Below are 56,240 nucleotides of genomic sequence, written 5' to 3' on the forward strand. Positions count from 1 at the left end.
GCCCAGCGGGCTAGCCGGAGCTGAACTCACGCCGCCTGTTTCACGTGAAACGCTGCGTGTTCCACGTGAAACAGCGCGTGACCCGCGCCAAGTGAGGGCCGCCGCACCGATCAGGTGTGGCGGCCCTCGCCCCGTTCTCAGGCGCGTACGGCAGGATGTGCGGCATGCCCAGTGCAGAGACGACGCGCACCCATGTGCAACAGCCGGACCCGGTACGGCCGACCAAGGAGGACGAGGTCGCCGCAGCGGGGAGCGAGCTGATCGGCGGACCCATCGGACGATGGGCGCTGCTCGGGAGCTCCTGGTGGACCCCTGTACGCGTCATCGCGCTGGTGATGATCGGCATGTTCGCGCTGGGCATGGTGCAGAAGTTGCCCTGCTACGACGGCGCGTGGTTCTTCGGTGCCAGCTCGCAGTACACGCACGCCTGCTACTCGGACATCCCGCACCTCTATCAGGGGCGGGGCTTCGCCGACGGCCTGGTGCCGTACTTCGACAAGCTGCCCGGCGACATGGACTACCTCGAGTACCCGGTGCTGACCGGTGTGTTCATGGAGGTCGCGTCCTGGCTGACCCTGGGCGGCGGTTCCATCCAGCACCTGGAGAAGGTCTACTGGATGGTCAACGCCGGGATGCTGATGATCTGCGCGGTGGTGATCGCCATCTGCGTGACTCGCACCCACCGGCGACGCCCCTGGGACGGCCTCCTGGTCGCCCTTGCGCCCGCGTTCGCGCTGACCTCCACCATCAACTGGGATCTGCTCGCCGTGGCCCTCACAGCGGCCGCGATGCTGATGTGGTCGCGGGGCCGGTCGGTCGCTTTCGGTGTCCTGCTGGGCCTGGCCACGGCCGCGAAGTTCTATCCGTTCCTGGTGCTCGGCCCGCTGCTGTTGCTCTGCTGGCGCGCCGGACGCTGGCGCGACTTCGGGAAGGCCCTGGCCGGCTCGGTGGGCGCGTGGCTCGTCGTGAACCTGCCGGTGATGCTGCTCGCCCCCGACGGCTGGTCGAAGTTCTATCGCTTCAGCCAGGAGCGCGGCGTCGACTTCGGGTCCATCTGGCTCATCATCCAGCAGCGGTGGGACGCGCAGATCAGCCCCGACGACGCCAACACCTACGCGATGGTGCTGATGGTCCTGGCCTGTCTGGGTATCACTGCGCTCGCCCTGACGGCGCCACGCCGGCCCCGCCTCGCGCAGCTCGCCTTCCTGGTCATTGCCGCCTTCATCCTCACCAACAAGGTCTACTCGCCGCAGTACGTCCTGTGGCTGATCCCCTTCGCGGCCCTCGCCCGGCCGCGCTGGCGGGATTTGCTGATCTGGCAGGCGTGCGAGGTCGCGTACTTCCTGGGGATCTGGATGTACCTCGCGTACACCACGAGCGGTGACAAGCACCGGGGGCTGCCCACGGACGGCTACCACCTCGTCATCCTCATCCACCTGCTGGGCACGCTCTATCTGTGCGCGGTGATCGTGCGCGACATCCTGATGCCGGAACGGGACGTGGTCAGACGCTCCGGGGACGACGACCCGTCGGGCGGTGCCCTGGACGGAGCGCCGGACGTGTTCGTGCTCGGCCACGCCGCGCATCCCCCACGGCACGCGATGCACAACGAGGAGTGGCCACAAGTGAGTTGGGGCTGGGGCAAGGACGAAGAGCGTTCGCTCTGAGCGAACGCATGAAAAGGGCCGGACACCGTGATGGTGTCCGGCCCTTCCGTTTGTCCGTGCGACCCGGCCTGTTCCAGGCCTCGGTCAGCGGTCGAGGATCCGGTCGAACTGCGTGGTGGTGTGCCGCAGATGGGCCACCAGCTCCTCGCCCACCCGGGGCTCGGGGGCGTCGGACGGCACGAAGAGGATCGAGACCTGCATGTGCGGAGGCTCTGCGAACCAGCGCTGCTTACCGCCCCAGACGAACGGCGACAGGTTCCGGTTGACGGTCGCGAGGCCCGCGCGGGCGACGCCCTTGGCGCGCGGCATGACGCCGTGCAGCGCCTTGGGAGCCTCCAGGCCCACGCCGTGCGACGTACCGCCGGCGACGACCACGAGCCAGCCGTCCGAGGCGACCTTCTGCTGGCGGTAACCGAAGCGGTCACCCTTGGCGACGCGGGTCACGTCCAGGATCGCGCCGCGGTACTCGGTAGCGTCGTGGTCGCCCAGCCAGAGCCTCGTGCCGATGCGGGCCCGGAACCGGGTCTGCGGGAACTGCTGCTGAAGGCGGGCGAGTTCCTGGGCCTTGAGGTGGCTGACGAACATCGTGTGCAGCGGCAGCCTGGCCGCGCGCAGACGGTCCATCCAGCCGATGACCTCCTCGACGGCGTCGGAGCCGTCGGTGCGGTCCAGGGGCAGGTGGATCGCGAAGCCCTCGAGCCGGACATCCTCTATGGCGGAGTGGAGCTGGGGCAGTTCCTGCTCGCTCACGCCGTGCCGCTTCATCGAGGACATCACCTCGACGACGACACGGGCGCCGACGAGGCCGTGCACGCCGTCGACGGAGGAGACGGAGCGGATCACACGGTCGGGCAGCGGCACGGGCTCCTCGCCCCGCCGGAACGGGGTCAGGACCAGCAGGTCACCGCTGAACCAGTCCTTGATCCGGGCGGCTTCGTAGGTCGTGCCGACGGCGAGGACGTCCGAGCCGAAGCGGGTGGCCTCGTCCGCGAGCCGTTCATGGCCGAAGCCGTAGCCGTTGCCCTTGCAGACGGGGACAATCCCCGGAAACTGCTCGAGCACGTGCTTGTGGTGTGCCCGCCAGCGCGCGGTGTCGACGTAGAGCGTGAGCGCCATGGCCGGTCCCGGAACCTTTCTCGTGGCTGCGGTGTATCAGAGGTATGAAGAAGCTTTGGAGCTACGTGAATTGTGCAGGGTCCGCCCGGGCCGTGTGGGCCGGGCGGACCAGGAGAGGCTCAGCGCCGCGACATGTAGATGTCGAGGGCCTTGTGCAGCAGCTTGTTGAGCGGGAAGTCCCACTCGCCGAGGTACTCGGCAGCCTGCCCACCGGTGCCCACCTTGAACTGGATCAGACCGAAGAGGTGGTCCGATTCGTCGAGCGAATCGCTGATGCCGCGCAGGTCGTAGACCGTCGCTCCGAGCGCGTAGGCGTCGCGGAGCATCCGCCACTGCATCGCGTTCGAGGGCCTGACCTCACGGCCGATGTTGTCGGAGGCTCCGTAGGAGTACCAGACGTGCCCCCCGACCACCAGCATCGTCGCCGCCGACAGGTTCACCCCGTTGTGGCGGGCGAAGTACAGCCGCATCCGGTTGGGGTCCTCACTGTTGAGGGCCGTCCACATGCGCTGGAAGTACGACAGCGGGCGCGGCCGGAAGTGGTCGCGCACAGCCGTGATCTCGTAGAGACGCTGCCACTCGGCGAGGTCCTGGTAGCCGCCCTGGACGACCTCGACGCCGGCCTTCTCGGCCTTCTTGATGTTGCGGCGCCACAGCTGGTTGAAGGCCTTGTGCACGTCCTCGAGGGAGCGGTTGGCCAGCGGCACCTGGAAGACGTAGCGGGGCTGTACGTCGCCGAAGCCGGCGCCGCCGTCCTCGCCCTGCTGCCAGCCCATGCGGCGCAGCTTGTCGGCGACCTCGAAGGCACGCGGCTCGATGAAGTCGGCCTCGATGTCGCGCAGGCGCTTGACGTCCGGGTCCTGGATGCCCTTCTTGATCGATGTGGCCTCCCAGCGCCGGATGATCACCGGCGGGCCCATCTTCACGGAGAAGGCGCCCTGCTGCTTGAGGTGCGCCAGCATCGGACGCATCCAGTCGTCGAGGTTCGGAGCGAACCAGTTGATGACCGGGCCCTCGGGGAGATACGCGAGATAGCGCTTGATCTTGGGCAGCTGCCGGTAGAGGACCAGGCCCGCGCCGACCATCTCGCCGTTCCGCTCGTCGAACCAGCCCAGGCTCTCGGAGCGCCACTCCGCCTTCACATCAGCCCATGCCGGGACCTGCATGTGGCTAGCCGAGGGCAGGCTCTGGATGTATGCCAGATGCTGCTCTCGGCTGATGGTCCTCAGGGTCAGGCTCATTCGGGGCGCTCCTCGGGCTGGTGTGTCCCCATGGGTACAAGGGCTCCGGCTCTCGCGCCGAAGCCTACTGCGCCCTGGGAGCGCCCCGACTGGGCCTATGGGACCTTCGCGGGCCGTCAGCCGATGACACCGCCGAACAGACCTCCGTGGGCCATGCCGATGAAGAGGCCGATCGCCGAGGCGCCGAGGCCCAGGATGAGACCGAAGCGCTCGCGCGTCGTCACCGAGATGAACTGGCCGTATGCGGCGGTCAGGACGCCGATCAGCCCAGCCCAGGAGCTGAGCAGGTGGAGGCTGCTGAAGAGCGAAGAGATGATGGCGATCGCCCCGAGAACCATCGCCACCGCGACCAGCGAGTCCTGGAGAGGATGGGGCTTCCCGTCCGTGGCGAGGAGAGATGTCGCGGTGTTGGGTCGCATTGCCTGTGCCATGTGGCACCTCCTGCGGAAGGCGGCGCATCGTAGCGCCATACACACCCGATGTGTACAGATTGTGCCCTCCCACGGTCGGATTTCAACCGGAAGCCGTGGTGCGGGTAGTCTGTACCGTCTGCACCGGTGTCTGCTCACGCCCTGACCAGGGATCCCCGCCAGCGGGGCCCGATTGTCAGTGGTCGCCGATACCGTTGCGTACGCATCACGACCCTCCTGCCACGGAACGACCGTGGCCGCTGAGTCCAAAGGAGGTGGGTTCCACATGCGTCACTACGAAGTGATGGTCATCCTCGACCCCGATCTCGAGGAGCGCGCTGTCTCCCCGCTGATCGAGAACTTCCTCTCCGTTGTCCGCGAGGCCAACGGAAAGGTTGAGAAGGTCGACACCTGGGGCCGTCGTCGTCTCTCGTACGAGATCAAGAAGAAGCCCGAGGGCATCTACTCGGTCATCGACCTGCAGGCCGAGCCTGCGGTCGTCAAGGAGCTCGACCGCCAGATGAACCTGAACGAGTCGGTCCTCCGGACCAAGGTCCTCCGTCCCGAGACCCACTGAGCTTCCTAGCTCAGCGGCACTCGGGTTTCGAGTAGCAGCAAGCAGCCAGCAGCAAACCCGCCGAGAGGTTCCCCCATGGCAGGCGAGACCGTCATCACGGTCGTAGGCAATCTTGTCGACGACCCCGAGCTGCGCTTCACCCCTTCCGGTGCGGCGGTCGCGAAGTTCCGTGTCGCGTCCACTCCCCGCATCTTCGACAAGCAGACCAATGAGTGGAAGGACGGCGAAGGCCTGTTCCTCACCTGCTCGGTCTGGCGTCAGGCGGCGGAGAACGTCGCGGAGTCGCTCCAGCGAGGCATGCGCGTCATCGTGCAGGGCCGGCTGAAGCAGCGGTCCTACGAGGACCGTGAGGGCGTCAAGCGCACGGTCTACGAGCTGGACGTCGAGGAAGTCGGCGCCAGCCTGAAGACCGCCACGGCCAAGGTCACCAAGACCACCGGTCGCGGTGGTCAGGGTGGATACGGCGGCGGTGGCGGCGGCCAGCAGGGCGGCGGCAACTGGGGCGGTGGCTCCGGTGGAGGTCAGCAGCAGGGTGGCGGCGGTGCTCCCGCCGACGACCCCTGGGCGACCGGTGCGCCGGCCGGCGGCGGCCAGCAGGGCGGCGGAGGTGGCTGGGGCGGAAGCTCCGGCAGTTCCTCCTCCGGCGGCGGCTACTCGGACGAGCCCCCCTTCTAGGCCTCAGGGCCAAGGGGTGGGCCGTACCCACACTTCTTGATCACACAGGAGAAACACCATGGCGAAGCCGCCTGTGCGCAAGCCTAAGAAGAAGGTCTGCGCTTTCTGCAAGGACAAGGTCACGTACGTGGACTACAAGGACACGAACATGCTGCGGAAGTTCATTTCCGACCGCGGCAAGATCCGTGCCCGCCGCGTGACCGGCAACTGCACGCAGCACCAGCGTGACGTCGCCACGGCCGTGAAGAACAGCCGTGAGATGGCGCTGCTGCCCTACACGTCCACCGCGCGATAAGGAAAGGGTGACCGAACAATGAAGATCATCCTTACCCACGAGGTCTCTGGCCTCGGCACCGCCGGCGACGTCGTCGACGTCAAGGACGGGTACGCCCGCAACTACCTGGTCCCGCGTGGTTTCGCGATCCGCTGGACCAAGGGTGGCGAGCAGGACGTGGCGCAGATCCGCCGCGCCCGCAAGATCCACGAGATCGCGACCATCGAGCAGGCCAACGAGATCAAGGCCCGCCTCGAGGGTGTCAAGGTCCGCCTGGCCGTCCGCTCCGGCGACGCCGGTCGTCTCTTCGGTTCCGTCACCCCGGCCGACGTCGCTTCGGCGATCGAGGCTGCCGGTGGTCCGAAGATCGACAAGCGCCGCGTCGAGCTGGGCTCGCCGATCAAGACGCTGGGCGCCCACGAGACGTCCGTGCGTCTGCACCCCGAGGTTGCCGCCAAGGTCAGCGTCGAGGTCGTCTCCGCCTAAGCACTGCGCTTGGCAGAGCTGAAGCAAACGTTGGGCCGCACCCCTCGGGGTGCGGCCCAATGCGTTTCACGATCGCCGTTTCACGTGAAACGGGTCAGCGCGTGGCGCCCGTGACGATCCAACGGCCCGAGCGCGAACGCAGCCACAGGGTCACCATTCGCACGGTCATCATCAAAGTCATCGCGCCCCACAGCGCGGTGAGCCCTCCGCCGAAGACCGGCACCAGCAGGGCGACCGGCGTGAAGACCGCCAGGGTCGCGAGCATCGCCCAGGCGAGATACGGACCGTCTCCCGCTCCCATCAGGACCCCGTCGAGAACGAAGACGATGCCGCAGATGGGCTGGGACAGCGCGACCATCAGGAGAGCGGGCAGTGCCACGTTCTGCACCACCTGATCATTCGTGAACAGTGGAATGAAGAGCGGTCGGGAGACGATCACCAGGAGTCCGAGGACGACTCCCGCGGCGATGCCCCACTGCACCATGCGGCGGCAGGCATCCCGTGCGCCCTGGGCGTCGTCCGCTCCGAGGTAGCGCCCGATGATGGCCTGGCCCGCGATGGCGATGGCGTCGAGCGCGAAGGCCAGCAGGCTCCACAGGGAGATGATGATCTGGTGCGCGGCGATGTCCGCGTCGCCGAGCCGGGCCGCAACAGCGGTGGCGATCATGAGGATGGCGCGCAGCGAGAGGGTGCGGACGAGCAGCGGCGCGCCTGCCTGGGCGCAGGCTCGAATCCCGGCGGCGTCGGGACGCAGGGAAGCGCCGTGACGACGGGCCCCGCGTACGACGACGAAAAGATAGACGGCGGCCATGGCGACCTGGGCGATGACGGTGCCCCAGGCGGATCCTGCGATGCCCAGGCCAGCGCCGTAGACGAGCCCCGCGTTGAGCGCGCCGTTGGCGACGAAGCCTCCGACCGCGACATAGAGCGGGGTTTTGGTGTCCTGGAGGCCACGCAGGACTCCTGTCGCGGCGAGGACGACGAGCATCGCGGGGATGCCGAGCGAGGAGATCCGCAGATAGGTGATCGCGTAGGGCGCCGCGGTGTGCGAGGCACCGAACACCTCGACGAGCGCGGGAGCGGTGGGAAGGACAATGGCGATGACCGCGGCACCGAGCAGGAGCGCGAGCCAGATCCCGTCCATGCCCTGACGGATCGCGGACTGCAGATCTCCGGCGCCGACGCGGCGGGCCACCGCAGCCGTGGTCGCGTAGGCCAGAAAGACGAAGACGCTGACGGCGGTCATCAGGAGGGACGAGGCGACAGCGAGACCGGCCAGCTGGGCGGTGCCCAGATGGCCGACGATGGCGCTGTCGGCCATCACGAAAAGAGGCTCGGCGACGAGCGCGCCGAAGGCGGGGACGGCCAGCGCGACGATCTCGCGGTCATGCCGACGCCGGGCGGCCTTGGTCGCCGCGGGAGCCTGTGTCATGAGCACCAATGTAATCTTCCACAGGTAAGAGATGCAACCGCCTTTGAGTCCTTACTTATGTGCCTCTCGGGCGTGGCGTCACGCACCGTTTACAGGGATCTTGAGCCGAGCGGGAAAGTATTTTTCCTGCACAGCCAGTGGACGGGAAAGTCGCAGGTCAGGCACGTTTCTGCGTGCTTCCTGAGGGCTTGTTCACAGGGCTGTCCACCGTGTCGTGCACAGGTTTTGCGGAGTTCTCCACAGCGAGAGGCCCTTCATCCACACCGCCTGTGGATAACCAGATTGGCTGAAGGTGCCGAGGGGCCTACCGTGGTGCGGCGCCCGCCACGATTTCAGGCCTCGGAAACGTCATGAACCGACGCGTCAGAACCGGAGTCGGGACCCCATATTTGTCAGTGTCGTGCCGTAAGAAAGAGGGCACGGCGAGGTCCGCCCGGCGGACTGGAGGAGGTGGCCCGGTGAGTATCTCCGAGCCTTTGGACGACCCCTGGGCCGACAGCGGTCCCAGTGACCGTCTGCCTGCCTCCCGCCAGCGTGGCAGCGGCGGGCGGGGGCGCGAGGAGCAGCACGACCGCGGTGGCGACGGCGGCTGGGACGACGGAGCTCCGTCCTTCGAGCGGGTACCCCCCCAGGACCTCGATGCCGAGCAGTCCGTCCTCGGCGGCATGCTCCTGTCGAAGGACGCGATCGCCGACGTCGTCGAGGTGATCAAGGGCCACGACTTCTACCGCCCCGCTCACGAAACGATCTTCACCGCGGTTCTCGACCTGTATGCGAAGGGCGAGCCGGCCGACCCGATCACGGTCGCGGCCGAGCTCACCAAGCGTGGCGAGATCACCAAGGTCGGTGGCGCATCGTATCTGCACACCCTCGTCCAGACGGTTCCGACGGCGGCGAACGCCGAGTACTACGCCGAGATCGTCCACGAGCGTGCGGTCCTGCGCCGGCTCGTCGAGGCGGGCACGCGCATCACGCAGATGGGATACGCGGCCGACGGCGACGTCGACGAGATCGTGAACAGTGCGCAGGCCGAGATCTACGCGGTCACCGAGCAGCGCACCAGCGAGGATTACCTCCCGCTCGGGGACATCATGGAGGGCGCGCTCGACGAGATCGAGGCGATCGGCTCCCGCAGCGGCGAGATGACCGGTGTGCCCACCGGGTTCACCGACTTCGACTCCCTGACGAACGGCCTGCACCCCGGCCAGATGATCGTCATCGCTGCCCGTCCCGCCATGGGTAAGTCCACGCTGGCGCTCGACTTCGCCCGGGCCGCCTCGATCAAGCACAACCTGCCCAGCGTCATCTTCTCCCTGGAAATGGGCCGGAACGAGATCGCGATGCGTCTGCTGTCCGCGGAGGCGCGGGTCGCGCTGCACCACATGCGCTCCGGCACCATGACGGACGAGGACTGGACCCGGCTCGCGCGCCGGATGCCCGAGGTCTCGGCGGCACCGCTCTACATCGACGACTCGCCGAACCTGTCGATGATGGAGATCCGCGCGAAGTGCCGTCGCCTCAAGCAGCGCAATGACATCAAGCTCGTGATCATCGACTATCTGCAGCTGATGCAGGCCGGTGGTTCGAAGCGCTCCGAGAGCCGTCAGCAGGAGGTCTCGGACATGTCGCGAAACCTGAAGCTGCTCGCCAAGGAGCTGGAAGTGCCGGTCATCGCGCTCTCCCAGCTGAACCGTGGCCCCGAGCAGCGCACGGACAAGAAGCCGATGGTGTCCGACCTGCGTGAATCCGGCTCGATCGAGCAGGACGCGGACATGGTGATCCTTTTGCACCGCGAGGACGCCTACGAGAAGGAGTCCCCCCGCGCCGGCGAGGCGGACATCATCGTGGGCAAGCACCGTAACGGTCCGACGGCAACGATCACGGTCGCCTTCCAGGGTCACTACTCGCGCTTCGTGGACATGGCGCAGACCTGATCCCGTACAACCTGCTCCCGCACGACCGCAACCGCACGGCATGGGCGTGCGACCTGGAGCTGTCGGCCTAAAAGGGGTCGACGCCTGGCTGCCGGCGGGGTGGACTTGGGGCATGACGACATCCCCTGAAGAGCTGCTGCCCACGACGCGCCGAGCCCTCTTGCATCACATTGCCACCGCTCAGGCGGAAGGCCGGTCCCCTTCGCTGGTGGCCGCGGTCGTTCGCGACGGTGAGCTGGTGTGGAGCGGTGGGCGTACCTGTGTGGACGGGCATGCTCCGGACGAGCACGTGCAGTACCGGATCGGCTCGATCACCAAGACGTTCACGGCCGTGCTGGTGCTGAGGCTGCGGGACGAGGGTGTGCTCGACCTCGGGGACCCGTTGGAGAAGCATCTGCCGGGCACCGGCGCCGGCCAGGTCACCATCGCCGAACTTCTGGCGCACACCAGTGGGTTGGCGGCCGAGACTCCTGGTCCTTGGTGGGAGCGTTCGTCGTCCTCGCTGCGTCCCGAGCTCGCCGATGTGTTGGGTGAGAAGCCGTTCAGACATCCGGTCGGCAAGCAGCATCACTACTCCAACCCCGGCTACACGTTGCTGGGTTCGCTGGTCGAGGCGTTGCGCGGTGCTCCGTGGGAGGACGTCCTGCGTCGCGAGGTCCTGGAGCCGCTCGGTCTGGACCGGACGAGCGGGCAGCCGCAGGCCCCGCATGCCGGTGGCTGGGCCGTGCATCCCTGGGCCGATGTGATGATGCCGGAGCCCGCGGAGGATCTGGGTCTGATGGCTCCTGCGGGACAACTCTGGTCGACGGCAGCGGATTTGGGGCGGTTCGCCGTGTTCCTGATGGAGGGCGACGACCGCGTTCTGAATGCGCAGTCCGTACGCGAGATGCGCACGCCCGCCGCGCCCACGCTGTCGGGGGACTGGGACTCCTCGTACGGCCTCGGTCTTCAGCTGGCACGGAGGAATGGCCGGGTGCTGGCCGGGCACGGTGGTTCGCTGCCCGGGTTCGTGGCGGGGCTGTGGCTGAGCGAGGAGGACGGTCTGGCCGCGGTCACGCTCGCCAACTGCACGTCGGGCGTGCCCGCATCGACGGTCAGCACGGACCTTCTCCGTATCGTTGCCGAGGCCGAGCCGCGCATCCCCGAGCCGTGGCGGCCCCTGCCGGACGTCGATGCGACGGTGCTGGAGCTCGCCGGGCCCTGGTACTGGGGTACGCAGAGCACGGTGCTGCGCCTGACGGCCGACGGAGGAGTCTCGCTCGGACCGCTGACGGGTGGGGCGCGGGACTCGCGATTCCGACCGAACGGCGACGGCACCTGGACCGGGCTGGACGGCTACTACGCGGGGGAACTCTTGCGCGTCGAGCGCCGGCCCGACGGGTCGGTGAGCCATCTCGATCTCGGATCGTTCGTCTTCACGCGTGAGCCGTACGAGAAGGGGGCGCCGGTTCCTGGCGGCGTGGACCCGGAGGGCTGGCGAGGGCTTCCTCGGTCCTAGCCGGTCTTGCTACCAGTCTGGATCGTTCCTGTCCGGCCTAGTTCCTGGTGGGGATGGTGAAGGGGCCGGATGCTCGTCTGTTTCACGTGAAACAGACGAGCACCCGGCCCCTCGGCGTTGTCAGAGCTGGAGCTTGAAGCCCACATGTGAGGCCTCGAAACCCAGTCGCTCGTAGAAGCGATGGGCGTCGGTCCGGGTGGCGTCGGAGGTCAGCTGCACCAACTGGCAGTTCTGGCGGCGGGATTCATCCACGGCCCACTCGATGAGCAACGTGCCGAGCCCGCTGCCACGCTCGTCCGCGTGGATGCGGACGCCCTCGATGATCGAGCGCGTGGAGCCCTTCCGGGAGAGCCCGGGGATGACGGTGAGCTGAAGGGCGCCGACAGTGCGCCCCTCGCGCACGGCGACGACCAGGTGCTGGTTGGGGTCCCCGGCGATGCGCGCGTGCGCCTCCAGATATGGCGTGAGGTCGTCCGGTGACTCGCGGCCGGCGCCCAGGTGGTCGTCCGTCAGCATTGCCACGATGGCCGGGACGTCGGAGGCCACGGCAGGCCGTATCTCAAGATCTCCCATGGCCGCAGCCTATGCGGCCATGGTGTCGTCAGTCCTGGACCGCCCGGCGCCGGGCGGTCCCCGGCCTTTCGAGGTGACGTCTCAGGCGGGGACGCGTACGGCTTCCACCGCGCGGACCAGCGGGGCGAGTTCGGGGTTCCTGGCCGCCTCGTCGAGTGCCTCGCGCAGGGCGGTGTCATTGGTGGGCCGCGCTTCGGCGAGCAGAGCCAGCCCCGTCTCGCTCACGTCCGTGTAGATGCCGCGACGGTCGGTGGGGCAGAGGTAGCGGGCGAGCAGACCGCGGTCCTCCAGACGCGTCACCAGGCGCGTGGTGGCGCTCTGGCTGAGGACAACGGCGTCCGCGACCTGCTTCATCTGCAGGTGACCGCCTTCACCGTCGTGCTGGCGGCTGAGGACATCGAGCAGCGAGTACTCCCGCACGCTCAGGTCGTGCTTGGCCTGCAGAGCGCGCTCGATGTGGGTCTCGATCCTCCCGTGGAGCAGGGAGAGGGCGCACCAGCCCTGGGCCAGGGCGGTGAGTGCGGGGTCTGTGGCGGTCATGGCTCTGGATTCCTCCGTCCCGAAGCGGCTGAGCCCAGGATAGTCCACGCGCGAAATTGTCGGCGCTTGCAAGTAGTGCGCGTCTGCAAGTATTGTGAACGCACGCAAAGCGCACCTGCAACAGTCTGGGAAGGTGAACCCTATGCCTCTCGCGCTTCTGGCTCTCGCGATCGGGGCCTTCGGGATCGGAACCACGGAATTCGTGATCATGGGGCTGCTCCCCGAGGTCGCGGGTGACTTCGGCGTCTCCATCCCCACGGCCGGATTTCTGGTCACCGGCTACGCCCTCGGCGTCATGTTCGGTGCCCCCCTCATGACGATTCTGGGCACCCGCATCTCGCGCAAGCGGATGCTGCTGCTCTTGATGGGCTTGTTCATCCTGGGCAACGTGCTCTCCGCGGTGGCGCCCGTCTTCCTCGTCATGGTGATCGGCCGCGTGGTCGCCTCACTCGCGCACGGCGCCTTCTTCGGAATCGGCGCGGTCGTCGCGGCCGAGCTGGTCGCCCCCGAGAAGAAGGCCGGAGCCATCGCCATGATGTTCACCGGCCTGACCGTCGCCAACGTCGTCGGCGTACCCCTGGGCACGCTCATCGGCCAGAGCGTCGGCTGGCGCGTCACCTTCGTGGCCGTTGCGGCGCTCGGAGTCGTCGGACTGCTCGGGATCGCCAAGCTCGTCCCCGACATGCCCAAGGCCGAAGGCGTCCACCTGCGGCACGAACTCGCCGCCTTCAAGAACGTCCAGGTCCTGCTGGCGATGGCCATGACCGTGCTCGGGTTCGGAGGAGTCTTCGCCGCCATCACTTACATCGCACCGATGATGACGAACGTCGCCGGTTACGCCGACACGTCGGTGACCTGGCTCCTCGTTCTGTTCGGCCTCGGCATGGTCGCGGGCAACCTGATCGGCGGCAAGTTCGCCGACCGCAAGCTGATGCCGATGCTGTACGTCGCACTGAGCGGGTTGGCCGTCGTGCTGGCCCTGTTCACGCTGACCGCCCACAACAAGGTCCTGGCGGCGATCTCGATCGCGCTGATCGGCGCTCTCGGTTTCGCCACGGTGCCGCCGCTGCAGAAGCGGGTCCTCGACCAGGCCCACGGCGCCCCCACGCTGGCCTCCGCGGTCAACATCGGCGCCTTCAACCTCGGCAACGCTCTCTCGGCCTGGCTCGGCGGCATCGTCATCGCGGCCGGCCTCGGCTACACGGCCCCCAACTGGGTCGGCGCTGTCCTCGCCGCCGCCGCACTCGTCCTGGCCGTCGTGTCCGCCGGCCTTGAGCGCCAGTCCAAGGCCTCGAACCCGGTCGTCGCAAGCGCGACTCCCGAAGGGGCCCGGCAGGCGGAACCCGCTCACAGCTGAGCGGCCCGCAGACCCTCACTTCACCCTCACTCCGGGGCCAGCGTCGTCCCCACACCCGTTTCACCGCACATCCCCGCAAGGAGAAACCCCCTCATGAGCACCACCACGGCTGTCGCGCCTCTGACCATCCAGGACGCGGAGATCCTCGTGACCGCCGCCCGCCGTGCGGCCGAGTCCGCCGGAGTGAACGTCAGCGTCACCGTCCTCGACGCCGGCGGACACCTGCTCGCCTTCCGGCGCGACGACCGGGCCGTGCTGATCTCCGGTGAGACCAGCACCCGCAAGGCGTACACCGCCCTCCAGCTGAACGCCCCGACCGCAGACCTCGTCGACCTGGTCAAGCCCGACGGCCCGTTCCACAGCCTGCCCACCGCCTTGGACCGGCCGTTGCTCTTCATCGCGGGCGGCATCCCCGTCCACCGCGACGGTCACCTCATCGGCGCGGTCGGTGTCGGCGGCGGCGCACCGGAGCAGGACCACGGGTTCGCCACGGCAGCCTTGGCAGAGCTCGTCTGACGCTCAACGAGGCCTGAGCGCGACGCGCCTCCCCACACAGAAGTCCGCCCCTGGACGCCGTGATCCCACGGTGTTCAGGGGCGGACTTCATCGCATGCGCTGCCCGGTCAGGTCAGCCCGCGGCGACCGTCAGGGGCGCGAAACGGCGCGTCCAGTCGCCGGGGAGTTCGGGGGCTCCGAAAGTCATCACGGCGTTGAAGGCCTGGGACTCCACCCCTCGTGCCTTGATCCACGCCAGCAGGTCCTCATGGCGCACGTCGATGTCGGTACGCAGGGGGCGATCCGTACTGGCGGCGAGCGAGGTGACGAGAGCCTTCGCCGTCTCGGTGTCGCGGGCGATCAGTGGGCCGATGACATGGGTGTCCATGTTGGGCCAGGCGGCCGCGAAGCCGATGAGTTCGCCTCCGTCCTCGGCCACGCGCAACTGGTCTGCGAAAGCCGGGAGGCGGGTCAGGACGTGGGTGCGGTCGAGGCCGAAGACCTCTGCGTCCAGGCGAAGGATGGCCGAGAGATCCTCAGCGGTCGCGGCGCGCGTGGCCACGGACGGCGTCGGTCCACCGGGGGTGAAGTGTCCCCGCACCATCTCCGCACGCCCGGTGACCTTGAAGCCCAACTCTTCGTAGAGCGGGCGGCCGTACGGGGTCGCGTGCAGGGTGAGCGGTGTGGTGTCCGCCTGCTCGGCGACGTACTGCATGAGGCGGCGGCCGATGCCGCGGCGGGCGTGGCGTTCGGCGACGAGCACCATGCCGATGGCGCTCAGCGCGGGCCGGTTCGGCGGGCCGTAGTCGGTCACCACGCAGGCGCTCACCAGGCCCCCGTCGGGGTCGTCGATGCCGTAGCCGGTGCCGGCCGCGAGCAGCAGGCCCCACTTGTGTTCCTCGCGGGGCCAGCCGCGGTCCTCGGAGAGATCGGCGCAGGCCGTGAGGTCGCGCGGGGTGAGCCGGCGGATGGGTAGATCGGAGAGGGGAGGTGTCGACACGCAGGTCAGGCTGACTGACGCAGCCGGTCCGCGTCCACCGCTTTGCGGGCAGCATGCTGCTTTCGGCCACGTCGCGTCAGTCCCCATGGCTTGCGTACCGAGATCACCGTCATGAAGAGATAGGCGGTCAGGGAGACAAGGGGGCCGGCCACCAGATCGCTCGGCTGGGGCAGCGGAGTACCTGCCATGACCGTCGCGACCGCGGCGTTGACGCCGGGTCGCAGCGCGAAGACCGAGGCGGCGGTTGTGGCGAGCGTGAGCCAGAACTTGGCATAGACCCAGCGGTGCCGGGCGAGGCCCCAGGGGGTGCCCAGTGACAGCAGCAGGCCGCTCAGCAGAGTGAGCAGAGCGAGCTGGATCACCAGCCAGTCCGTGAAGACCTTCATGGCGCGGCAGGCGGCCTCGACCATCGGGTCGGAACCCGTGGTGGTCGCCGTGACGGCGAGCGCGAGCAGGCCGAGTGTGAGCCCCAGCCAGCAGGCGGAGGACGTCACATGGACGACGAGGGCGGCTCGGCGAGCGGGACGGCGTAGTTTCACGTGAAACACCGTGCCGGGAGTGCCCCTCGAGGGCGTCCGACAGAGGGAGTAACCCCGGGTACTAGCCTCGGCGTACATGGCGAGACCGCATCTCTTCGAGCTGAACGGAACGCTGCTGCACGGGACGTCGGTGCCTGTGGAAATCTCCCGTCAACTGGGGCTCGAGGCCGAGATGGTGGCCCTGGATCGTGAGATCGGCGCGCAGCACATCGGACCGCCGGAGTACGCGCGGCGGGTGCATGCCCTGCTCAGCGCCGGGGCGAAGGTGAAGATCGCGGACCGGCTCTGTGAAAAGTTCGGGGTGTCACGGGCCACTTGCATTGCCTGCGGCGACTCGTTCTCCGATGTGGAGCTGTTCGGCGCCGTGCCGGTATCGGTCGCGGTCAATGTGGATCAGCACGTCGCGGGTCTGGCGACTCACTCGTATGCCGGCCGCGATCTGCGGTAGGCATACGAATTGGTGCGGCACGCCCGCTAATTGAGGGATTGCAGGGGCATATCCCCTGTCGAATTCCTTGCTGGGCAAGGGGGACTTGTGCGTTTGGCGGGTGCCGGTATGGTCGACTCCGGTCCGAGGCTACCGCGCTCGGCGCAACCCGGGCCATGCACGCAGGCCAAGTAGACAGCCTAACGGGACGGAGAGATCGAAGACCTGCTATTTCCGCTATGCGGCTTGCGGGGTCGCGCCGGATGGCACGCTGCGGTGAGGAACTGCGGGCAATGTCACATTCCTCCCTTACTTGTCCGTAGCGGACCGGAATGCGGGTTCACTTGGGCCGCCGCATTCTGCCGCGGCAGAACGGGGAAAGAGCGACTTCCGATCGCGGGAGTACGCAGACCGACCGAAAGATGTTCGAGGCGAGGCACAGCATGGACGCTCCGACCACAACGTCGGCCGACTCCGGTTCCGGCGGCGGGGGCGGTTGGTTCACTCCGCGCAAGGCGCCGCCCACCGGCCCGGGCACGAACCAGGACACGCCGTCAGAGGGGCGCAAGGTCACGCCTATACGACCTGTGGGCCGGCCCGAACGAATATCGGACGACCACGCGGAGACGGTGCCCGCGCAGAGCCCCGCCCCGGCGGCGGAGGCCGCACCCGCACCTCAGCACGCGTCGGCCCCTGGCCCGCGCCCTCGCCAGGCCGCCCCCGGCGGGAACGCGCACCCTACCCAGCCCGGCCCGGACGCGACCGCGCGTCCCCACGCCGCCCAGCACGGACAAGGGTCGAGCCCCGCGCGCCCGCCACACTCAGCGCCCCCGGCGCCGGCACCGGCACCGGAGCCCACGGCAGAGGCCACCCCCCGCCCCGCTCCCGCGCCCGAAGCCTCCCCCGACGCGCGGCTCATCCGCCGCACACTGGAGGAGGTCGGCCCCGACGCCGACAAGGTCACCTCGTACTTCTACGCGCTGCTCTTCGTGCGCCACCCCGAACTCCGGCCCCTGTTCCCCGCCTCGATGGACACCCAGCGCGACCGGCTCCTCAAGGCGCTGCTGACGGCGGCCGAGCACGCCGACAACAAGAGCGTCCTCGTCCCGTACCTGCAGAACCTGGGCCGTGGTCACCGCAAGTACGGCACGCAGCCCGAGCACTACCCCGCCGTCGGCGAGTGTCTGATCGGCGCGCTGACCCGGTACGCGACGACGACGTGGGACCAGGAGACGGAGGCGGCCTGGGTGCGCACGTACACGACGATCTCCCAGGTCATGATCGACGCGTCGGCAGCGGACGAGCTGCGCGCGCCCGCGTGGTGGTACGGCGAGGTGGTCTCGCACGACCTGAGGACCCCGGACATCGCCGTGGTCACGGTCCGGCCCGACCAGCCGTACCCGTTTCTCGCCGGGCAGTACACGAGCCTGGAGACGCCCTGGTGGCCGCGGATCTGGCGGCACTACTCCTTCGCCTCGGCGCCCCGCTCCGACGGGCTGCTCTCGTTCCATGTGAAGGCCGTCCCTGCGGGGTGGGTCTCCAACGCGCTCGTGCACCGCGCCCGTCCCGGCGATGTGATCCGGCTCGGCCCGCCCTCCGGTTCGATGACGGTGGACCACAGCTCCGACAGCGGGCTGCTCTGTCTCGGCGGAGGCACCGGGATCGCGCCCATCAAGGCCCTCGTCGAGGACGTCGCCGAGCATGGCCAGCGGCGCCCGGTCGAGGTGTTCTACGGGGCTCGCACCGACCACGACCTGTACGACATCGACACGATGCTGCGGCTCCAGCAGACCCACCCGTGGCTGGCGGTCCGCCCGATCGTCGATCAGCAGGCCCATCTGCAACTGCCCGACGCGGTACGCGAGTACGGCCCCTGGAACGAGTACGACGCCTATCTGTCGGGCCCGCCCGGCATGATCCGCAACGGGGTCGACGCCCTGCGGGACATCGGGATCCCGGTGGACCGGATCCGCCACGACTCGGTGGAGGAGCTCGTCGCGACCGGCAACTGACGCCGGCAGCCGAGTGTCGGGCCCGAAGAAAGCCGCCTACAGCAGGCGCCCCAGACCAGGCCCGCGGCTCTGGCCTGAAGTCCCAGCCCTGAAGTCCCAGCCCCGCCCCGTCAGCCCAGGTCAGGCGCGTGCATCGCCCGTACACCCTCGATGTTGCCGTCCAGATAGTGCCGCAGGGACAGCGGGACGAGGTGGACCGAGGCAATGCCGACGCGGGTGAAAGGCACCCGCACGATCTCGTACTCGCCGCACGGCTCCTCGATCTCGGGGCCGTGCCGCTGACTGAGGTCCATCGACTCGAGGCGGCAGACGAAGAAGTGCTGGACCTTCACGCCAGTGGCGCCGCCGTCCTCGCCGATGTGCTCGACGGTGTCCACGAAGCAGGGCACCACATCGAGGATCTTGGCGCCGAGCTCCTCGTGCACCTCGCGGTGCAGGGCGTCGACGACGGTCTCGTCCTCGGGTTCGACCCCGCCGCCGGGGGTCAGCCAGTACGGATCCAGGCCGGGCTTGGTCCGCTTGATCAGGATCAGGTCGTCGCCGTCGAGCAGGACGGCGCGTGCGGTGCGCTTGACCACGGGTCGGACGGTCATGGGAGAAATGTGGCCCCGCCGGTTCCACGTGAAACATTCCGTACCGACCTGGCCTCAGGCCAACGCCAACTGATCAGCGCTAGTTGATCACCAGAAATCGGTCAGCATGAACGGATCAGCACCAATCGACGGCGGTGCGCAGCAGCCACTCGTGCGCCCGCGCGATGTGCGGCATGGCCAGCGTTCCCGTGCGCACAACGAGGAAGTACGTCCGCAGCGGGGGCACCGGGGGATCGAGCAGGGCCACGACCTCGCCGCGCTCCAGGGCCGGCGCGCAGAGGTAGCGCGGCAGTACCGAGAGCCCGGCACCGGCGATGGTGCAGGCGAGCACCGCGCGTAGATCCGGCACGATGACCGTGCCCGACGTGGCCGGGCGTGAGTCGAAGACCGCGGCCCAGTAGCGGGCGACGAACGGCAGCGACTCGTGCGCCTCGACCAGCGGCAGATCCTCCAGCGCGGCCGCGCCGTTGCGGCGCAGGGTGCCGGGCCCTATGCGGGCGGCCCACCGCGGCGAGGCAAGGAGGACGTGCTCCTCGTCGCAGAGCGCAGTCGCGGTGAGCAGGGCGCCGCGCGGGCGGGCCGTCGTGATGGCCAGATCATGATGTCCGGCGCCAAGCCCCTCCAGGACTTCCTCGGCGTTGCCGAAGGAGGCGCGCAGGGCGAAGCTCTGGCCGTCGTCACGGGTGAGCGCGGTGAGGGCGGGCAGCGCACGCTCGGCGGTGAACTCCGGAGGCCCCGCGAGGTGCAGCGTGCGCACCGGCGACTCCTCGTCGATGCCGGTCTCGGTGATCTCCACGAGGGCGTCGAGGTGCGGAGCGGCTTTGTGCGCGAGTTCGTCGCCGATGGAGGTGGGGGTCACGCCACGCGCCTGGCGCAGGAACAGGGGGCGGCCCAACTGCCGCTCCAGGGTGCGGATCTGAGATGTCACCGCGGGCTGCGAAAGGCCGAGCAGCGCGGCGGCCCGCGTGAAGGAACCCGCCCGGTGCACGGTCACGAACGTGCGCAGCAGGGCGAGATCCATGGCGGTGTCCTCCCCTCTCGGCCTCCGGGTCGGCCCCAACTATAAATATGTCGATAGGTCTCTGTCGCTACCGTGATTGGACACTGACACAGAGTCAACTAGCCTTATGCGCGCGGTTCTTAGCGCGTAGGAACCGGGGACGGTCCGAGCCACGAGGGGGGAGGCTCGGACCGTCCATTGTGCGTAGCCGGTGATGAGACCGAGGCCGCGGCCGGCATGGAGTGGCCCGTGAGGGGCCCTAGATGGCCGCCTCGTCGAGCGCGCGCAGCACATCGGCCACCAGGTCGTCCGGATCCTCGGCACCGGCGGAGAAGCGGATGAAGCCCTCCGGGACATCGTCCCCGCCCCAGCGGCGACGGCGCTCGGCGGTGGACCGCACGCCGCCGAAGCTCGTCGCGTCGTCCACCAGCGTCAGGGACTCCATGAAGCGCTCGGCACGCGCGCGTGTGGGCAGCGTGAAGGAGACCACGCACCCGAAGCGCCGCATCTGTTGAGCGGCGATCTTGTGCGAGGGGTCGTCGGGCAGACCCGGGTAACGCAGGCCCTCGATGTCGGCGCGGTCGCGCAGGGCGAGAGCGAGCGCGAGAGCGTTGGCGTTCTGCCGCTCCGCCCTCAACTGGAGCGTGGCGAGGGAGCGATGGGCGAGCCAGGCCTCCATCGGGCCGGGAATCGCGCCGACGATCTTGCGCCAGCCCCGCACCGACGCGGTCAGCTCGGCGTCGCGGCAGGTCACGTAGCCGAGCAGGATGTCGCCATGGCCGGTGAGCTGCTTGGTGCCACTGGCCACGGAGAAGTCGGCGCCGAGCTCCAGGGGGCGCTGGCCGAGCGGCGTGGCGAGCGTGTTGTCGACCGCCACCAGGGCGCCACGCGCGTGTGCCGCCTCGGCGAGCCGCCGCACGTCGCATACGTCGAGGCCGGGGTTCGACGGCGTCTCGATCCACAGGAGCTTCGCGCCGTCCAGGACGTCGAGCTGGGCGTCGCCGGCGGTGGGGGCGGTGCGGACCTCGATGCCGAACGCCGTGAGCTGCTCTCGGACGAGCGGGAACACCTGGTAGCCGTCGCTCGGCAGCACGACCACGTCGCCGGCCTTGAGCTGCGAGAACAGCACCGCCGAGACGGCGGCCATCCCGGACGCGAAGACGAGGGTGTCGACATCTTCCTGGCCGGGCGCCTCGAGCTCGCCGATGGCCCGCTCCAGGTGGGTCCACGTCGGGTTGTCGTCCCGGCCGTACGTATAGGGCCCCGAGACATCGCCCGGCAGGTGGAAGTGTGCGGCGAAGACAGGCCCTGGGAGCGTCGGATCGTTCTTCGAGGCCTCGGGCAGCCCCGCCCGCACTGCCCTTGTGCCGTCCCCGATCTGCGTCGATTGCGTCATGCCGCCCGCCCTTCCAGTGCCGCGCGTACCGCGTCGAGCAGACCGTCGCTCGCCGCCTCCACCATTCTCAGGCACTCCTCGAAGCCCTCGATGCCGCCGTAGTACGGGTCCGGTACATCCAGGTCTGTCCCTGCCGAGAGGTCGTACGAGCGCAGCAGGCGGACCTTCTCGGCGTCCTGCGGGGTCGGGGCCAGGCGGCGCAGGGTGCGCAGATGCCCGGCATCCAGGGCGATCACCAGGTCGAGCCGGGAGAACCAGGAGGCGCTGAACTGCCGGGCCGAATGGCCGCTTTCATAGCCGCCGGCCGCCAGCACGGAGACGGTGCGGTGGTCGGCACCGTCCCCCTCGTGCCAGCCGTCGGTGCCCGCGCTGTCCACCTCCACGAGGCCGGCGAGACCGGCCTCGTGGACGCGCGCGCGGAAGACCGACTCGGCCATGGGCGAGCGGCAGATGTTGCCGGTGCAGACGAAGCACACACGGAAGGACATGGGGCGGGGTCAGTCCTTGTCGTCGGGCAGGACGACGTTCAGCGCCCAGGAGACGACCGAAATGATCAGGCCACCGAGGACGGCGGTCCAGAACCCCTCGACATGGAAGCTCTGGTTGAACTGGTCGGCCAGCCATGAGGTCAGCAGCAGCATCAGGGCGTTGACCACGAGCGTGATCAGGCCGAGCGTCAGGATGAAGAGCGGGAAGGTGAGGAGCTTCACTATGGGCTTGACCAGGAGATTCACCAGGCCGAACAGCAGCGCCACGATGATCAGCGTGCCGACCTTCTTGCCGGTGCTGTCCCCTGTCAGCGTGATCTTGTCGAGCAGCCACACCGCGACAGCAAGGGCCCCCGCGTTGGCGATCGTCTTGACTACGAAATTCTTCATGTGTCTGATCGTGGCAGACGAGACCGGATCATGAGAGTGGCCCTGCGAGGCCGCTCACGGGCAAGAGGCGGACAAGTGGGATGAAGGCATTCCGGCTGGACGAACTGGAAGCGGAACGTGCCGCGAACGACGGCGCGTATCTGCAGTTCCTGCGGGAGCGGAACATGTCGGTCGGGCTCTACGCCCTCGACGCGGGGGACCAGGACCCGCAGCAGCCCCACCAGCAGGACGAGGTGTATCTCGTCGTCAGCGGTCGCGGTTCGATCACCGTCGGCATGGAGACGACCCAGGTGGCGCGCGGCAGCGTCGTGTACGTGCCGGCCGGGGTGGCCCACAAGTTCCATCACATCAGCGAGGGCCTGCGGGTTCTGGTGGTGTTCTCTCCGCCTGAGAGCTGACGGCGGATCTCGGGGTTTCCTAGGGGGTCGCTCAGGGGACGACAAGGGGTCCGCGGCCCCCACAGGGCCCCTCGGCATGCCAGCATCGAATGCAGAAGCCGTATCGAAGCGGTACGGCTCGGGAGAGAGGTAAGGGCGATGGCAGTGCGAGAGATCTTCGCGGGCATGCCGTGGTGGGTTAAGTGGGTCGCGGTGCCGGTCATCGCCCTGGTCGTCTTCGGCGGACTGATAGCCAGCGTCGTGGGCTTCGTGATCGGTCTGCTCTTCAAGGTGCTGGTCTTCGTGGCCCTGGTCGGTGGACTCATCTACGTCGTACGGAAGTTCATAACGGGCTCGTCCTCGCGCAGCGACTGGTAGCTCTGGGCAACGGTTCGCTCGCGCGGGGGAAGTTTCCCCGCGCGGCCCTCTCGAAGTGGTGGCCAGGGCTAGAGTCCACAACTCGACGGCCGCACCCCCGTGATTCCCGAGAAGCGGGGGGGGACCCCACGCGCTTCGGGAGTGAACCTTGGCCACGGCTGAACCGCTTTCCGCCGCCCCGTTGTCCGCCGACATCACGTCCCCCGACACCATGTCTGCCGACGCCACGTCCCCACACGCGATGCCCCCTCCCCTCGGCTGTCGCGCGCACAGCTACGACGACGTTCAGGCCGAGGCCCACCCCGAGGGCGGCCCGACCGGCGCCCCGCCCACCCTCATCGGTTCCGTCCAGCGCGCGATGCGCCTCCTCGAGGCCGTCGCGTCGCACGAAGAGGGAGCGCCGGCCAAGCAGCTCGCCCGGGAGGCCGGCCTCGCGCTTCCCACGGCGTATCACCTGCTGCGCACGCTCGCCCACGAGGGCTATCTCCGCAAGGAGAAGGGCCTGTTCGTCCTGGGGGCGGCGGCCGAGCGGCTGAGTAGCAGCGCAACGCAGCAGAATCGTCGCGGCATGATCACCGACGCCCTGCAGCACTGGCGCGACGCCATCGGCGTCCCGGTGTACTTCTCGGTCTACCGCGAGGGCGAGATCGAAGTCGTGGCCGTCGCCGACACGCCCGGGAATCCGGCGGTCGCGGAATGGGCCGACTTCCGCGAGACGGGGCACGCGCACGCGATCGGCCAGTGCCTCCTCGCCCAGCTCGACGACGAGAGCCGACGCGACCACCTCGACCGCTATCCCGCGCATTCGATCACCCCGTACACGGTGCGCGACGACCGCTCGCTGCTACGACGGCTCAACGGGCTGGGGCGCATGCAACCGGTCGTGGAGCGCCAGGAGTACGCGTTGGGCACTGTCTGCGCGGCGTTTCCCATCACCGTCGGGTCCACCGCGGCCACGATGGCGGTTTCTCTCCCGTCCCATCAGGCCGGTCGCCTGCTGCCCGCGGCACGACAGCTGCAGAACGAAGTCGGCAAACTCGTCAGGACACTCGCCTTCTCTATCAGCATCTGAAAACTCACTCCTTGTGATCCCGCATGTACGTTAAGCAAGATGCGAAGGGTGCCGGGATGGTTACTCCCGGCCAATCGACGGCAAATTGACGGGGTAGGCGATGCGCGAGTCGGTACAGGCAGTACAAGCAGAGGTCATGATGAGCTTCCTCGTCTCCGAGGAACTCTCGTTCCGCATCCCGGTGGAGCTGCGGTACGCCGCCGCTGATCCCTACGCCGTGCGGCTGACCTTCCACCTCCCTGGGGACGCCCCGGTGACCTGGGCCTTCGGCCGAGAGCTCCTGGTGGACGGGGTGGCCGGTCCCTGCGGCGACGGCGATGTGCGCATCGAGCCGGTGGAACTGGCCGGCAGACCGGGCGAGATGCCGGGCGAGGTGCACATCAGGCTCCAAGTGGGCGGTGACCAGGCGCTGTTCCGGGCGGGCGTCGCTCCACTCGTCGCCTTCCTCGACCGCACCGACAAGCTCGTGCCGCTCGGCCAGGAGCGGGCGCTCGCCGACTTCGAGGCGCATCTTGACGAGGCACTCGACCGGATCCTCGCAGAGGAGCAGAGCGCCGGCTGACGGGCTCCAGGAGTCCGCGGACCATCAACTGACGTAACGCTTCAGCAGACCGGTGCCCTCGGGGCGCCCTCGCAGGGGTTCAGCGTTTCCGTCGCCGGCCCCTTCCTCCGCGTGCCGGACCGGCCGCGGCGGCGGACGGGGATCCGGGCCGGTCGGCCGAGACCACCAGGGCCGCGAGCGCGGTCGTCACCGGTACCGAGGCGACCAGCCCGATAGAGCCCACCAGAGTCCGCACGATCTCCACAGCCACCAGCTCACTGTTGGCCACGGTGCCCACACTGCTCTGCGCGATCGAGAAGAGCAGCAACAGCGGCAGCGCCGCGCCCGCGTACGCCAGGACGAGCGTGTTGACCACGGACGCGATGTGGTCGCGGCCGATCCGGATGCCCGCGCGGTACAGACCGCGCCAGCCCATCGTCGGGTCCGCCTGATGCAGCTCCCACACCGCCGACGTCTGCGTGACCGTCACATCGTCGAGCACACCGAGCGAACCGATGATGACGCTGGCGAGCAGCAGACCACTCATGTCGATGGACGGGTAAAGACCGTGGATCAGGCCCGTGTTGTCGTCCGTGTTGCCGGTCAGCGCCGCCCAGCCGATGAACAGCGAGCCGAGCAGCCCGATCAGGACCAGAGACACGAGCGTGCCGAGCACCGCGACCGACGTCCGGGCCGTCAGACCGTGACACAGGTAGAGCGCGATCAGCATGATGGCGCTCGCCCCGATCACCGCCACCACCAGCGGATTCGAGCCCTGCAGGATCGCGGGCAGGATGAAGAAGGTCAGCACCATGAAGCTGATCGCCAGCGCGACGAGCGCCATGACACCCCGCAGCCGGCCCACGACGACCACCGCCAGCGCGAAGATCCCGGCGAGCAGCGCCATCGGGAGCCTGCGGTCCACATCGGTGACGGAGTACTGAAGTTCCTTGGGCGCGTCGGGCGCGTAGGCCACGATCACCTTCTGGCCCTCGTGCAACTGCCTTGGTGAGTCCGGCTGCACGATCTCCGTGAACGTACGGCCGGTGTCCTTGCCGCTGTCGACGCGGACCGTGGCCTTCTCGCACGTGCCCTTCGCCTGCTGCTCGGCGGTCTGGCCCTCGGCGGTCGACGTATCGCCGGTGGGGGTGTCGCCGGAGGCGTTGACGGACTTGCAGTCGACCTTGTCGACCTTTGTGACGGTGGCCTGTTGGGTCTGCCGGTCGAAACCGACGCCGGTACGGGCGTGGGACGGGGCGCCGCCGGGCCAGAGCACCACGAGGCCGACCACGACCGCCACGGAGAACGGGATCAGTACCGCGGCGATGACCTTGCGCAAGTGCTTGGAGACGGGCGCGGCGGGGCCGTGGCTGTGGGAGTGCCCGTGTTCGGCGCTCCCCTGGCCATGGGGCGGATTCGGCGGCGCGGACGGAGGCTGCGGCGTGCTGGTCACCGCCCGATCATCGCAAGAACGGCAGGGGCCCTCTGTTCAGCACGCCAGAAATGACGCTAGCGTGGGGGCACCTTTGCACACGCGGGAGCTCGGAGCACCGGGCTGAGAGGGCGCTGACCTCCGCTTCGGCGATGTTTCACATGAAACATCGCCCGACGGAAGCCGCTGCGTCGACCGCCGAACCTGTTACCGGGTAATGCCGGCGTAGGGAGTAGGTCTCATGACCACATCGGACGCGCGCACGCCTGCCTCCAACCTGTCCACAGAGACGGGCGAGGCCGGGAAGTCCATTGGCTGGCACAAGGGGTACGTCACGGGCTCACGCCCCGACCTCCAGGTGCCGGTCCGCCAGGTGCACCTCACCAACGGCACGGCGGTCACGCTCTACGACACGTCCGGGCCGTACACCGATCCGAGTGTCGACACCGACGTCCGCAGGGGCCTTGCCCCGCTGCGGGAGAACTGGATCATCGGCCGCGGCGACACCGAGGAGTACTCGGGCCGCCCGGTCCGCCCCGAGGACGACGGGATCAAGCACACCTCTCCGCGCGGCGGCCTGCGCAACCTCGACGCGGTCTTCCCCGGCCGCCCCCGCCAGCCTCGTCGCGGGCGGGACGGCCGGGCGGTGACTCAACTCGCGTACGCCAGGCGCGGGGAGGTCACGCCCGAGATGGAGTACGTGGCCATCCGGGAGAACGTGGACCCCGAGGTCGTCCGTGAGGAGATCGCCGCGGGCCGCGCGGTCCTGCCGGCCAACGTCAACCACCCGGAGATCGAGCCGATGATCATCGGCAAGCGGTTCCTGGTGAAGGTCAACGCCAACATCGGCAATTCCGCGGTCACTTCGTCGATCGAGGAGGAGGTGGAGAAGATGACATGGGCGACCCGCTGGGGCGCCGACACCGTCATGGACCTCTCCACCGGCCGCAACATCCACACAACGCGCGAATGGGTCCTGCGCAACTCCCCCGTCCCGATCGGTACGGTGCCGCTCTACCAGGCGCTGGAGAAGGTCGACGGCCGCGCCGAGGAGCTGACCTGGGAGATCTACAAGGACACGGTCATCGAGCAGGCCGAGCAGGGCGTGGACTACATGACGGTCCACGCCGGTGTGCGGCTGCCGTACGTCCCGCTCACCGCGAACCGCAAGACGGGCATCGTCTCGCGCGGCGGTTCGATCATGGCCGCCTGGTGCCTGGCGCACCACAAGGAGAGCTTCCTCTACGAGAACTTCGCGGAGCTCTGCGAGATCCTCGCGGCGTACGACGTCACGTACTCGCTGGGTGACGGCCTGCGGCCGGGCTCGATCGCGGACGCCAACGACGAGGCGCAGTTCGCCGAGCTGAAGACGCTCGGGGAGCTCAACACGATCGCGAAGAGCTTCAACGTCCAGACGATGATCGAGGGCCCCGGGCACGTCCCGATGCACAAGATCAAGGAGAACATCGACCTTCAGCAGGAGGTGTGCGAGGAGGCGCCCTTCTACACACTCGGCCCGCTGACGACCGACATCGCCCCCGCGTACGACCACATCACCTCCGGCATCGGAGCCGCGATGATCGCGTGGTGGGGGACGGCCATGCTCTGTTACGTCACGCCCAAGGAGCACCTGGGCCTGCCGAACAGGGACGACGTCAAGACCGGCGTCATCACCTACAAGATCGCGGCCCACGCGGCGGACCTCGCCAAGGGGCACCCGGGCGCCCAGGACTGGGACGACGCGCTCTCCGACGCGCGGTTCGAGTTCCGCTGGGAGGACCAGTTCAATCTGGCCCTCGACCCGGACACGGCACGGGAGTTCCACGACGAGACGCTCCCGGCCGAACCGGCTAAGACGGCCCACTTCTGCTCGATGTGCGGGCCGAAGTTCTGCTCGATGAAGATCTCCCAGGACATCCGCCGGCAGCACGGCGGGACGAAGAGTGAGATCGAGGAGGGCATGGCGGAGAAGTCCAAGGAGTTCGCCGCCGCGGGCAACCGGGTCTATCTGCCGATCGCGGACTGACCTCGTCCACGCCCACGCGGGCGCCGCGCGCTGTCCACCGGTCGCCTTTCGCGGCCGGTGGACAGGGTGTTCCGGGACCAACGCCCGTCGGCCCTAGTCCGGCTTGTGGTCCGGGCCTCCGAAGTCGGGGCTTGTGAAGTCCGGGCTCGAGTACGTCGGGCGCGGGCCCGCAGGGGAGCCGCCGTCGGTGCCCGGGCTGCTGAACCCGGGCCTGTTGTACCCGAGGTGCGGCATGCGGCCCGCTGCTCCGGGGCCGCCCCCGCGACTGGCGGGGGCCGGCGGCGGTTCCGCGAGCGCCTCCCGGAGGAACGGCAGGATGCCGCGCTCCAGGAGCACAAGGCACCAGGCTTCCCTGGCCCGGTCCACCTCCTCGTTCGACTCGGTGTGCGCGCCGGCCTGCAAGGACGTCGAGCCGTTGCGGAGAGCGGTGAGCAGCAGGCCCACTCCGGCGACGAGGATGCCCGCCACCGTGAGCGCGCCGAACACCCAGCCGGCCGTCAACAGGGTCTGGGCGAACGCCGGTTCAGGATCGAGCATCTTCAGGATGTAGCCGACGAGCAGGAAGATCGCGGCGGCCGTCCCGGCGAGCACGGGGGCGAGCACCGCGACGACGGCTATGACGCCGGCGCCGGTGGTCTCCGCCACCTCGCCCACGGTGGCGGCCAGGCCGATCGCTCCGTTGCCGGATTCCGCCGCGCTCTCTCCTTCGCGCAGCTGACGCACGGGCCGGGGCGAGGCGCGCAGATCGGCGCGGACCTTCACGTAGTTCTGGTACTCGGTCGCGGCGGCGGCCGTGATCAGTGCGGTGGCGTTGAGCGCCATGGTGCGCAGTTGTTCGGGGTTGAGCCGCTTACCCACTGCGGCGAGATCAGGGCGGTCCGGTGCGGTACGCAGCGCATCATCGAGGATCCGCTCGAACTCGGGGCGGTCCTCGTTCAGCAGGTGCGGAGCGCTGTTCATGTGCATCCCCCGATGCTCCGTAGGGCTTGGGGGCTCGCATGGGTGCGAGCCGTCGGGCAGAAACGGAGGGGAGCCTGCTACGGATAAGCCGATGGTAGAGCGGCGACGGCACGCGGTGACAGGGGGTTTTCCGAATTCGGCCCGGTGGCCGGACTGAGCCCCCGTTCGGTGCGCCTGCCCGGGGAACGCCTAGCTATCCATGGGGAGTTGCTGGACCAGCAGCTTTCCGGCCATGGTCACTCCGCCGTCCATCGCGATCGCGCGCCCGCCCGCGTACACATGCGGGCCCTCGATCTGCGGGCGGCTGTCCTCGGATCCGTCCGCCGCGTCCTCGGTGCCTACCTCGCCGAGGAGGTACGGGATGGGGCTGTGGCCGTGGACGACGCGCGCGCCGCCGTAGGTGTCGAGGAGCTCACGCACGGCTTCGGGTCCGGATTCGTCGCGGAACGCGAAGCGCTTGGTGAATTTGCGGAAGAGGTCCCAGCACTCGTCCGCGTCGTTACGCGTGAGAGTCTCGCGGACCGTGTCGTTGACCGCCTCGATCGAGTCGCCGTAGTCGAGGTACGAGGTCGTGTCGGAGTGCATCAGGAGGTGGTCGTCCTCCAGCTCGATCGCGTCGAGCCGGGACATCCACTGGAGATGGACGTCCTGGAGGCGGTCCATGTCCGACTTCTGCCCGCCGTTGAGCAGCCAGGCCGCCTGGAAAGTGGCGGTGCCGGCGCCCGAGTTGACCGGGGTGTCGCCGAAACGCTTGGCGCCGAGCAGGAGCAGTTCGTGGTTGCCCATGAGGGCCTTGCAGTAGCCGCCGGCGGCCGCGGCCTCCGCGGACAGGCGCATCACGAGGTCGATGACGCCGATGCCGTCGGGCCCGCGGTCGGTGAAGTCGCCGAGGAACCAGAGTCGGGCGGTGCCGGCCGACCAGCTGCCCTCGGCGTCGATGAGTCCCTGCTCGTACAGGGCCGCGATCAGCTCGTCTAGGTAGCCGTGCACGTCGCCGACGACGTACAGCGGGCCGAGCCCCTCGGCGGGACGGGGCGCGTGCTCGGTGTCGATCTGCACCTGGACCGTGTCACCGCGGTTGATGACCGGCAGGTCGCGCTGGGTGGGCGTGTACCCGTCGGGCTGGTCGAACGCGGGGTCCTGAGGGGACGGCTCCGCGTAAGAGGGCTCCGGGTGCGACGCATCCGGGTGTGACGCCGATGGGTACGACGGCTCCTGGTAAGCGGGATCCGGCTCCGCCTGCGCGGGCACGGCAGGGGCGGGCGGAGCGGGGTCGTGGCCGGGCTCCTGGACGTACGCCGGTACGTCATGGACGTACGCCGGAACGCGGAAGTCGCGCAGCGTCGCCGTGCGCACCTCGGGTCCCTGACCGGCCCCCTGAGTCATCGACCCCTCCACCACCATTGCGCCGCCTCTGCACCCGATCGGACTGCCTGGTCGCAGCCGCCCGCGGTGTCGTGCGCCCATCATAGGAATGCGGCTCGCGCTGTGTGATGCACCAGGGGTGGTGAATCGGATCCGGGCGGCTGTTCACCGTGCTTTTCTCCCGAATTGGTACGGGCTTTTCCGGGTGGTCTTCGGGGTGACCACCCGGAAGCCGTCGTTCAGCCGTGTCCCGGGGAGCGGGGCGGGCTGACCGTCGTGCGGGGCGAACGGCGCTGGGACGAGGTCCGGACGATGAGTTCCGTCGGTATCACCTGCTCGACCGGCTGGTCCGATTCAACCCCTTCGATGGCGTCGATCAGTAGCTGGACGACCGCGGTGCCGATGCGCCGGGGCTTGAGCGAGAGGGTCGTGATGGGCGGTTCCGTGGTGGCGTAGACGGTCGATTCGCTGCAGCAGACGAGCAGCAGGTCCTCGGGGACGCGCAGGCCGTACCGGCGGGCGGCGGCGAGCAGGTCCGTGCCGTTGGGGTCGAAGAGTCCGTACACGGCGTCGGGCCGGTCGGGGCGGGCCAGGAGCCGGTCGGCGGCGACGGCCCCCGCGCACGGATCGTGCGCGGGATAGGACTCGTACACGGGTTCCTGCCCGATCCGCTCGCACCAGTGCAGGTACGCGGAGGTGGACAGATGGGTGTACGTGTCCGTGGTCGTGCCGGTGAGCAGTCCGATACGGCGGGCCCCCGCGGCGGCGAGGTGGTCGAGGATGCCGAGGACGGCGGCCTCGTGGTCGTTGTCGACCCAGGCGGTGACGGGGAGCGTGCCGGCGGGGCGTCCGTCGGAGACGACGGGCAGGCCCTGGCGGACCAGCTCGGTGACCACCGGGTCGTGGTCGGAGGGGTCGATGACGACGGTGCCGTCGAGCGCGACGTTCGACCAGACGTCATGGCGTGAGGTGGCGGGCAGGATGACTAAGGCGTACCCGCGGGCGAGCGCCGCCGAGGTGGCGGCTCTCGCCATTTCCGCGAAGTACGCGAATTCGGTGAAGGTGAAAGGTTCATCCCCGTAGGTCGTGACGGTCAGGCCGATCAGGCCCGACTTTCCGGTACGGAGCGTTCGGGCCGCCGCGGAGGGGCGATAGCCCAACCGGTCGGCGACCTCGCGGACATGGCGTCGGGTGGCGTCCGGGAGCCGGCCCTTACCGTTGAGCGCATCGGAGACAGTCGTGATGGAGACCCCGGCGGCGGCGGCAACGTCTCTGATGCCCGCCCGCACCTGCCGGGTGCCCCGGCGGGTGGTCTCTGCCCGGCTCACCTGGTGCTTCCCTGCTGCTGTCATTGCGAGCCGATAGTAGGGCTCATGTGGCGGGGCGGCGTGAGTGCATATGCACGCGTTGACAGGCACGTTTCTGCATGGCCGGAGAGAGTCAATGACCTTGGAAATAAAGGGAGTTGAGCGGATCGACGCCAGGACGTCACTTGTCGGCGCGCGTGGGCCTGCCAAGTCGACGATGTTGCGAGTAGGTCTCAACTCACCTTCACGGGGGATGCGCGCCACGGCGCGAGCTACCGGCGCGCGCTGGAATGGGGAGCGCTCCCTCTCCTTCGTACGCCTACAGGGGGTCCGTGGCCGTCGTCATGGGTGGTGTCGGACGACCACCCGGGAGGTCGAGGGCCCCGGGCCATTGGGGTCTGCCGCGAATCCTCTTAAGGTGAGCAGTATTGAAATGGTGGTCGCGAGGAGGACTGCGGTGAGCGAGACGAGCCCCAAGCTGCGTGCCGAGCTGGAGGGTATTCCCACCTACAAGCCGGGCAAGGCTGCCGCGGCCGGGGGGCCGGTGGCGTACAAGCTGTCCTCCAACGAGAACCCCTATCCACCGCTTCCCGGCGTGATGGAGAGTGCTGTCGCGGCGGCCGGTTCCTTCAACCGCTACCCGGACATGGCCTGCACCGGGCTGATGAACGAGCTGGCGGAACGATTCGCGGTTCCGGTCACGCACCTGGCCACGGGCACCGGATCGGTCGGGGTCGCGCAGCAGCTGCTCCAGGCGACCAGCGGCCCCGGTGACGAGGTCATCTACGCCTGGCGGTCCTTCGAGGCGTACCCGATCATCACGCAGATCAGCGGTGCCAAAGCGGTGGAGGTGCCGCTGACGTCCGGCGAGGTCCACGACCTCGACGCGATGGCCGACGCGATCACCGACCGTACGCGCCTGATCTTCGTGTGCAACCCGAACAACCCGACCGGCACGGTGGTGCGCCGGGCCGAGCTCGAGCGGTTCCTTGACCGGGTCCCGAGCGATGTCCTGGTCGTGCTCGACGAGGCGTACCGCGAGTTCATCCGCGACGCCGACGTGCCGGACGGCGTCCAGGTCTACCGGGACCGTCCGAATGTCGCGGTGCTGCGGACGTTCTCCAAGGCGTACGGGCTCGCGGGCCTGCGGGTCGGTTTCGCCATCGCCCATGAGCCGGTGGCGGCCGCGCTGCGCAAGACGGCTGTGCCGTTCGGCGTGAGCCAGCTCGCGCAGGACGCGGCGGTCGCCTCGCTAAGGGCCGAGGACGAGCTGCTCGGCCGGGTGGGCTCGCTGGTGTGCGAGCGCAATCGCGTGGTCGAGGCGCTGCGGGGGCAGGGCTGGACCGTGCCCGAGACGCACGCGAACTTCGTGTGGCTGCGTCTGGGGGAGCGCACGGCGGACTTCGCCGCGGCGTGCGAGCAGGCCGGTGTGGTCGTGCGGCCGTTCGCCGGCGAGGGGATGCGGGCCACGATCGCGGAGACCGAGGCCAACGACGTCTTCCTGAACACGGCGGCGGCGTTCCGCAAGGAGTTGTAGACCGGGCGGCTGCGGCCGCTCTGTAGCGCGGTGGGGGTTCCCCGGAGTAAGGGGGGACCCCCCTTCTGCTGTCCGGAGCCGGTAGTACATAATGCTTGTGAATGTGAACGCTTTCACAAGCGTGCCCGGTTGATCCGGAGAGCAGTGGGATTAAAGGGGCAAATTGCCGCTGGACCACGGCGACTTAAGGAGATGACGCAGTGGACCCAACGTTGATGGCTCTGGCGCCGGAAACTCTGGCGCGATGGCAGTTCGGCATCACGACCGTCTATCACTTCCTTTTTGTCCCCCTGACCATCTCGCTCGCCGCGCTGACGGCGATCCTGGAGACGGCCTGGGTACGGACGGGCAAGGAGCACTACCTCCGGGCGACCAAGTTCTGGGGCAAGCTCTTCCTGATCAACATCGCCATGGGTGTCGTGACCGGCATCGTGCAGGAGTTCCAGTTCGGCATGAACTGGTCGGACTACTCGCGCTTCGTCGGCGACATCTTCGGCGCTCCGCTCGCCTTCGAGGCGCTGATCGCCTTCTTCTTCGAGTCGACCTTCATCGGTCTGTGGATCTTCGGCTGGGACAAGCTCCCGAAGAAGCTGCACTGCGCCACGATCTGGCTGGTGTCCATCGGCACGATCCTGTCGGCGTACTTCATCATGGCCGCCAACTCGTTTATGCAGCATCCGGTCGGCTACCGGATCGTGGAGCGGGACGGCACCAAGCGCGCCGAGCTGACCGACTTCGCCGCCGTGCTCTTCCAGGAGACGGTGCTCGTCAACTTCTGGCATGTGATCAGCGCGTCCATCCTGGTCGGCGGCGCGTTCATGACCGGCATAGCGATCTTCCACCTGCGCAAGAAGCAGCACATCCGCACCATGCGCATGTCGCTGCGTCTCGGCCTGGTGACGGCCATGGTCGGCACGCTCCTCACCGTCGTCAGCGCGGACACGCTCGGCAAGGTGATGTACGAGCAGCAGCCGATGAAGATGTCGGCCGCGGAGGCGCTGTGGGACACGCAGAAGCCGGCGCCATTCTCGATCTTCGCGTACGGCGATGTCTCCAAGGGCCACAACACCGTCGCCGTCGAGGTCCCCGGTGTGCTGTCCTTCCTCGCCAAGAACGACTTCAACGCCGAGATCCCCGGGATCAACGACATCAACAAGGCGGAGCAGGAGAAGTTCGGGCCCGGTGACTACCGCCCCAACATCCCCACCGCCTACTGGTCGTACCGCTGGATGATCGGCTTCGGCGGTGTCTCGATGGCCCTGTGCACGGCGGGCCTGTGGCTCACCCGGCGCAGGTTCTGGCTGGCGCCGGAGCGACGCACCGGCGAGGACGAAGTGCCCAAGCTGATGCTCACCAAGAACAAGGAGCTGACGCCCAAGCTGGGCATCTGGTGGTGGCGCCTGTCCCAGTGGACGCTGATCTTCCCGATCATCGGCATCTCCTGGGGCTGGATCTTCACCGAGACAGGGCGTCAGCCGTGGGTGGTCTACGGCGTGCTCAGGACCAAGGACGCGGTCTCCCCCGGCGTCTCGCAGGGCGAGGTCCTCACCTCCCTGATCGTGTTCGCGCTGGTCTACGCCGCACTCGCCGTCATCGAGGTGAGGCTGATGGTCAAGTACGTCAAGCAGGGGCCGCCCGAGCTCACCGAGGCCGACCTCAACCCGCCCACCAAGATCGGCGGCCCCGGATCCGGAGATTCCGGCGACGCCTCCGATGCCGACCGGCCCATGGCCTTCTCGTACTGAGACTGAGGAGCTGCTGAGGCATGGAACTTCACGACGTCTGGTTCGTACTCATCGCGGTCCTGTGGATCGGCTACTTCTTCCTGGAGGGATTCGACTTCGGGATCGGGGTCCTGACCAAGGTGCTCGCCCGCGGCCGCACCGAGCGGCGCGTCCTGATCAACACCATCGGACCCGTCTGGGACGGCAACGAGGTGTGGCTGCTCACGGCCGGCGGCGCGACCTTCGCCGCCTTCCCCGAGTGGTACGCGACGCTCTTCTCGGGCTTCTACCTGCCGCTCCTGATGATCCTGGTCTGCCTGATCGTGCGCGGTGTCGCTTTCGAGTACCGGGCGAAGCGGCCCGACGAGAAGTGGCAGACCAACTGGGAGCACGCGATCTTCTGGACCTCGCTGATACCGGCGGTTCTGTGGGGCGTGGCCTTCGGGAACATCGTGCGCGGCGTGAAGATCGACGTGCACAAGGAGTTCGTGGGCAGCTTCTGGGACCTGCTCAACCCGTATGCGCTCCTCGGTGGTCTGGTGACGCTGACGCTGTTCACCTTCCACGGCGCGGTGTTCGCCTCGCTCAAGACGGTGGGCGACATCCGGGTGCGGGCGCGGAAGACGGCGCTGGGGCTCGGTCCCGTCGCCGCGGCCCTCGCGCTCGCCTTCCTGATCTGGACCCAGGCCGACAAGGGCGACGGCTCGTCGCTGATCGCGATGATCGTCACGGTGGTCGCGCTCGTAGGGGCCATCATCGCCATCAAGGCGGGGCGTGAGGGCTGGTCGTTCGCGCTGTCCGGCATCACGATCGTGGCAGCCGTCGCGATGCTCTTCCTGACGCTGTTCCCGAACGTCATGCCCTCGTCGCTCGACCCGGACTGGAGCCTCACGGTCACCAATGCCTCGTCGAGCCCCTACACCCTGAAGATCATGACCTGGTGCGCGGCGGTGGCGACGCCCATCGTGCTGCTCTACCAGTCGTGGACGTACTGGGTGTTCCGCAAGCGGATCGGCACCCAGCACATCGCCGACGCCGCGCACTGAGCCCCTGATACGAGGGTGTGTTTCACGTGAAACCGATCGACCAGCGTCTGCTCCGGTACGCCAGGGCCACTCGCCTCTTCCTGATCGCGGTGGTGGTCCTCGGCGTGGCCGGGGCGGGCCTGGTCATCGCTCAGGCGATGCTCGTCGCCGAGGTGGTGGTGGGGTCCTTCGAGCACGGTCTTGACGTCTTCGCCCTGCGCACACCGCTCCTGCTGCTTGCGCTGGTGGCGGCCGGGCGCGGTGTTGTCTCCTGGCTGACCGAACTGGCCGCTCACCGGGCCAGCGCGGCGGTCAAGTCGGAGCTGCGCGGACGGCTCCTGGAGCGCGCCTCCCAGCTGGGTCCGGGGTGGCTCAGCGGGCAGCGGACCGGATCCCTGGTGGCGCTCGCGACGCGGGGTGTGGACGCGCTCGACGACTACTTCTCGCGCTATCTGCCGCAGTTGGGCCTCGCGGTGGTGGTGCCCGTGGCGGTGCTCGCGCGCATCGTCACCGAGGACTGGGTGTCCGCGGCGATCATCGTCTGCACACTGCCCCTGATCCCCGTCTTCATGATCCTCATCGGCTGGGCCACCCAGTCCCACATGGACCGTCAGTGGAGGCTCCTGTCCCGGCTTTCGGGGCACTTCCTGGACGTGGTCGCCGGACTTCCGACGCTGAAGGTGTTCGGCCGGGCCAAAGCGCAGGCCGAGTCGATCCGCCGGATCACCGGCGAGTACCGGCAGGCGACGATGCGGACCTTGCGCATCGCTTTCCTGTCGTCGTTCGCCCTCGAACTGCTCTCGACACTGTCGGTCGCCCTGGTGGCCGTGACCATCGGCATGCGGCCCGTGCACGGCGACATGGACCTCTACGTGGGACTGGTCATCCTCGTCCTCGCGCCCGAGGCCTATCTGCCACTGCGTCAGGTCGGCGCGCAGTACCACGCGGCGGCCGAGGGGCTCGCCGCCGCGGAGGAGATCTTCGCCATCCTGGAGACCCCGGTGCCGCCGTCCGGCGCCGGAGCGGTGCCCGCGGCCACCGGTGTCGCCTTCGACGGAGTGACCGTCCGCTATCCCGGCCGGTCCACGGACGCCGTCTCGGAGGCCGACTTCGAGGTCGCGCCCGGGGAGACGGTGGCGTTCGTCGGCCCGAGCGGCGTGGGCAAGTCGACGCTGCTGAGCGCGGCGCTCGGATTCGTCCGTCCCGACGCGGGGCGGGTCCTCGTCGGGGGCGCCGATCTGGCCGGTCTCGACCGGGAGGCGTGGCACGCGCGCGTGGCCTGGGTGCCGCAGCGGCCACAGCTGTACGCCGGGTCGGTCGCGGACAACGTGAGGCTTGCGCGGCCCGACGCGTCGTCCGCGGAGGTCGAGGAGGCGCTGCGCGAGGCGGGGGCCCAGGACTTCGTCCGTGCGCTGCCCGACGGTGCGGACACCCTCCTCGGCGAGGACGGGGCCGGGCTCTCCGCCGGGCAGCGGCAACGCCTCGCCCTGGCACGGGCGTTCCTCGCCGACCGGCCCGTGGTGCTGCTTGACGAGCCGACGGCCGCCCTCGACGGCGAGACCGAGGCGGGGATCGTCGAGGCGGTCCGCAGGCTTGCCGCCGGCCGGACCGTCCTTCTGGTGGTGCACCGTCCCGCGCTGCTGGCCGTCGCCGACCGGGTGGTGCGTCTCGACGTACCGCGTTCCCCTGCGGTGGCGGGGGAGCCTGCGGTACGACCCGTGCCGTCGGCCGAGGCGGCCGACGTGCCCGTCCACGCAGAGGACCGTCACGTATCCGATCACTCCGGAGAGAGCCGGGGCAGTGTGCTCGCGCGCGTGCGGCGTGCCGCGCGGGCGCGGCGGGGGCGCCTTGCCCTCGCGCTGCTGCTCGGAGCGCTCGCCCTCGGCAGCGCCGTCGGGCTCATGGCGACCTCCGGGTGGCTCATCTCGCGGGCCTCGCAACAGCCGCCCGTGATGTACCTGATGGTCGCCGTCACGGCGACACGCGCCTTCGGGATCGGCCGCGCCTGCTTCCGGTACGCCGAGCGGGTCGTGTCGCACGACGCCGTGCTGCGGATGCTGGCCGACACCAGGGTCGCCGTCTACCGGCGCCTTGAGCGGCTCGCCCCCGCGGGCCTGCGCGCGACGCGCCGCGGCGATCTGCTCTCCCGGCTCGTCGCCGATGTGGACGCCCTCCAGGACTACTGGCTGCGCTGGCTGCTGCCCGCGTCGGCCGCCGCGGTGGTCGGTGCCGCCTCCGTCGCGTTCACCGTCTGGATGCTGCCCTCCGCCGGTGCCGTGCTCGCCGCGGGCCTGCTGCTCGCGGGGGTCGGCGTACCGCTGCTCTCCGGAGCCGTCGCCCGCCGCGCCGAGCGCAGGCTGGCCCCCGCGCGCGGGACGCTGGCCACCCGCGTGGCCGAACTCCTCACCGGCACCGCCGAACTGACCGTCTCCGGAGCGCTGTCCGCGCGGACCGCGCAGGCGAAGGCCGCCGACTCCGTGCTGACGCGGATCGCGTCCCGCGCCGCCACCGCCACCGCGCTGGGCGACGGACTGACCGCGCTGATCACCGGCCTCACTGTGGCCGGTGCGGCCCTCGCCGGGGTGCAGGGCGTGCGCGAGGGCCGCCTCGACGGGGTCCAGCTCGCGGTCGTCGTCCTGACGCCGCTGGCCGCGTTCGAGGCCGTCATGGGCCTGCCGCTCGCCGTGCAGTACCGCCAGCGGGTCAAGAAGAGCGCCGAACGCGTTCACGAGGTCCTGGACGCGACGGTCCCCGTACGGGAGCCGGAGGCGCCCGCGCAGGCGCCGCAGGATCCCTTCCCTCTGGTCGTGCGCGGTCTCGCCGCGCGCCACGACGGGCAGGGCCGGGACGCGCTCCACGGGGTCGACCTCACGCTGGAGCGGGGCCGCAGGGTCGCCGTCGTCGGCCCGTCCGGGTCCGGCAAGACGACGCTCGCGCAGATCCTGCTGCGGTTCCTGGACGCGGGTGAGGGGTCGTACACCCTGGCCGGGCAGGACGCGTACGGGCTCGAAGGGGATGCGGTGCGGCGGCTCGTCGGGCTGTGCGCGCAGGACGCGCACCTCTTCGACAGCTCGGTGCGCGAGAACCTGCTCCTCGCGAAGAAGGACGCCACCGACGACGCACTGCGCGAAGTCCTGGCTGCCGCGCGCCTCCTGGAGTGGGCCGATTCGCTGCCCGACGGGCTCGGCACCCTCGTCGGCGAACACGGCGCGCGCCTGTCCGGAGGCCAGCGGCAACGGCTCGCCCTGGCCCGCGCCCTCCTCGCCGACTTCCCCGTCCTCGTGCTCGACGAGCCCGCCGAGCACCTCGACCTGCCGACGGCGGACGCGCTGACGGCGGACCTCCTGTCCGCGACCGAGGGCCGGACAACGCTGCTGATCACGCACCGGATGGCCGGCCTCGACGCCGTGGACGAGGTCATCGTCCTCGACGCGGGAAGGGTCGTGCAGCGCGGCAGGTACGAGGATCTGGTCGCGGTCGATGGGCCGTTGCGCGCGCTGTGGGAACGCGAGCGGGAGGCGGAACTCCTGGTGGGCGCGTAGCCGAGCGGACCGGGTGGCCGGGCAGGACTCGTCCCGACTTTCCTCTCCAAATGGGACTAACTAGTCTCAAGGCATGTCAGCTGCTCCGGTGCCCGGCGCCACCCCACCGTCCGACGGCGAGCGGGACTCCTCCGACGCTCTGGAGGCGGCGACGCAGGCGACGCGCGGGCTCCAGGGGCTGTCCGCCGAGCTGACCGCGCGGGTGCCGCAACTGCTCGAAGCGATGCGGTCCGTAGGCACCGGTCCGGAGCTGCAATCCACCCTCGACCGCATCTGCGAGACGGCCGCCGAGCTCGCCGACGCCCGTTACGCGGCGATCGGCGTCGTCTCGGAGAACGGCGAGGCTCTCTCGGACTTCGTCTTCCACGGGGTCGATGTAGACACGGCGGACCTCATCGGACGGCTGCCCGACGGCCACCGCGGGCTCCTCGGTGCGCTCATCAACGACCCGGACCCGGTACGCCTCGCGAACCTCGCCGACGACCCCCGCTCCTGCGGCTTTCCGGCCCACCACCCGCCGATGCGGACCTTTCTGGGCGTCCCCATCCGCGTACAGGGGGAGATCTTCGGCAACCTCTATCTGACGGAGAAGCAGGGCGGGGTCGAGTTCAACGACTACGACCTGAACATGGTCCGCGTCCTCGCCACGGAGGCCGGCATCGCCATCGGCAACGCGCGCCTGTACGAGGCCGCCAGGCAGCGCGAGCGGTGGATCGACGGGTCCGTGGCCGTCACGACCGCCCTGCTGTCGGGCAGCGACGCCGAGGATGCCCTCCAGGTCGTCGCCGAACAGGCCAGACACCTGTCGGGCTCGTCGGCCGGCATCGTCCTCCTGCCGGCCGAGGAGGGCGGCATGGAGATCGTCGCCGTCTCGTCGGACGAGCCGTCGCAGGCCCTCGGCGTGATCATCCCGGCCGAGAGCGAGATCGTCACCCAACTCCTGGGCGGCGCTGCCGTGTTCATCGACGACGCGTCCACCGACCCGCGCATACTGACCGATCTCGCGCACGAATACGGACCGGCCATGATGCTGCCCCTCCAGAGCGACGGCCGCGTCCTCGGCACCCTCGTCACGCCACGCGCGCGTGGCGCCCGGCCCTTCAGCGACGCGGAGCGCACCCTCGCCACCCAGTTCGCGTCGCAGGCCGCGCTCGCGCTGATGATGGCGGAGGCGCAGCGCGACCGGGAGCGGCTCGCGGTGTACGAGGACCGCGACCGGATCGCCCGCGATCTCCACGACCTCGTCATCCAGCGCCTGTTCGCCACGGGGATGATGCTGGAGAGCGCTCAGCGCGGGTCCGTCGTGCCCGAGGTGCAGGTCGGTGTCGGCAGGGCCGTCGACGAGCTGGACGTCACCATCCAGGAGATCCGCACGGCGATCTTCGCGCTCCAGCAGGAGCCCGCCGAGGCGCCGTCGGGCCTGCGCACACGGGTCCTGCGCGAGATCAACATGGCGGCCGTGCCGCTCGGCTTCAAACCCACGCACCACTTTGCCGGCGCCGTCGACACCGTAGTCGGCGAACTCACCGGCAAGAACCTCATCGCCGCCCTGCGAGAGGCGCTGTCCAACGCGTTCCGGCACGCGGAGGCCGCCCGTATCGACGTGGTCGTCGACGCGAACGTCACGCTCCCCGACGGGCAGCCCGGCGTCCGGCTGACGGTCGCCGACGACGGCGTCGGCATCCCGGAGGGCGGCCGGCGCAGCGGCCTCAAGAACCTCAAGCGGCGGGCCGACTCCCTGGGCGGCGACAGCTGGTACGGGCCGGGCATCGGCGAGGACGGGGGCGGCACGACGGTGATCTGGCAGGCGCCTCACTGAAGGCACGACGAAGCGCTGAGCCGGGCCTTGTTCGGGCGTACGGTCTGAGCCGTACGGGGCACCCGCTTCCCCAGGCGTACGAGTTCAACAGGCCGCCCCCGTACGCCCCGGGCACGATCCGAGACATGCGCCGACGCCGTAGTCGTCCTCTTGCCGTACCGGTTCTGCTGCTGCGCGCTGATCGCGTTCGCCGGGGCCCGCACGCAGGCGTCCCAAGGGTCCGAGGTGTCCGAAGGGGCCGATGGCGCCGAGGGGCCGGGACCAGTGCCGAGGTGGTGCGCTCCACGAGGAGGCGTCCGCGGCGTCGCAGCGCTACGAGGAGGGCAGCGCCAGGCGCAGGCCCAGGCGGACAAGGCGCAGAAGCGGGGAGCGGGTGCGTACGGGGCAGTGGATCGGACAGTCGGGGACGAGCGGCAACTCGACAGGGCCGCACCTGCCCTCCGAGGTCCGCCTCACGCCGTACGTCGGGTCGGGGATCGCCCCGTGCCCCCTGGCTCGGGCAGCACGGGGTGCCGCTCCAGGGGGGCACGGGGGCTGTGCGCGGGGCGGGCCCACGTGCGGGGGACCGTTTCTTCCAGTGCTTCTAGGAGTCGCCCGATGCGCCGTCCCCGGAGGGCCGACGCGCCGCCAGGATCTGCTCGATGACCGCGGCCACGCCGTCCTCGTTGTTGGGCACCGTGTGGCCCGACGCGGCGGCGAGCACCTCCGGGTGCGCGTTGCCCATGGCGAACGAGGTGCCCGCCCAGGTGAGCATCTCCACGTCGTTGGGCATGTCCCCGAAGGCGACGACCTCGGCCGCTGTGATGCCGCGCTCGGCGCAGCACAGGGCGAGGGTGCTGGCCTTGGAGACGCCGGGGCCGCTGATCTCAAGGAGCGCGCTGGGGCTGGAGCGGGTGATCGCCGCGCGGTCGCCGACGGCCTCGCGGGCCAGGGCGAGGAACTCGTCGGGGGCGAGGTCCGCGTGGTACGCGAGCAGCTTGAGGACGGGCTGGTCGGCGCAGGGCGAGCCGTCGGCGAGGAGCTTCTCGGCGGCGGCGACGCTCTCCCCCGCGTCCAGGTGCAGCGGCGGGTACGTCGGCTCGTGGTGGAGGCCGCCGGTCCGTTCGACCGCGAAGGCCGTGCCCGGCGCGGCGGCGCGCAGGATGTGTACGACGTCGAGGGCGATCTCGGGCGCGAGGTCCCTGACCTTTACGAACCGGTGGCGGCCGGGGCCGCCGTGCAGGTCCACCACGGCCGCGCCGTTCCCGCAGATCGCCAGGCCGTGGCCATGCACGTGGTCGCTGACGACGTCCATCCAGCGGGCCGGCCTGCCGGTCACGAAGAAGACCTCGATGCCCGCCCGTTCGGCGGCGGCGAGCGCGGCGACCGTCCGCGGCGAGACGGACTTGTCGTCGCGCAACAGCGTGCCGTCCAGGTCCGTGGCGACGAGCCGGGGCGCGGGGGCGTTGGCGGCCGGGGTCCAGGGCCGAGGAGTCGGTGAGGTCACCGCACTATTGTCCCGCATATGCGCGCACGGGCGTGCGGTGGGGCGCGCAGATGAGTACGGTCCTCGCGCAGGCGCCCCAACGCTTGTGCCGCGTCGCTGTGGTCCCTCAGCCGAGCTGGGCGAGGGCCTCCGTGGCGATGCTTTCGAAGACCTTCTGGTCGGCGGCGAACTCCGAGTCGGGGATGGGCCAGTGGATCACGATCTCGGTGATGCCCAGGGCGGCGTGCTTGCCGGCGAAGTCGACGAAGGCGTCCACGGACTCCAGCGGACGGCTGCGGTCCGGGGTGAACCCGGTGAGGAGGACCTTGTCGAGTTCGGCGGCGTCCCGGCCGATCTCGGCGCAGGCGTCGGCGAGCTTGGCCGCCTGTCCGCGAATGGCTTGAATCGACTCCTCGGGCGTGCCCGTCTCGAACAGCTTCGGGTCGCCTGTCGTCACCCACGCCTGCCCGTGCCGGGCGGCCAGCTTCAGTCCGCGCGGTCCCGTCGCGGCCACCGCGAAGGGCAGCCGGGGCCGCTGCACGCAACCTGGGATGTTCCGCGCCTCCTGGGCCGAGTAGAACTCACCGTCGTACGTCACCGAGTCCTCGCTCAGCAGCCGGTCGAGCAGCGGCACGAACTCGGCGAAGTGGTCGGCCCGTTCGCGCGGGGACCATGGCTCCTCGCCGGCCTTCAGGAGCGTCGTCGCGTCGAAGCCGTTGCCGCCCGCGCCGATGCCGAGGGTGATCCGGCCACCGGAGATGTCGTCGAGGGAGATCAGTTCCTTGGCCAGCGTGACCGGGTGCCGGAAGTTCGGCGAGGTGACGAGCGTGCCGAGGCGCATCCGCTCCGTGACGGACGCGGCGGCGGTCAGGGTCGGCACGGCGCCGAACCACGGCCCGTCGCGGAAGGTCCGCCAGGCCAGGTGGTCGTAGGTGTACGCGGTGTGGAAGCCCAGCTCCTCGGCGCGCTGCCACGCGGCTCGGCTGCCCTCCTGCCAGCGGCGGTAGGGCAGGATCACGGTGCTCAGACGCAGGGCGGGCGTGGGCTGACGGGGCTGATCGTTCATGCCTCAGAGCCTAAGCGGCGTGCGCCGGGCGCGGGCCGGGGGTGAGGGCGCGTGGGGCTCCGCGTCTCGCGGGTCCGGTCGGTCTCAGCCAGGAAACCGCAGGTAGCGAGGCGGGACGGCCTCCGTGAGCCAGACGCCGTTGGCGCTGACGCGGAATGTGTGGCCGTCCCGGTGCATCGCTCCCGCGTCGACGGACAGCACGACGGGGCGGCCGCGGCGGGCGCCGACGCGGGTGGCGGTCTCGCGGTCGGGCGAGAGGTGGACGTCGTGCCGGCTCATGGGCCGCAGCCCCTCGGCGCGGATGGCGTCCAGGGCCGAGGCGACAGTGCCGTGGTAGAGGTACGCGGGCGGGGTCGCCGGGGGCAGTCCGAGGTCTACGTCCACGGTGTGGCCCTGGCTGGCGCGGATCCGGGAGCCCTCGATCGCGAAGCGCCGCTTGTCATTGGCGGCGACGACGTGGTCTAGCTCGTCCCGCGTGATGCGGAAGCCGTGGGCGGCGGCCGCGGCGAGCAGCGTGCCGATCTCGACCCAGCCGCCCTCGTCGAGGGTCAGTCCGATCCGCTCCGGCTGATGCCGCAGATGCTTCGAGAGGTACTTCGACACCTTGACGGTGCGTCTTTCATCCATCCCGTCAGAGTGGCGGGCGTCTCACTCCTTGTGCACGTGATTTTTCTGTTCGCAGGTTTGATCCACAGCCAAGTCCGGTTATCCACAGGAGATTTGGCGATTCTGTGGACAACCGTCAAGCGATTGGCGGCATTTAGTCAACTGGGGGTGCATTGCGGTGGTTTGAGGTCAGAGTATCCAATGTTCTTGCTTGTACTTCCCGTTCGGTCGCAGCGGCGATGAACTCGGGGACCCTCTCAGCACCAACGAGGTTCTGTACGGCGCGGATCGTGGCACCGGGGAGAGCCACCGAATGGGCCTCCTCCACGGGCGAGGTGACCGGGCCCTCAGACAGGTGCCGGTGGAGGTGCCGAGTGGCGAACAGCTTCATCGCACGCGCCAGTTCGGCGTCGACCGACTGCTGCGCGAGCGGCCGGAGTCTGCGAACGAGCGAGGCCGCCTCGGCCGCCTCGGCGTCCGTCGGGGGCAACGGGCCGAGGTAGCGCGCGAAGACATGCTCGGTCGTGAACTCCAGGAAACGCGTGGCGATGTGCTCGATCTGACCCCTCAACTCCCTCAGATGACCGGAGATCGCGGGCAACGGGACGCCGGACGCATGCAACTCGGCGGCCACGGCCAGCTCTTGAGGACTCGGGACCAGGAACTCGTCGTCGTGTCCGGGGATCTGTTCCAGGATCCCGAGCGCCACCGCGTCGGCGATGGCCGCCTCGTCCTCGCTGCCCCCGAACCGTGCCGCGAGATCGGCGCGCGAGATCCGGTCGGCCTTCTCGTCGGTCCACGGCCCGTCGACCTCCGCGACCAGGCCGAGCACACCCCCGAGGCCGCGCCCCGCGTCCCACGCCTCGAGCAGTTCCTTGATCGAGGCCAGGGTGTACCCGCGGTCGAGGAGGTCGGCGATCTGCCGCAGCCGGGCCAGATGCGTGTCCCCGTACACATTGGCCCTGCCGCGCCGCTCGGGGCGGGGGAGCAGCCCGCGGTCCTGGTAGGCGCGGATGGTGCGGACCGTGGCGCCGCTGCGGTGCGCCAGGTCCTCGATCCGGTACTCGGCCACAGCCTGCTCCGTCACGCTTCACATCCCTCTGCCGTGCTGTGTGGGCGGCGCGCCCCGTGTTCCGGACGTCGACCGCGTGCGGCCGGACCGAACGAAAGACCCTAGGACAGAGCGGTCCGACCGATCGCGCCCGCCGCCGTCCTGGCCGCGGGCGACTGCGCCAGATACTCGACGGCCTTGCGCAGCGACCCCTCCTGCGAGGGATGGTACGACCGCCGCAGATAGCGGGGTATCGCCGCACCCAGCTCCCGCCAGCTGGGCAGCAGCCCCTTGCGCACCGCCCTGTTGTGCTCGGCCAGCGAGTAGCGCAGGCGTCCCGCGAGCTGCGGGTCGTGACGTATGAGGTACGCCGCGCCCCAGGCCCACAGGTAGAGCATCACGGGAGCGGTGACGGCCATGCCCGCGAGCCGGCGGGCGTAGCGGGGCAGGCCCTCGCCGCCGCAGTGCTGGTACATGTCGAAGGCGACCGCGCGGTGCTCGACCTCCTCCGCGCCGTGCCAGCGCAGCAGGTCGAGCATGACCTCGTCAGTGTCCGCCGCGTCGAGCCCTTCGGCGTGCAGCACCCAGTTCCCCAGGACCGCGGTGAACTGCTCGATCGCAGCGACGACGGAGAGCCGGAAGCGCAGCCACTCCTGGGTGGAGACCGGGGCACCCGGCGGCGGCCGCTCGCCGAGAAGCTTCTCGAAGAGGAAGTCGACGTACTTCGTGAAGTCCGCGGTGTCGAGCCGCTGGGCTGCCAGATGGTCGAGGACGTACGCGTGCTGCACGCTGTGCGTGGCCTCCTGACCCATGAACCCCTTGACGTCCCCGAGCAGTTCGGGATCGTCGACGAGCGGCAGGCCCTCCTTGAACACCTTCACGAACCACCGCTCCCCCGCCGGGAGCAGCAGGTGCAGCACATTGATGACGTGCGTCGCCGTGGGCTCGCCCGGTATCCAGTGCAGCGGCGTCGTCTCCCAGTCGAAGGAGACCCGGCGCGGGGTGATCGCGTAGTGCCCGGTGTGCTCGGTGTGCCCGGTGGGCTCGCTGTGGCCGGTGGGCCCGGCGCTCTCCTCGGTGCTCACAACGGCGGCTCCAATCGTGCGACGGCGCGCAGGATCTTGGGCGTGAAGCGGGACATGAGGTGGGCGCCGCGGGCTTCCGGCGTGACGGGGACGACGGCCTGATTGCGCACGACGGCGGACAGGATCGCGTCGGCGACCTTCTCCGGCGGGTAGTTCCGCAGGCCGTACAGGCGCGAGGACTTCTTCTGGCGGCGCTTCTCCTCCTCGGCGTCGACCCCGGCGAACCGGGCCGTCGCCGTGATGTTCGTGTTCACCAGGCCGGGGCAGATCGCGGAGACGCCGATTCCCTGGCCCGCCAGCTCGGCGCGCAGGCACTCGCTGAGCATGAGGACGGCGGCCTTGGACGTGCTGTAGGCGGGCAGAGCCTTGGAGGGCTGGAACGCCGCGGCGGACGCCGTGTTCACGATGTGGCCGCCCTGTCCTCGCTCGGCCATCTGCTTGCCGAAGAGGCGGCAGCCGTGGATGACGCCCCACAGATTGACGTCGAGGACCTTCTTCCAGTCCTCCGGCGTGGTGTCGAAGAAGGACCCGGACAGGCCTATGCCCGCATTGTTCACCAGCACATCGACGATGCCGTATTCGGCGGCGACCTTCTCGGCGAGCTTCTCCATGGCCTGCTCGTCGGCGACGTCGACGGTCTCGGCCCACGCCTGGGGGGCGCCTATGAGCTGGGCCATCTCGGCGGTGCGGGCCGCGCTCTCCGTGTCCCGGTCGACGGCCACCACGCGCGCGCCGGCCTCGGCGAACGCGAAGGCCGTGGCCCGCCCGATCCCGCTGCCCGCGCCCGTGACCAGCACCAGCTGGCCTCCGAAGCGCTCGGCGTGCTTGCCCGTCGCCTTCGTGCGCCGTGCGGGCAGGCCCGCCTCCCGCTCCTCGTTCGCCAGGACGAACTCGCTGATCCACGCGGACAGTTGATCCGGCCGGGTGCGCGGCACCCAGTGCTTGGCCGGCAGCGTGCGGCGGACCAACCCCGGTGCCCACAGCTCCAGTTCGTCATAGAGCCGTTCGGACAGGAAGATGTCGCCCAGGGGTAGGACGAGCTGCACCGGCGCGTGCGCGTAAGCGTCCTTGCGGGGCCTGCTCAGCCGCGCCCGTACGTTGTCCCGGTAGAGCCAGGCGCCGTGGGCCGCATCCGAGGGCAGGGACGGCGTCGGGTAGTCGCCCGCCGGCACCTTCTCCATGCGTTCGAGGATCTTCGGCCAGCGCTTGCCGAGCGGACCGCGCCAGGCGAGCTCGGGCAGTACGGGCGTGTGCAGCATGTACACGTACCAGGACTTGGCGCCTTGGCCGAGGAGCTGGCCCACCCTACGGGGCGTCGGTCGCGCCATCCGCTTCTTGATCCAGTGCCCGAAGTGGTCGAGCGACGGGCCCGACATCGAGGTGAAGGACGCGATCCTGCCCTCGGTGTGCTTGACCGTGGCGAACTCCCATGACTGCACCGAACCCCAGTCGTGGCCGACCAGATGGACCGGCTTGTCCGGGCTGACCGCGTCGGCGACCGCGAGGAAGTCGTCCGTCAGCTTCTCCAGCGTGAACCCGCCGCGCAGCGGCGTCGGCGCCGTCGACCTGCCGTGGCCCCGCACGTCGTACAGGACCACATGGAAGCGGTCCGCGAGCCGCTCGGCGACCTCCGACCACACCTCCTTGGAGTCCGGGTACCCGTGCACGAGCAGCACCGTGGGCCGGTCCGGGTCGCCCAGCTCGGCCACGCACAGCTCGATACCGCCCGTGCTGACCCAGCGCTCCCGCGCTCCGGCCAGCCCCTTGAGTCCCGTCATCAGATGCCCTCCGCCCAGCGCCGCACGTGCGGCAGATCGTCGTCCAGCCAGAACGCGCTCTGTTCGGGGTCCGTGGAGTCGGTGACGACCAGGATCTCCTCGAACTTCGCGCCCGTACCCCGGAAGCCGAGGTGCGGCTCCACCGCCCACAGGCCCGGCTGCGGCGGATGGTCGGAGAACTTGTACGGCGACCACAGCGGGGACCAGCCGTCCCGGTGCCCATGGATCGCGTCGCTCGCGAGCCCCTTCAGGGACTGCGTGCCGAAGCCGAACAGCGTCGGGGACATCCGGCGCTCCTTGACCCGGTCCACCTTGTGCGCGATCACACCGAACGGGTACGCGCGATGCCGGTTCGCGTAGCCCTGGCGGACCATGAGCCGGTCCACGTCCTCGTAGATCTCCCGCAGGGAACGGCGCTCGCGGACCTCGCGGACGATCAACTCGCGGTGTGCCTCGAGGTCGGCGAGCAGCTTGTCCTGCACGGGATTGAGGCCGAGCGAGCCCGAATAGCCGATGTCCGCCGTACAGCCCTTGTAGACCGGGGCCATGTCGAGGATGAACGGCATCCCCGCCTCCAGCTTCCGGTTCGTCGGGAAGAACTGGAGCGGGATCCGGAAGTCGACGAACGCCGTGCGGTCGCCGAACCAGGCGAACGGCAGATGGAACCAGTCGCGCACACCGCGCTCCCGCAGCCACTCCCGCTGCATCCGGGCGGCCTCGCGCTCCGTCACGCCCGGCTTGAGCTGCGCCGCGACGGCCTCCGCGCACTCGTACGCGAGGGACTGGACTTCTCTGAACCCCCGCAGCTCCGCGGAGAGTTCACGTACCACTGCTGGGGTCATGCCACCGTCCGTCCGTGTCCGGTCCGTTGCCGTACGCGCTCGTAACTTGACACTGATGAATGTGACAATGGTTGGCGGCTGCGTCAAGGGGTGTGCACGGGAGCCTGTGGAAAACTCCGGGAGCTCACGGAGGGCGACTCAGGGAGGAACCCCTAGGGACCCGTAGTACTCGAGTCTGAGACAGGGACAACCCCCTGGTCTGACGACCGGTGTGGTCTGCGCCACTACCTTCGAGGTGTGACTGTGATCGCGACCGAAAGCCTGAGCAAGCGGTTCCCCCGGGTGACCGCGCTTGACCGGCTCTCCATGGACATCGGGCCCGGTGTGACGGGACTCGTCGGAGCCAATGGAGCCGGCAAGTCCACTCTGATCAAGATCCTTCTGGGTCTGTCCCCCGCCACGGAGGGCCGCGCCGCCGTGCTCGGCCTCGACGTGGCCACCGAAGGCGCCGCCATCCGCGAACGCGTCGGCTACATGGCGGAACACGACTGCCTGCCGCCCGACGTCTCGGCCACCGAGTTCGTCGTCCACATGGCGCGCATGTCGGGCCTGCCGCCCACCGCGGCCCGCGAGCGCACCGCCGACACCCTCCGCCACGTCGGCCTCTACGAAGAGCGCTACCGCCCCATCGGCGGCTACTCCACGGGCATGAAGCAGCGCGTGAAGCTCGCGCAGGCTCTTGTCCACGACCCGCAGCTCGTCTTCCTCGACGAACCGACGAACGGCCTCGACCCGGTCGGCCGTGACGACATGCTCGACCTGATCCGTCGCGTCCACGCCGACTTCGGTATCTCTGTCCTCGTCACCTCGCACCTCCTGGGCGAGCTGGAGCGCACCTGCGACCACGTCGTCGTGGTCGACGGCGGAAAGCTCCTGCGCTCCAGTTCCACCACGGACTTCACCCAGACCACGACGACCCTGGCGATCGAGGTCACCGACTCCGACGAACACCCGGACGGCACGCGCGCGTTGCGCGAGGCCTTCGTCCGGCGCGGCATCGAGACCACGACCGGCGGGGAGCTCCCCGGCGCCGGACACACGGTGCTGATCACCACCCAGAGTGACGACACCTACGACCTCGTGCGCGACATCGTCGCCGAGCTCGGCCTCGGGCTGATCCGGATGGAGCAGCGCAGGCACCACATCGCGGAAGTCTTCCGCTCAGAGACGGACAACGAGCGGAAGGAGGCGGTCACCCATGGCGGTTGAGCAGTCCCTCACCCCCGCCGGTGAGCAGACCCGCATCCACAACATCGGCTACCGCCACTACGACGGCCCGCGCCTCGGCCGCGCCTACGCCCGCCGCTCGCTCTTCTCCCAGAGCCTGCGCGGCGCCTATGGCCTCGGCCGCTCGGCCAAGTCCAAAGTGCTGCCGATGCTGCTCTTCGTAGTGATGTGCACCCCCGCGCTGATCATGGTCGCGGTGGCCGTCACCACGAAGATGAAGGATCTGCCGGTCGACTACACGCGCTACGCGATCCTCCTGCAGGCCGTCATCGGGCTCTATCTCGCCTCCCAGGCACCCCAGTCCGTCTCGCGAGACCTGCGTTTCAAGACGGTCCCCCTGTACTTCTCCCGCCCCATCGAGCGCGGTGACTACGTCCTGGCGAAGTTCGCGGCCATGACCTCCGCCCTCTTCGCCCTTACGGCGGCCCCGCTGATCGTGCTCTACGTAGGCGCGCTGCTCGCCAAGCTCGACTTCGCCGAACAGACCAAGGGATTCGCCCAGGGACTGGTCTCCGTGGCCCTGCTCTCGCTGCTCTTCGCCGGTATCGGCCTCGTCGTCTCGGCGGTCACCCCTCGCCGCGGCTTCGGCATCGCCGCCGTCATCGCCGTCCTGACCATCTCCTACGGAGCGGTCTCCACCGTCCAGGCCATCGCCGACTCGCAGGACAGCAGCGGCGCGATCACATGGCTGGGCCTCTTCTCGCCGGTCACCCTCATCGACGGCCTGCAGACCGCCTTCCTCGGTGCCACCTCCGCCTTCCCCGGCGGACACGGTCCTTCGACCGGCCAGGGCGTCGTCTATCTGCTCGTCGTGCTCGGGCTCATCGCGGGCTGCTACGGCCTCCTGATGCGCCGCTACCGGAAGGTCGGACTGTGACCACGATCAACATCGACCACGTATCGCGCTGGTTCGGCAACGTGGTGGCGGTCAACGACATCACGATGACGATCGCCCCCGGCGTCACCGGCCTCCTCGGCCCGAACGGCGCGGGAAAGTCCACCCTTATCAACATGATGGGCGGCTTCCTCGCCCCGTCGAACGGAACGGTCACCCTCGACGGAGAGCCGATCTGGCGCAACGAACAGATCTACCGTCACATCGGCATCGTCCCCGAGCGCGAGGCGATGTACGACTTCCTCACTGGCCGCGAATTCGTCGTCGCCAACGCCGAGTTGCAGGGCCTCGGCACGCACGAGGCGCAGAAGGCGCTCGCCACGGTCGAGATGGAGTACGCGCAGGACCGCAAGATCTCGACGTACTCCAAGGGCATGCGCCAGCGCGTGAAGATGGCGTCTGCCCTCGTCCACGAGCCGTCCGTGCTGCTGCTCGACGAGCCGTTCAACGGCATGGACCCGCGCCAGCGCATGCAACTCATGGACCTCCTGCGCCGCATGGGCGCCGAGGGCCGCACGGTCCTCTTCTCGTCGCACATCCTCGAAGAGGTCGAGCAGCTCGCCTCCCACATCGAGGTGATCGTCGCCGGGCGTCACGCGGCCGGCGGTGACTTCCGCAAGATCCGCCGCCTGATGACCGACCGTCCGCACCGCTACCTCATCCGCTCCAGCGACGACCGCGCCCTCGCGGCCGCGCTGATCGCGGACCCGTCCACCGCGGGCATCGAAGTCGACCTCAAGGAGGGCGCGTTGCGCGTCCAGGCCGTCGACTTCGGCCGGTTCACCACCCTGCTGCCCCAGGTCGCCAAGGCCCACGGCATCAGACTGCTCACGGTCTCGCCGTCCGACGAGTCCCTCGAGTCCGTGTTCTCGTATCTGGTCGCGGCGTAGGAGGCCCTGATGTACGACCCCACTGTCGCCCGGCTCACCTACCGAGCCCTGCTCGGCCGCCGCCGGGCCCTCATCCTGTGTGCCCTGCCCGTCCTGCTCATCGCCATCTCCGCGCTCGTGCGCGGCCTCACCGGTGCGGACGACCAGATCGCCGCCGACGTGCTCGGCGGGTTCGCGCTCGCCACGATGGTGCCGATCATCGGCGTCATCGCCGGCACGGGCGCGATCGGCCCCGAGATCGACGACGGCTCCGTCGTCTACCTCCTGGCGAAGCCGATCAAGCGCCCGACGATCATCTTCACCAAGCTGATCGTCGCCATCGCCGTGACCATGGTGTTCTCCGCGGTCCCCACCCTCATCGCGGGCCTGATCCTGAACGGCAACGGCCAGCAGATCGCCGTCGCCTACACGATCGCGGCCCTCGTCGCCTCCATCGCGTACGCCGCGCTCTTCCTGCTCCTCGGCACGATCACGCGCCACGCGGTGGTCTTCGGCCTCGTCTACGCCCTGGTCTGGGAAGCGCTCTTCGGGTCCCTCGTGGCCGGTGCGCGCACCCTCAGCGTGCAGCAGTGGTCCCTCGCCGTGGCCCACAAGGTGGCGGGCGGTGACCTCATCACCTCGGACGTCGGCCTCCCTCTCGCCACCGTCCTGCTCGCCGGGGTCACCGTGCTCGCCACCTGGTACGCGGGCCAGAAGCTGCGCACGCTGAAGCTCGCCGGCGAGGAGTGACGGCTCTTGACAGCGGCTTCACCCTCCCATCAGGACACTGGTCGGGAGGGTGACCTGCTTTCCGGGAGGGCGACCCGTTTTCCAGGAAGCTGATCTGTCCCAGAAAGGTCACCCGTTCCAGGAGGAGTGGAGATGACGGCGGAGCCGGAGCGTGAGCGGGACGAGACATGGGAGGGCGTGGCCCTCGACGAGGACTTCATACGGTCCGCCGAGACCACGGAGCCGTCCGCGCGGGCCCGCATGCTCGCCGCACGCTGGCGGAACGAGTCCCCGGAGCCCCGGCCGTGGCGCTCCGACGAGCCGCCCGCGGGCTGGTTCTTCAGCCGCGCCCGCCGCCGCAAGTGGCGCAAGCGCTAGAGCCTCTCGTTCGGGCCGGACACGCCCAGCCACGCGCCTGGTCACGTTTTATTCGGTGGCGCCCAACTCCCAGTAGGGGCACAGTAGTTCTGTGACCGCGCCGCGCACGGCGCCCGCCTACTGGGAGAGGAGCGAGACGTTGTCGGTCAAGATTCCGTCGAGCTCCCGGCAGGGCAGCCCACGGCAGGCTCCGGAGTAGTTACTCACTCCGTATGAGCCGGCTCACGGGGAGGCTGCCCGGGGCGGCCGCTTCGAGCGCGCACCTTTCGGGTGCGCGGGCCGCCCACCCAGACTTTTCAGTGCCGCGCCCCAAGGGAACGGCACCCGCGGACGGCCGCGGCGACGGCGGGCCGTCAGCCCAGCAGGCGTTCCAGGACCACCGCGATGCCGTCGTCCGCGTTCGACGTCGTGACCTCGTCCGCGACGGCCTTGAGCTCCGCGTGGGCATTGGCCATCGCCACGCCGTGCGCCGCCCAGCCGAACATCGGGATGTCGTTGGGCATGTCGCCGAAAGCGATCGTGTCGGCCGCCTTCGCGCCCAGCCGGCGCGCGGCCAGCGAGAGACCGGTCGCCTTCGAGAGACCGAGCGGCAGCAGCTCGACGACGCCCTCGCCCGCCATCGTGACGCCCACCAGATCACCGGCCACGGCCATCGCCACGGCGGCCAGCTCGTCGTCGGTCATGCCCGGGTGCTGCACGTACACCTTGTTCAGCGGCGCCGCCCACAGCTCGGTGACATCCGTGAACGGGACGACCGGCAGGGGGCCCTCCTGCACCTGATAGCCGGGCCCCACGACGACCTCGCCCTCGAGGCCGTCACGGCTCGCGGCCAGAGCCAGCGGCCCGGCCTCCGCCTCGATCTTGGAGAGCGCGAGACCGGCCAGCTGCCGGTCGAGGGTCACCGATGTCAGTAGCCGGTGCTCGCCGGCGTGATAGACCTGCGCGCCCTGCCCGCACACCGCGAGGCCCTCGTAGCCGAGGTCGTCGAGGATGTGCCGGGTCCAGGGCACGGCCCGCCCGGTCACGATGATGTGGGCGGCGCCCGCCGCGGTGACCGCGGTGAGCGCCTCACGCGTCCGCTCGGAGACCGTGTCGTCGGGCCGCAGAAGCGTCCCGTCGAGATCGGTCGCGACGAGTTTGTACGGGAACGGGTGATCCAGCGGAGCAGGGTGGCTCACTTGTTGATCGGCTCCAGGATCTTTCGGCCCCCCAAGTACGGACGCAGCACCTCGGGCACCCTCACGGAGCCGTCGGCCTGCTGGTGATTCTCCAGGATGGCCACGATGGTGCGCGGCACGGCGCACAGCGTGCCGTTCAGCGTCGCCAGCGGCTGGACCTTCTTGCCGTCGCGCATCCGGATGGACAGGCGGCGGGCCTGGAAGCCGTCACAGTTCGACGCCGAGGTCAGCTCGCGGTACTTGCCCTGCGTCGGGATCCACGCCTCGCAGTCGAACTTGCGCGAGGCCGAGGAGCCGAGGTCGCCCGTCGCCACGTCGATGACCTGGAAGGGCAGTTCGAGGCCGGTCAGCCACTGCTTCTCCCACTCCAGAAGCCGCTTGTGCTCGGCCTCGGCGTCCTCGGGAGCGACGTACGAGAACATCTCGACCTTGTCGAACTGGTGCACGCGGAAGATGCCCCGGGTGTCCTTGCCGTACGTACCGGCCTCGCGGCGGAAGCAGGGCGAGAAGCCAGCGTAGCGCAGCGGCAGCTTGTCCGCGTCGAGGATCTCGTCCATGTGGTACCCGGCGAGCGCGACCTCGGAGGTGCCGACCAGGTAGTAGTCGTCCTTCTCCAGGTGGTACACGTTCTCCGCGGCCTGGCCGAGGAAGCCCGTGCCCTCCATGGCGCGCGGGCGCACCAGCGCCGGCGTCAGCATCGGGATGAAGCCGGCCTCGGTGGCCTGCGCGATCGCCGCGTTCACCAGGGCGAGTTCGAGGAGCGCGCCGACGCCCGTCAGGTAGTAGAAGCGCGAGCCCGACACCTTGGCGCCGCGCTCGACGTCGATGGCGCCGAGCGCCTCGCCGAGCTCCAAGTGGTCCTTGGGCTCGAAGCCCTCGGCGCCGAAGTCACGGATCGTGCCGTGCGTCTCGAGGACGACGAAGTCCTCCTCGCCGCCGACCGGGACGTCCGTGTGCACGATGTTGCCCAGCAGGAGGGCGAGGCGCTGGGTCTCCTCGTCGGCCTCGCGCTGCTCGGCCTCGGCGCTCTTGACGGCGGCGGAGAGCTCGCCGGCCTTCTTCAGGAGCTCCTGCTTCTCGTCGGCGGAGGCTTTGGGGATCAGCTTGCCGAGCGACTTCTGCTCGGAACGGAGCTCGTCGAAGCGGAGCCCGGACGACCTGCGCCGCTCGTCGGCGGAGAGCAGGGCGTCGACGAGTGCGACGTCCTCTCCACGGGCGCGCTGGGAGGCGCGAACACGGTCGGGGTCCTCACGAAGCAGGCGAAGGTCAATCACCCCTCAAGGCTACCGGTGCACGGTTCCACCGCACGAACCGATATCCCGTGCGTTACCTTATGCCCGGTTTGCCGGATATGAATTCGGCAATGCGCGGTCGGTGTGCGGCGAAGCTCGTGGCCGAAATGGATCTTCTCGGGGCCGGTCGGGCACTGTGGGCGCCGGTCAATGAAAGGGGCCCCATTCCCCGAAATGGGGCAGACGCGGCACGGCCGCTTGACCAAATCCCCTTGCGTGGGGCGGGACTTGGCGGCGGGGTTGTCCACAGGAATGCGGCCCCCCGGAAAGTTATCCACAGGCTGTGCGAAAGATCTGTGGATGCCGGAAGAGATCGTTCCGAAAGCCGCATGAGCGGCGAAGGATTCCCGATCCAAACCCATCTCACACGCACTTTCGAGTGGAAATGGATCGCTCTATAGAGTTGATCAAAGGAAAAGAGTGGACGAGGGGTGACGTGCGCGCCTGTGGACGGAGTTGTGGGCTGTAGGGCGATTTGTCGACCATGTAGTGAGATGGTGTCGACTTGTCCCCAGGTCGAGAAGCGCACCTGTGGATAACTTCTGTGGATGGCG

The 56,240-nt window shown here is 69.3% G+C and carries 53 protein-coding genes, 1 pseudogene and 1 riboswitch (1 of these 55 cut by a window edge); of the genes and pseudogenes, 28 read left to right on the forward strand and 26 right to left on the reverse strand.

Annotation, left to right across the window (positions count from 1 at the left end):
• On the forward strand, window positions 1-14 hold the 3' end of the coding sequence (locus OG698_RS24245; protein WP_406105386.1) for a transglycosylase domain-containing protein. Its footprint begins 2,743 nt before the window's first position; only the last 14 of its 2,757 coding nucleotides appear in the window; the start codon falls outside the window, past its left edge; it ends in the stop codon at window positions 12-14.
• A gap of 141 nt (window positions 15-155) precedes the next feature.
• Window positions 156-1,667: a glycosyltransferase family 87 protein gene (locus tag OG698_RS24250; RefSeq protein ID WP_406111245.1), complete on the forward strand. Its 1,512-nt coding sequence runs from the start codon at window positions 156-158 to the stop codon at window positions 1,665-1,667.
• Between the two features lie 84 nt (window positions 1,668-1,751).
• On the opposite strand, the gene OG698_RS24255 is transcribed toward OG698_RS24250, so the two are convergent.
• The 3 genes from OG698_RS24255 to OG698_RS24265 all read right to left on the reverse strand — a co-directional run bounded on the left by OG698_RS24255 (window position 1,752) and on the right by OG698_RS24265 (window position 4,455).
• Window positions 1,752-2,783: an alanine racemase gene (locus OG698_RS24255; protein ID WP_326774958.1), complete on the reverse strand. Its 1,032-nt coding sequence runs from the start codon at window positions 2,781-2,783 to the stop codon at window positions 1,752-1,754.
• A gap of 119 nt (window positions 2,784-2,902) precedes the next feature.
• The gene (gene femX, locus OG698_RS24260; RefSeq protein ID WP_329572206.1) at window positions 2,903-4,024 is read right to left on the reverse strand and encodes a peptidoglycan bridge formation glycyltransferase FemX; all 1,122 of its coding nucleotides are present in this window, start codon (window positions 4,022-4,024) and stop codon (window positions 2,903-2,905) included.
• A gap of 116 nt (window positions 4,025-4,140) precedes the next feature.
• Complete coding sequence (locus tag OG698_RS24265) at window positions 4,141-4,455, reverse strand: hypothetical protein (protein WP_100597204.1); 315 nt, start codon at window positions 4,453-4,455, stop codon at window positions 4,141-4,143.
• A gap of 265 nt (window positions 4,456-4,720) precedes the next feature.
• Between OG698_RS24265 and rpsF the strand changes: the two genes are divergently transcribed.
• From rpsF to rplI, 4 genes are all read left to right on the forward strand, one after another.
• On the forward strand, window positions 4,721-5,011 hold the full coding sequence (gene rpsF, locus OG698_RS24270) for a 30S ribosomal protein S6 (protein ID WP_052578287.1): 291 nt from the start codon (window positions 4,721-4,723) through the stop codon (window positions 5,009-5,011).
• 75 nt (window positions 5,012-5,086) lie between these two features.
• Window positions 5,087-5,686 carry a single-stranded DNA-binding protein gene (locus tag OG698_RS24275; RefSeq protein WP_406105388.1) on the forward strand — a complete coding sequence of 200 codons (600 nt, stop codon included), beginning with the start codon at window positions 5,087-5,089 and terminating at the stop codon, window positions 5,684-5,686.
• A gap of 58 nt (window positions 5,687-5,744) precedes the next feature.
• Window positions 5,745-5,981: a 30S ribosomal protein S18 gene (gene rpsR / locus OG698_RS24280; protein ID WP_003949403.1), complete on the forward strand. Its 237-nt coding sequence runs from the start codon at window positions 5,745-5,747 to the stop codon at window positions 5,979-5,981.
• A gap of 18 nt (window positions 5,982-5,999) precedes the next feature.
• Window positions 6,000-6,446: a 50S ribosomal protein L9 gene (gene rplI, locus OG698_RS24285; RefSeq protein ID WP_100597202.1), complete on the forward strand. Its 447-nt coding sequence runs from the start codon at window positions 6,000-6,002 to the stop codon at window positions 6,444-6,446.
• A 94-nt stretch (window positions 6,447-6,540) separates the two neighbouring features.
• Here the strand turns inward: rplI and OG698_RS24290 are convergent, their stop codons facing one another.
• Window positions 6,541-7,878, reverse strand: a complete 1,338-nt coding sequence (locus OG698_RS24290; protein WP_406105390.1) for an MATE family efflux transporter — start codon at window positions 7,876-7,878, stop codon at window positions 6,541-6,543.
• Between the two features lie 458 nt (window positions 7,879-8,336).
• On the opposite strand from OG698_RS24290, the gene dnaB reads away from it, so the two are divergent.
• Together dnaB and OG698_RS24300 are read left to right on the forward strand one after the other, a co-directional pair.
• Window positions 8,337-9,812, forward strand: coding sequence for a replicative DNA helicase (gene dnaB / locus OG698_RS24295; RefSeq protein WP_266672310.1), 1,476 nt, complete (start codon window positions 8,337-8,339; stop codon window positions 9,810-9,812).
• A gap of 112 nt (window positions 9,813-9,924) precedes the next feature.
• Window positions 9,925-11,310, forward strand: coding sequence for a serine hydrolase domain-containing protein (locus OG698_RS24300; protein ID WP_406105392.1), 1,386 nt, complete (start codon window positions 9,925-9,927; stop codon window positions 11,308-11,310).
• Between the two features lie 120 nt (window positions 11,311-11,430).
• On the opposite strand, the gene OG698_RS24305 is transcribed toward OG698_RS24300, so the two are convergent.
• Together OG698_RS24305 and OG698_RS24310 are read right to left on the reverse strand one after the other, a co-directional pair.
• The gene (locus OG698_RS24305) at window positions 11,431-11,883 is read right to left on the reverse strand and encodes a GNAT family N-acetyltransferase (protein WP_406105393.1); all 453 of its coding nucleotides are present in this window, start codon (window positions 11,881-11,883) and stop codon (window positions 11,431-11,433) included.
• Between the two features lie 81 nt (window positions 11,884-11,964).
• Window positions 11,965-12,423: a MarR family winged helix-turn-helix transcriptional regulator gene (locus OG698_RS24310; protein WP_399969171.1), complete on the reverse strand. Its 459-nt coding sequence runs from the start codon at window positions 12,421-12,423 to the stop codon at window positions 11,965-11,967.
• Window positions 12,424-12,565: 142 nt separating this feature from the next.
• Between OG698_RS24310 and OG698_RS24315 the strand changes: the two genes are divergently transcribed.
• Both OG698_RS24315 and OG698_RS24320 read left to right on the forward strand, forming a co-directional pair.
• Window positions 12,566-13,780 carry an MFS transporter gene (locus OG698_RS24315; protein ID WP_383089001.1) on the forward strand — a complete coding sequence of 405 codons (1,215 nt, stop codon included), beginning with the start codon at window positions 12,566-12,568 and terminating at the stop codon, window positions 13,778-13,780.
• Between the two features lie 93 nt (window positions 13,781-13,873).
• On the forward strand, window positions 13,874-14,296 hold the full coding sequence (locus tag OG698_RS24320) for a heme-binding protein (protein WP_406105395.1): 423 nt from the start codon (window positions 13,874-13,876) through the stop codon (window positions 14,294-14,296).
• Window positions 14,297-14,408: 112 nt separating this feature from the next.
• On the opposite strand, the gene OG698_RS24325 is transcribed toward OG698_RS24320, so the two are convergent.
• Together OG698_RS24325 and OG698_RS24330 are read right to left on the reverse strand one after the other, a co-directional pair.
• Window positions 14,409-15,275 (reverse strand): GNAT family N-acetyltransferase, encoded by an 867-nt coding sequence (locus OG698_RS24325; RefSeq protein WP_406105396.1) that lies wholly within the window; start codon window positions 15,273-15,275, stop codon window positions 14,409-14,411.
• Between the two features lie 5 nt (window positions 15,276-15,280).
• Window positions 15,281-15,814 (reverse strand): DUF2269 domain-containing protein, encoded by a 534-nt coding sequence (locus OG698_RS24330; RefSeq protein ID WP_406105397.1) that lies wholly within the window; start codon window positions 15,812-15,814, stop codon window positions 15,281-15,283.
• 76 nt (window positions 15,815-15,890) lie between these two features.
• On the opposite strand from OG698_RS24330, the gene OG698_RS24335 reads away from it, so the two are divergent.
• Both OG698_RS24335 and OG698_RS24340 read left to right on the forward strand, forming a co-directional pair.
• Window positions 15,891-16,262, forward strand: coding sequence for an HAD hydrolase family protein (locus OG698_RS24335; RefSeq protein ID WP_406105398.1), 372 nt, complete (start codon window positions 15,891-15,893; stop codon window positions 16,260-16,262).
• Window positions 16,263-16,684: 422 nt separating this feature from the next.
• Window positions 16,685-18,253 (forward strand): globin domain-containing protein, encoded by a 1,569-nt coding sequence (locus OG698_RS24340; RefSeq protein WP_406105400.1) that lies wholly within the window; start codon window positions 16,685-16,687, stop codon window positions 18,251-18,253.
• 110 nt (window positions 18,254-18,363) lie between these two features.
• Here the strand turns inward: OG698_RS24340 and OG698_RS24345 are convergent, their stop codons facing one another.
• From OG698_RS24345 to OG698_RS24365, 5 genes are all read right to left on the reverse strand, one after another.
• Window positions 18,364-18,846: an NUDIX domain-containing protein gene (locus OG698_RS24345; RefSeq protein ID WP_100597192.1), complete on the reverse strand. Its 483-nt coding sequence runs from the start codon at window positions 18,844-18,846 to the stop codon at window positions 18,364-18,366.
• Between the two features lie 115 nt (window positions 18,847-18,961).
• On the reverse strand, window positions 18,962-19,867 hold the full coding sequence (locus OG698_RS24350; protein ID WP_326774969.1) for a LysR family transcriptional regulator: 906 nt from the start codon (window positions 19,865-19,867) through the stop codon (window positions 18,962-18,964).
• A 238-nt stretch (window positions 19,868-20,105) separates the two neighbouring features.
• Window positions 20,106-21,242, reverse strand: coding sequence for a cystathionine gamma-lyase (locus OG698_RS24355; protein WP_406105402.1), 1,137 nt, complete (start codon window positions 21,240-21,242; stop codon window positions 20,106-20,108).
• Window positions 21,239-21,730 carry a low molecular weight protein-tyrosine-phosphatase gene (locus tag OG698_RS24360; RefSeq protein ID WP_406105403.1) on the reverse strand — a complete coding sequence of 164 codons (492 nt, stop codon included), beginning with the start codon at window positions 21,728-21,730 and terminating at the stop codon, window positions 21,239-21,241. The genes OG698_RS24355 and OG698_RS24360 overlap by 4 nt, the downstream gene beginning before the upstream one ends.
• A 9-nt stretch (window positions 21,731-21,739) precedes the next feature.
• On the reverse strand, window positions 21,740-22,120 hold the full coding sequence (locus OG698_RS24365; protein ID WP_100597188.1) for a phage holin family protein: 381 nt from the start codon (window positions 22,118-22,120) through the stop codon (window positions 21,740-21,742).
• Window positions 22,121-22,200: 80 nt separating this feature from the next.
• Here OG698_RS24365 and OG698_RS24370 point away from each other — a divergent pair, with 80 nt between their 5' ends.
• The 4 genes from OG698_RS24370 to OG698_RS24385 all read left to right on the forward strand — a co-directional run bounded on the left by OG698_RS24370 (window position 22,201) and on the right by OG698_RS24385 (window position 24,509).
• A complete protein-coding gene (locus OG698_RS24370; protein WP_406105405.1) occupies window positions 22,201-22,518 on the forward strand; it encodes a cupin domain-containing protein in 318 nt (105 codons plus the stop codon).
• 144 nt (window positions 22,519-22,662) lie between these two features.
• Window positions 22,663-22,875, forward strand: coding sequence for a DUF5326 family protein (locus OG698_RS24375; RefSeq protein WP_100597186.1), 213 nt, complete (start codon window positions 22,663-22,665; stop codon window positions 22,873-22,875).
• 358 nt (window positions 22,876-23,233) lie between these two features.
• Window positions 23,234-23,947, forward strand: a complete 714-nt coding sequence (locus OG698_RS24380; RefSeq protein ID WP_406111247.1) for an IclR family transcriptional regulator — start codon at window positions 23,234-23,236, stop codon at window positions 23,945-23,947.
• Between the two features lie 100 nt (window positions 23,948-24,047).
• On the forward strand, window positions 24,048-24,509 hold the full coding sequence (locus OG698_RS24385; protein ID WP_100597185.1) for an SsgA family sporulation/cell division regulator: 462 nt from the start codon (window positions 24,048-24,050) through the stop codon (window positions 24,507-24,509).
• Window positions 24,510-24,588: 79 nt separating this feature from the next.
• Here the strand turns inward: OG698_RS24385 and OG698_RS24390 are convergent, their stop codons facing one another.
• The gene (locus OG698_RS24390) at window positions 24,589-25,941 is read right to left on the reverse strand and encodes a YibE/F family protein (RefSeq protein ID WP_406105407.1); all 1,353 of its coding nucleotides are present in this window, start codon (window positions 25,939-25,941) and stop codon (window positions 24,589-24,591) included.
• A gap of 71 nt (window positions 25,942-26,012) precedes the next feature.
• A riboswitch (TPP riboswitch) is annotated at window positions 26,013-26,169 on the forward strand.
• Here OG698_RS24390 and thiC point away from each other — a divergent pair.
• The gene (thiC, locus tag OG698_RS24395; protein WP_406105409.1) at window positions 26,162-27,946 is read left to right on the forward strand and encodes a phosphomethylpyrimidine synthase ThiC; all 1,785 of its coding nucleotides are present in this window, start codon (window positions 26,162-26,164) and stop codon (window positions 27,944-27,946) included. (Overlaps the previous riboswitch by 8 nt.)
• A 93-nt stretch (window positions 27,947-28,039) precedes the next feature.
• Here thiC and OG698_RS24400 read toward each other — a convergent pair whose 3' ends face one another.
• The 3 genes from OG698_RS24400 to OG698_RS24410 form a co-directional block, all read right to left on the reverse strand.
• Complete coding sequence (locus OG698_RS24400) at window positions 28,040-28,912, reverse strand: hypothetical protein (protein WP_406105411.1); 873 nt, start codon at window positions 28,910-28,912, stop codon at window positions 28,040-28,042.
• 183 nt (window positions 28,913-29,095) lie between these two features.
• Complete coding sequence (locus tag OG698_RS24405) at window positions 29,096-30,292, reverse strand: metallophosphoesterase family protein (protein ID WP_406105413.1); 1,197 nt, start codon at window positions 30,290-30,292, stop codon at window positions 29,096-29,098.
• A 218-nt stretch (window positions 30,293-30,510) separates the two neighbouring features.
• Window positions 30,511-31,623, reverse strand: coding sequence for a LacI family DNA-binding transcriptional regulator (locus OG698_RS24410; protein WP_406105415.1), 1,113 nt, complete (start codon window positions 31,621-31,623; stop codon window positions 30,511-30,513).
• 412 nt (window positions 31,624-32,035) lie between these two features.
• On the opposite strand from OG698_RS24410, the gene hisC reads away from it, so the two are divergent.
• The 6 genes and pseudogenes from hisC to OG698_RS24440 form a co-directional block, all read left to right on the forward strand.
• Window positions 32,036-33,115 (forward strand): histidinol-phosphate transaminase, encoded by a 1,080-nt coding sequence (hisC, locus tag OG698_RS24415; RefSeq protein ID WP_406105417.1) that lies wholly within the window; start codon window positions 32,036-32,038, stop codon window positions 33,113-33,115.
• A 215-nt stretch (window positions 33,116-33,330) separates the two neighbouring features.
• A complete protein-coding gene (locus OG698_RS24420; RefSeq protein ID WP_406111249.1) occupies window positions 33,331-34,860 on the forward strand; it encodes a cytochrome ubiquinol oxidase subunit I in 1,530 nt (509 codons plus the stop codon).
• Window positions 34,861-34,880: 20 nt separating this feature from the next.
• On the forward strand, window positions 34,881-35,885 hold the full coding sequence (gene cydB / locus OG698_RS24425; RefSeq protein ID WP_406105419.1) for a cytochrome d ubiquinol oxidase subunit II: 1,005 nt from the start codon (window positions 34,881-34,883) through the stop codon (window positions 35,883-35,885).
• Window positions 35,886-35,911: 26 nt separating this feature from the next.
• Window positions 35,912-39,406, forward strand: a complete 3,495-nt coding sequence (gene cydD, locus OG698_RS24430) for a thiol reductant ABC exporter subunit CydD (RefSeq protein ID WP_406105421.1) — start codon at window positions 35,912-35,914, stop codon at window positions 39,404-39,406.
• 73 nt (window positions 39,407-39,479) lie between these two features.
• Entirely contained in the window at window positions 39,480-41,225 is a 1,746-nt protein-coding gene (locus OG698_RS24435) for a GAF domain-containing sensor histidine kinase (protein ID WP_406105423.1), read from the forward strand.
• A gap of 364 nt (window positions 41,226-41,589) precedes the next feature.
• Window positions 41,590-41,743 (forward strand): annotated as a pseudogene (locus tag OG698_RS24440) (M23 family peptidase); the annotation flags it as partial.
• Window positions 41,744-41,808: 65 nt separating this feature from the next.
• Here the strand turns inward: OG698_RS24440 and OG698_RS24445 are convergent.
• The 7 genes from OG698_RS24445 to OG698_RS24475 all read right to left on the reverse strand — a co-directional run bounded on the left by OG698_RS24445 (window position 41,809) and on the right by OG698_RS24475 (window position 49,118).
• Window positions 41,809-42,729: a Cof-type HAD-IIB family hydrolase gene (locus OG698_RS24445; RefSeq protein ID WP_406105425.1), complete on the reverse strand. Its 921-nt coding sequence runs from the start codon at window positions 42,727-42,729 to the stop codon at window positions 41,809-41,811.
• An 88-nt stretch (window positions 42,730-42,817) separates the two neighbouring features.
• Window positions 42,818-43,756, reverse strand: a complete 939-nt coding sequence (locus OG698_RS24450; RefSeq protein WP_406105427.1) for an LLM class flavin-dependent oxidoreductase — start codon at window positions 43,754-43,756, stop codon at window positions 42,818-42,820.
• A gap of 84 nt (window positions 43,757-43,840) precedes the next feature.
• Complete coding sequence (locus tag OG698_RS24455; RefSeq protein WP_399969210.1) at window positions 43,841-44,383, reverse strand: RNA 2'-phosphotransferase; 543 nt, start codon at window positions 44,381-44,383, stop codon at window positions 43,841-43,843.
• Between the two features lie 133 nt (window positions 44,384-44,516).
• Window positions 44,517-45,449 carry a MerR family transcriptional regulator gene (locus tag OG698_RS24460; RefSeq protein ID WP_406105429.1) on the reverse strand — a complete coding sequence of 311 codons (933 nt, stop codon included), beginning with the start codon at window positions 45,447-45,449 and terminating at the stop codon, window positions 44,517-44,519.
• Window positions 45,450-45,535: 86 nt separating this feature from the next.
• Entirely contained in the window at window positions 45,536-46,420 is an 885-nt protein-coding gene (locus OG698_RS24465) for a metal-dependent hydrolase (RefSeq protein WP_406111251.1), read from the reverse strand.
• Between the two features lie 74 nt (window positions 46,421-46,494).
• Window positions 46,495-48,276: an SDR family oxidoreductase gene (locus OG698_RS24470; RefSeq protein WP_406105431.1), complete on the reverse strand. Its 1,782-nt coding sequence runs from the start codon at window positions 48,274-48,276 to the stop codon at window positions 46,495-46,497.
• Window positions 48,276-49,118 (reverse strand): M24 family metallopeptidase, encoded by an 843-nt coding sequence (locus OG698_RS24475; protein ID WP_406105433.1) that lies wholly within the window; start codon window positions 49,116-49,118, stop codon window positions 48,276-48,278. Before OG698_RS24475 ends, OG698_RS24470 begins: the two co-directional genes overlap by 1 nt.
• A 243-nt stretch (window positions 49,119-49,361) precedes the next feature.
• Here OG698_RS24475 and OG698_RS24480 point away from each other — a divergent pair, with 243 nt between their 5' ends.
• From OG698_RS24480 to OG698_RS24500, 5 genes are all read left to right on the forward strand, one after another.
• Window positions 49,362-50,327, forward strand: a complete 966-nt coding sequence (locus OG698_RS24480) for an ABC transporter ATP-binding protein (protein WP_406111253.1) — start codon at window positions 49,362-49,364, stop codon at window positions 50,325-50,327.
• Window positions 50,317-51,222: an ABC transporter permease gene (locus OG698_RS24485; protein ID WP_399969217.1), complete on the forward strand. Its 906-nt coding sequence runs from the start codon at window positions 50,317-50,319 to the stop codon at window positions 51,220-51,222. The genes OG698_RS24480 and OG698_RS24485 overlap by 11 nt, the downstream gene beginning before the upstream one ends.
• Window positions 51,219-52,130, forward strand: a complete 912-nt coding sequence (locus OG698_RS24490) for an ABC transporter ATP-binding protein (protein WP_356277260.1) — start codon at window positions 51,219-51,221, stop codon at window positions 52,128-52,130. The genes OG698_RS24485 and OG698_RS24490 overlap by 4 nt, the downstream gene beginning before the upstream one ends.
• A 9-nt stretch (window positions 52,131-52,139) precedes the next feature.
• Complete coding sequence (locus tag OG698_RS24495) at window positions 52,140-52,859, forward strand: ABC transporter permease (protein WP_100597167.1); 720 nt, start codon at window positions 52,140-52,142, stop codon at window positions 52,857-52,859.
• Between the two features lie 132 nt (window positions 52,860-52,991).
• Complete coding sequence (locus tag OG698_RS24500) at window positions 52,992-53,216, forward strand: hypothetical protein (protein WP_406105435.1); 225 nt, start codon at window positions 52,992-52,994, stop codon at window positions 53,214-53,216.
• Window positions 53,217-53,569: 353 nt separating this feature from the next.
• On the opposite strand, the gene OG698_RS24505 is transcribed toward OG698_RS24500, so the two are convergent.
• Window positions 53,570-54,394: an HAD family hydrolase gene (locus OG698_RS24505; RefSeq protein ID WP_406105438.1), complete on the reverse strand. Its 825-nt coding sequence runs from the start codon at window positions 54,392-54,394 to the stop codon at window positions 53,570-53,572.
• Window positions 54,391-55,668 carry a serine--tRNA ligase gene (serS, locus tag OG698_RS24510; protein ID WP_383088939.1) on the reverse strand — a complete coding sequence of 426 codons (1,278 nt, stop codon included), beginning with the start codon at window positions 55,666-55,668 and terminating at the stop codon, window positions 54,391-54,393. The genes OG698_RS24505 and serS overlap by 4 nt, the downstream gene beginning before the upstream one ends.
• Window positions 55,669-56,240: the final 572 nt, after the last annotated feature.

It is taken from the genome of Streptomyces sp. NBC_01003, assembly GCF_045162695.1.
Classification (GTDB): domain Bacteria; phylum Actinomycetota; class Actinomycetes; order Streptomycetales; family Streptomycetaceae; genus Streptomyces.

Excerpts from the sequence above, each read along its gene's own strand:
- OG698_RS24250 (WP_406111245.1), top strand. The coding sequence starts at position 156 with ATGTGCGGCATGCCCAGTGCAGAGACGACGCGCACCCATGTGCAACAG.
- OG698_RS24255 (WP_326774958.1), bottom strand. The coding sequence starts at position 2,783 with ATGGCGCTCACGCTCTACGTCGACACCGCGCGCTGGCGGGCACACCAC.
- femX (WP_329572206.1), bottom strand. The coding sequence starts at position 4,024 with ATGAGCCTGACCCTGAGGACCATCAGCCGAGAGCAGCATCTGGCATAC.
- OG698_RS24265 (WP_100597204.1), bottom strand. The coding sequence starts at position 4,455 with ATGGCACAGGCAATGCGACCCAACACCGCGACATCTCTCCTCGCCACG.
- rpsF (WP_052578287.1), top strand. The coding sequence starts at position 4,721 with ATGCGTCACTACGAAGTGATGGTCATCCTCGACCCCGATCTCGAGGAG.
- OG698_RS24275 (WP_406105388.1), top strand. The coding sequence starts at position 5,087 with ATGGCAGGCGAGACCGTCATCACGGTCGTAGGCAATCTTGTCGACGAC.
- rpsR (WP_003949403.1), top strand. The coding sequence starts at position 5,745 with ATGGCGAAGCCGCCTGTGCGCAAGCCTAAGAAGAAGGTCTGCGCTTTC.
- rplI (WP_100597202.1), top strand. The coding sequence starts at position 6,000 with ATGAAGATCATCCTTACCCACGAGGTCTCTGGCCTCGGCACCGCCGGC.
- OG698_RS24290 (WP_406105390.1), bottom strand. The coding sequence starts at position 7,878 with ATGACACAGGCTCCCGCGGCGACCAAGGCCGCCCGGCGTCGGCATGAC.
- OG698_RS24300 (WP_406105392.1), top strand. The coding sequence starts at position 9,925 with ATGACGACATCCCCTGAAGAGCTGCTGCCCACGACGCGCCGAGCCCTC.
- OG698_RS24305 (WP_406105393.1), bottom strand. The coding sequence starts at position 11,883 with ATGGGAGATCTTGAGATACGGCCTGCCGTGGCCTCCGACGTCCCGGCC.
- OG698_RS24310 (WP_399969171.1), bottom strand. The coding sequence starts at position 12,423 with ATGACCGCCACAGACCCCGCACTCACCGCCCTGGCCCAGGGCTGGTGC.
- OG698_RS24315 (WP_383089001.1), top strand. The coding sequence starts at position 12,566 with ATGCCTCTCGCGCTTCTGGCTCTCGCGATCGGGGCCTTCGGGATCGGA.
- OG698_RS24320 (WP_406105395.1), top strand. The coding sequence starts at position 13,874 with ATGAGCACCACCACGGCTGTCGCGCCTCTGACCATCCAGGACGCGGAG.
- OG698_RS24335 (WP_406105398.1), top strand. The coding sequence starts at position 15,891 with ATGGCGAGACCGCATCTCTTCGAGCTGAACGGAACGCTGCTGCACGGG.
- OG698_RS24340 (WP_406105400.1), top strand. The coding sequence starts at position 16,685 with ATGGACGCTCCGACCACAACGTCGGCCGACTCCGGTTCCGGCGGCGGG.
- OG698_RS24345 (WP_100597192.1), bottom strand. The coding sequence starts at position 18,846 with ATGACCGTCCGACCCGTGGTCAAGCGCACCGCACGCGCCGTCCTGCTC.
- OG698_RS24350 (WP_326774969.1), bottom strand. The coding sequence starts at position 19,867 with ATGGATCTCGCCCTGCTGCGCACGTTCGTGACCGTGCACCGGGCGGGT.
- OG698_RS24355 (WP_406105402.1), bottom strand. The coding sequence starts at position 21,242 with ATGACGCAATCGACGCAGATCGGGGACGGCACAAGGGCAGTGCGGGCG.
- OG698_RS24360 (WP_406105403.1), bottom strand. The coding sequence starts at position 21,730 with ATGTCCTTCCGTGTGTGCTTCGTCTGCACCGGCAACATCTGCCGCTCG.
- OG698_RS24365 (WP_100597188.1), bottom strand. The coding sequence starts at position 22,120 with ATGAAGAATTTCGTAGTCAAGACGATCGCCAACGCGGGGGCCCTTGCT.
- OG698_RS24370 (WP_406105405.1), top strand. The coding sequence starts at position 22,201 with ATGAAGGCATTCCGGCTGGACGAACTGGAAGCGGAACGTGCCGCGAAC.
- OG698_RS24380 (WP_406111247.1), top strand. The coding sequence starts at position 23,234 with ATGCGCCTCCTCGAGGCCGTCGCGTCGCACGAAGAGGGAGCGCCGGCC.
- OG698_RS24385 (WP_100597185.1), top strand. The coding sequence starts at position 24,048 with ATGCGCGAGTCGGTACAGGCAGTACAAGCAGAGGTCATGATGAGCTTC.
- thiC (WP_406105409.1), top strand. The coding sequence starts at position 26,162 with ATGACCACATCGGACGCGCGCACGCCTGCCTCCAACCTGTCCACAGAG.
- OG698_RS24400 (WP_406105411.1), bottom strand. The coding sequence starts at position 28,912 with ATGCACATGAACAGCGCTCCGCACCTGCTGAACGAGGACCGCCCCGAG.
- OG698_RS24405 (WP_406105413.1), bottom strand. The coding sequence starts at position 30,292 with ATGACTCAGGGGGCCGGTCAGGGACCCGAGGTGCGCACGGCGACGCTG.
- OG698_RS24410 (WP_406105415.1), bottom strand. The coding sequence starts at position 31,623 with ATGACAGCAGCAGGGAAGCACCAGGTGAGCCGGGCAGAGACCACCCGC.
- OG698_RS24420 (WP_406111249.1), top strand. The coding sequence starts at position 33,331 with ATGGCTCTGGCGCCGGAAACTCTGGCGCGATGGCAGTTCGGCATCACG.
- cydB (WP_406105419.1), top strand. The coding sequence starts at position 34,881 with ATGGAACTTCACGACGTCTGGTTCGTACTCATCGCGGTCCTGTGGATC.
- OG698_RS24435 (WP_406105423.1), top strand. The coding sequence starts at position 39,480 with ATGTCAGCTGCTCCGGTGCCCGGCGCCACCCCACCGTCCGACGGCGAG.
- OG698_RS24445 (WP_406105425.1), bottom strand. The coding sequence starts at position 42,729 with ATGCGGGACAATAGTGCGGTGACCTCACCGACTCCTCGGCCCTGGACC.
- OG698_RS24450 (WP_406105427.1), bottom strand. The coding sequence starts at position 43,756 with ATGAACGATCAGCCCCGTCAGCCCACGCCCGCCCTGCGTCTGAGCACC.
- OG698_RS24455 (WP_399969210.1), bottom strand. The coding sequence starts at position 44,383 with ATGGATGAAAGACGCACCGTCAAGGTGTCGAAGTACCTCTCGAAGCAT.
- OG698_RS24470 (WP_406105431.1), bottom strand. The coding sequence starts at position 48,276 with ATGACGGGACTCAAGGGGCTGGCCGGAGCGCGGGAGCGCTGGGTCAGC.
- OG698_RS24475 (WP_406105433.1), bottom strand. The coding sequence starts at position 49,118 with ATGACCCCAGCAGTGGTACGTGAACTCTCCGCGGAGCTGCGGGGGTTC.
- OG698_RS24485 (WP_399969217.1), top strand. The coding sequence starts at position 50,317 with ATGGCGGTTGAGCAGTCCCTCACCCCCGCCGGTGAGCAGACCCGCATC.
- OG698_RS24495 (WP_100597167.1), top strand. The coding sequence starts at position 52,140 with ATGTACGACCCCACTGTCGCCCGGCTCACCTACCGAGCCCTGCTCGGC.
- OG698_RS24500 (WP_406105435.1), top strand. The coding sequence starts at position 52,992 with ATGACGGCGGAGCCGGAGCGTGAGCGGGACGAGACATGGGAGGGCGTG.